Origin of the sequence: Pseudomonas moraviensis subsp. stanleyae (genome assembly GCF_036283065.1) — a bacterium.
In the GTDB taxonomy this organism is placed as follows: domain Bacteria; phylum Pseudomonadota; class Gammaproteobacteria; order Pseudomonadales; family Pseudomonadaceae; genus Aquipseudomonas; species Aquipseudomonas stanleyae.
In genome coordinates, this window is the sequence record NZ_JAADJI010000004.1 from 230,687 (window position 1) to 288,357 (window position 57,671).

The 57,671-nt window shown below is 60.3% G+C and carries 42 protein-coding genes (2 of these 42 running past the window's edge); 24 read left to right on the top strand and 18 right to left on the bottom strand.

Annotated elements, in window-relative coordinates:
• The 11 genes from GXB78_RS08490 to GXB78_RS08540 form a co-directional block, all read left to right on the top strand.
• A protein-coding gene (locus tag GXB78_RS08490) for an MIP/aquaporin family protein (RefSeq protein WP_329515087.1) crosses the window boundary here: on the top strand, positions 1-118 show its 3' portion. Its footprint begins 734 nt before the window's first position; 118 of the gene's 852 nt are visible here — the last part of the coding sequence; its start codon lies beyond the left edge, outside the window; the stop codon is at positions 116-118.
• 77 nt (positions 119-195) lie between these two features.
• Positions 196-1,698, top strand: coding sequence for a glycerol kinase GlpK (glpK, locus tag GXB78_RS08495; protein WP_126366033.1), 1,503 nt, complete (start codon positions 196-198; stop codon positions 1,696-1,698).
• A gap of 95 nt (positions 1,699-1,793) precedes the next feature.
• Positions 1,794-2,549, top strand: coding sequence for a DeoR/GlpR family transcriptional regulator (locus tag GXB78_RS08500; RefSeq protein ID WP_007953179.1), 756 nt, complete (start codon positions 1,794-1,796; stop codon positions 2,547-2,549).
• A 245-nt stretch (positions 2,550-2,794) separates the two neighbouring features.
• A complete protein-coding gene (gene glpD / locus GXB78_RS08505; RefSeq protein WP_329515088.1) occupies positions 2,795-4,330 on the top strand; it encodes a glycerol-3-phosphate dehydrogenase in 1,536 nt (511 codons plus the stop codon).
• 594 nt (positions 4,331-4,924) lie between these two features.
• Positions 4,925-5,839, top strand: a complete 915-nt coding sequence (locus GXB78_RS08510) for a glutamate/aspartate ABC transporter substrate-binding protein (protein WP_329515089.1) — start codon at positions 4,925-4,927, stop codon at positions 5,837-5,839.
• A 199-nt stretch (positions 5,840-6,038) separates the two neighbouring features.
• Entirely contained in the window at positions 6,039-6,785 is a 747-nt protein-coding gene (locus GXB78_RS08515; protein ID WP_042607379.1) for an amino acid ABC transporter permease, read from the top strand.
• Positions 6,785-7,456 carry an amino acid ABC transporter permease gene (locus GXB78_RS08520; protein ID WP_217865352.1) on the top strand — a complete coding sequence of 224 codons (672 nt, stop codon included), beginning with the start codon at positions 6,785-6,787 and terminating at the stop codon, positions 7,454-7,456. Before GXB78_RS08515 ends, GXB78_RS08520 begins: the two co-directional genes overlap by 1 nt.
• A complete protein-coding gene (locus GXB78_RS08525) occupies positions 7,453-8,187 on the top strand; it encodes an amino acid ABC transporter ATP-binding protein (protein WP_016773390.1) in 735 nt (244 codons plus the stop codon). Before GXB78_RS08520 ends, GXB78_RS08525 begins: the two co-directional genes overlap by 4 nt.
• A 220-nt stretch (positions 8,188-8,407) precedes the next feature.
• Positions 8,408-10,309, top strand: coding sequence for a two-component sensor histidine kinase AauS (aauS, locus tag GXB78_RS08530; RefSeq protein ID WP_329515090.1), 1,902 nt, complete (start codon positions 8,408-8,410; stop codon positions 10,307-10,309).
• Positions 10,306-11,631 (top strand): two-component response regulator AauR, encoded by a 1,326-nt coding sequence (gene aauR / locus GXB78_RS08535; protein ID WP_042607381.1) that lies wholly within the window; start codon positions 10,306-10,308, stop codon positions 11,629-11,631. The genes aauS and aauR overlap by 4 nt, the downstream gene beginning before the upstream one ends.
• 8 nt (positions 11,632-11,639) lie before the next feature.
• Positions 11,640-11,969 (top strand): GlpM family protein, encoded by a 330-nt coding sequence (locus GXB78_RS08540; protein WP_329515227.1) that lies wholly within the window; start codon positions 11,640-11,642, stop codon positions 11,967-11,969.
• Positions 11,970-11,987: 18 nt separating this feature from the next.
• Here GXB78_RS08540 and GXB78_RS08545 read toward each other — a convergent pair whose 3' ends face one another.
• From GXB78_RS08545 to GXB78_RS08555, 3 genes are all read right to left on the bottom strand, one after another.
• Entirely contained in the window at positions 11,988-12,896 is a 909-nt protein-coding gene (locus GXB78_RS08545; RefSeq protein WP_329515091.1) for a hypothetical protein, read from the bottom strand.
• Positions 12,893-13,588 (bottom strand): hypothetical protein, encoded by a 696-nt coding sequence (locus tag GXB78_RS08550; protein WP_329515092.1) that lies wholly within the window; start codon positions 13,586-13,588, stop codon positions 12,893-12,895. Before GXB78_RS08550 ends, GXB78_RS08545 begins: the two co-directional genes overlap by 4 nt.
• Positions 13,589-13,692: 104 nt before the next feature.
• Positions 13,693-14,727, bottom strand: coding sequence for an alpha/beta fold hydrolase (locus GXB78_RS08555; protein ID WP_329515093.1), 1,035 nt, complete (start codon positions 14,725-14,727; stop codon positions 13,693-13,695).
• A 214-nt stretch (positions 14,728-14,941) separates the two neighbouring features.
• Here GXB78_RS08555 and GXB78_RS08560 point away from each other — a divergent pair, with 214 nt between their 5' ends.
• Both GXB78_RS08560 and metR read left to right on the top strand, forming a co-directional pair.
• Positions 14,942-20,497, top strand: coding sequence for a dermonecrotic toxin domain-containing protein (locus GXB78_RS08560; protein ID WP_329515094.1), 5,556 nt, complete (start codon positions 14,942-14,944; stop codon positions 20,495-20,497).
• Between the two features lie 149 nt (positions 20,498-20,646).
• Positions 20,647-21,564, top strand: a complete 918-nt coding sequence (metR, locus tag GXB78_RS08565) for a transcriptional regulator MetR (protein ID WP_130909512.1) — start codon at positions 20,647-20,649, stop codon at positions 21,562-21,564.
• A gap of 130 nt (positions 21,565-21,694) precedes the next feature.
• Here the strand turns inward: metR and GXB78_RS08570 are convergent, their stop codons facing one another.
• The 4 genes from GXB78_RS08570 to GXB78_RS08585 are packed head-to-tail and all read right to left on the bottom strand — an operon-like array spanning position 21,695 to position 24,712.
• A complete protein-coding gene (locus GXB78_RS08570; RefSeq protein ID WP_329515095.1) occupies positions 21,695-22,192 on the bottom strand; it encodes a GNAT family N-acetyltransferase in 498 nt (165 codons plus the stop codon).
• Position 22,193: 1 nt separating this feature from the next.
• Positions 22,194-22,832: a LysE family translocator gene (locus tag GXB78_RS08575; RefSeq protein WP_329515096.1), complete on the bottom strand. Its 639-nt coding sequence runs from the start codon at positions 22,830-22,832 to the stop codon at positions 22,194-22,196.
• 23 nt (positions 22,833-22,855) lie between these two features.
• Positions 22,856-23,290 (bottom strand): NUDIX hydrolase, encoded by a 435-nt coding sequence (locus GXB78_RS08580; RefSeq protein WP_329515097.1) that lies wholly within the window; start codon positions 23,288-23,290, stop codon positions 22,856-22,858.
• A 57-nt stretch (positions 23,291-23,347) separates the two neighbouring features.
• Positions 23,348-24,712: an HD domain-containing phosphohydrolase gene (locus tag GXB78_RS08585; protein WP_329515098.1), complete on the bottom strand. Its 1,365-nt coding sequence runs from the start codon at positions 24,710-24,712 to the stop codon at positions 23,348-23,350.
• A gap of 287 nt (positions 24,713-24,999) precedes the next feature.
• On the opposite strand from GXB78_RS08585, the gene GXB78_RS08590 reads away from it, so the two are divergent.
• Genes GXB78_RS08590 through GXB78_RS08600 form a run of 3 tightly spaced genes read left to right on the top strand, consistent with a single transcriptional unit; the run spans position 25,000 to position 29,161 of the window.
• Positions 25,000-25,950 carry a cytochrome-c peroxidase gene (locus GXB78_RS08590; RefSeq protein WP_329515228.1) on the top strand — a complete coding sequence of 317 codons (951 nt, stop codon included), beginning with the start codon at positions 25,000-25,002 and terminating at the stop codon, positions 25,948-25,950.
• Positions 25,947-27,761: a DAHL domain-containing protein gene (locus GXB78_RS08595; RefSeq protein WP_408005115.1), complete on the top strand. Its 1,815-nt coding sequence runs from the start codon at positions 25,947-25,949 to the stop codon at positions 27,759-27,761. The genes GXB78_RS08590 and GXB78_RS08595 overlap by 4 nt, the downstream gene beginning before the upstream one ends.
• Positions 27,758-29,161, top strand: coding sequence for an ATP-binding protein (locus tag GXB78_RS08600; RefSeq protein WP_329515099.1), 1,404 nt, complete (start codon positions 27,758-27,760; stop codon positions 29,159-29,161). Before GXB78_RS08595 ends, GXB78_RS08600 begins: the two co-directional genes overlap by 4 nt.
• A 7-nt stretch (positions 29,162-29,168) precedes the next feature.
• On the opposite strand, the gene GXB78_RS08605 is transcribed toward GXB78_RS08600, so the two are convergent.
• Positions 29,169-30,494, bottom strand: coding sequence for an APC family permease (locus tag GXB78_RS08605; RefSeq protein WP_329515100.1), 1,326 nt, complete (start codon positions 30,492-30,494; stop codon positions 29,169-29,171).
• A gap of 299 nt (positions 30,495-30,793) precedes the next feature.
• Positions 30,794-31,615, bottom strand: a complete 822-nt coding sequence (locus GXB78_RS08610; protein WP_329515101.1) for a carbon-nitrogen hydrolase family protein — start codon at positions 31,613-31,615, stop codon at positions 30,794-30,796.
• Between the two features lie 124 nt (positions 31,616-31,739).
• Between GXB78_RS08610 and GXB78_RS08615 the strand changes: the two genes are divergently transcribed.
• Positions 31,740-32,540, top strand: a complete 801-nt coding sequence (locus tag GXB78_RS08615; RefSeq protein ID WP_329515103.1) for a helix-turn-helix transcriptional regulator — start codon at positions 31,740-31,742, stop codon at positions 32,538-32,540.
• Positions 32,541-32,699: 159 nt separating this feature from the next.
• On the top strand, positions 32,700-34,319 hold the full coding sequence (locus tag GXB78_RS08620) for an FMN-binding glutamate synthase family protein (RefSeq protein WP_329515104.1): 1,620 nt from the start codon (positions 32,700-32,702) through the stop codon (positions 34,317-34,319).
• Between the two features lie 77 nt (positions 34,320-34,396).
• Here GXB78_RS08620 and GXB78_RS08625 read toward each other — a convergent pair whose 3' ends face one another.
• Complete coding sequence (locus tag GXB78_RS08625) at positions 34,397-35,818, bottom strand: amino acid permease (protein WP_329515105.1); 1,422 nt, start codon at positions 35,816-35,818, stop codon at positions 34,397-34,399.
• Between the two features lie 590 nt (positions 35,819-36,408).
• Here GXB78_RS08625 and GXB78_RS08630 point away from each other — a divergent pair.
• From GXB78_RS08630 to GXB78_RS08640, 3 genes are all read left to right on the top strand, one after another.
• A complete protein-coding gene (locus GXB78_RS08630) occupies positions 36,409-36,867 on the top strand; it encodes an REP-associated tyrosine transposase (protein ID WP_123418805.1) in 459 nt (152 codons plus the stop codon).
• A gap of 848 nt (positions 36,868-37,715) precedes the next feature.
• Positions 37,716-40,850, top strand: coding sequence for a transglycosylase domain-containing protein (locus GXB78_RS08635; protein WP_329515107.1), 3,135 nt, complete (start codon positions 37,716-37,718; stop codon positions 40,848-40,850).
• Positions 40,851-41,038: 188 nt separating this feature from the next.
• A complete protein-coding gene (locus GXB78_RS08640; RefSeq protein ID WP_329515108.1) occupies positions 41,039-46,159 on the top strand; it encodes a dermonecrotic toxin domain-containing protein in 5,121 nt (1,706 codons plus the stop codon).
• A gap of 75 nt (positions 46,160-46,234) precedes the next feature.
• Here GXB78_RS08640 and GXB78_RS08645 read toward each other — a convergent pair whose 3' ends face one another.
• From GXB78_RS08645 to GXB78_RS08670, 6 genes are all read right to left on the bottom strand, one after another.
• Positions 46,235-47,443 (bottom strand): hypothetical protein, encoded by a 1,209-nt coding sequence (locus GXB78_RS08645; RefSeq protein ID WP_408005118.1) that lies wholly within the window; start codon positions 47,441-47,443, stop codon positions 46,235-46,237.
• A 44-nt stretch (positions 47,444-47,487) separates the two neighbouring features.
• Entirely contained in the window at positions 47,488-47,991 is a 504-nt protein-coding gene (locus GXB78_RS08650) for a CS1 type fimbrial major subunit (protein WP_329515109.1), read from the bottom strand.
• A 34-nt stretch (positions 47,992-48,025) separates the two neighbouring features.
• Positions 48,026-48,769: a molecular chaperone gene (locus GXB78_RS08655; protein ID WP_329515110.1), complete on the bottom strand. Its 744-nt coding sequence runs from the start codon at positions 48,767-48,769 to the stop codon at positions 48,026-48,028.
• Between the two features lie 44 nt (positions 48,770-48,813).
• On the bottom strand, positions 48,814-50,028 hold the full coding sequence (locus GXB78_RS08660; protein WP_408005116.1) for a hypothetical protein: 1,215 nt from the start codon (positions 50,026-50,028) through the stop codon (positions 48,814-48,816).
• A gap of 4 nt (positions 50,029-50,032) precedes the next feature.
• Entirely contained in the window at positions 50,033-52,555 is a 2,523-nt protein-coding gene (locus tag GXB78_RS08665; protein WP_329515112.1) for a TcfC E-set like domain-containing protein, read from the bottom strand.
• Between the two features lie 111 nt (positions 52,556-52,666).
• The gene (locus GXB78_RS08670; protein WP_329515113.1) at positions 52,667-53,161 is read right to left on the bottom strand and encodes a CS1 type fimbrial major subunit; all 495 of its coding nucleotides are present in this window, start codon (positions 53,159-53,161) and stop codon (positions 52,667-52,669) included.
• A 499-nt stretch (positions 53,162-53,660) separates the two neighbouring features.
• Here GXB78_RS08670 and GXB78_RS08675 point away from each other — a divergent pair, with 499 nt between their 5' ends.
• Complete coding sequence (locus tag GXB78_RS08675) at positions 53,661-54,236, top strand: PadR family transcriptional regulator (RefSeq protein ID WP_329515114.1); 576 nt, start codon at positions 53,661-53,663, stop codon at positions 54,234-54,236.
• Positions 54,233-55,021 (top strand): siderophore-interacting protein, encoded by a 789-nt coding sequence (locus tag GXB78_RS08680; protein WP_329515115.1) that lies wholly within the window; start codon positions 54,233-54,235, stop codon positions 55,019-55,021. Before GXB78_RS08675 ends, GXB78_RS08680 begins: the two co-directional genes overlap by 4 nt.
• 102 nt (positions 55,022-55,123) lie before the next feature.
• Here the strand turns inward: GXB78_RS08680 and GXB78_RS08685 are convergent, their stop codons facing one another.
• Together GXB78_RS08685 and GXB78_RS08690 are read right to left on the bottom strand one after the other, a co-directional pair.
• Entirely contained in the window at positions 55,124-55,762 is a 639-nt protein-coding gene (locus GXB78_RS08685) for a Pr6Pr family membrane protein (RefSeq protein ID WP_329515116.1), read from the bottom strand.
• A gap of 1 nt (position 55,763) precedes the next feature.
• Positions 55,764-55,994 (bottom strand): VF530 family protein, encoded by a 231-nt coding sequence (locus tag GXB78_RS08690; RefSeq protein ID WP_042608309.1) that lies wholly within the window; start codon positions 55,992-55,994, stop codon positions 55,764-55,766.
• 333 nt (positions 55,995-56,327) lie between these two features.
• On the opposite strand from GXB78_RS08690, the gene GXB78_RS08695 reads away from it, so the two are divergent.
• Positions 56,328-57,671 carry the 5' portion of a carbohydrate porin gene (locus GXB78_RS08695; protein WP_329515117.1) on the top strand. 18 nt of this gene lie beyond the right edge of the window, so only the first 1,344 of its 1,362 coding nucleotides appear in the window; the start codon lies at positions 56,328-56,330; the stop codon falls past the right edge of the window.

Genomic DNA, 57,671 nt, shown 5'->3' on the forward strand with positions numbered 1-57,671 from the left:
CGGTGCCTGCCTCGGCGCTGCCGGGTATCGCGGGCTCATCGCCCGTCACCTGACCGGCGCCACACCTGCTACAAAGGATGCAGAACCGGCCATTGACGGCAAACCAAGAACTTCTTGAAACAGTCGGCGCCGGCTCCTGCCCATCCGAGCCCGTGCCATGGCCCACTCTCGTTTTATTCGTCCAAGGCAATCGACATGACCGACATTCAGAACAAGAACTACATCATTGCCCTTGATCAGGGTACGACCAGCTCCCGCGCGATCATTTTCGACCGCGACGCGAACGTGGTCTGCACCGCGCAGCGCGAATTCGTTCAGCACTATCCGCAGGCCGGTTGGGTCGAACATGACCCGATGGAAATTTTCGCCACCCAGAGCGCAGTGATGGTTGAAGCGCTGGCCCAGGCCGGCCTGCATCACGACCAGGTGGCCGCTATCGGTATCACCAACCAGCGTGAAACTACTGTGGTCTGGGACAAGACCACCGGCCGCCCGGTGTACAACGCGATCGTCTGGCAGTGCCGCCGCAGCACCGAGATCTGCCAGCAGCTCAAGCGCGACGGCCACGAAGACTACATCCGCGACACCACTGGCCTGGTCACCGACCCGTACTTCTCCGGCACCAAACTGAAGTGGATCCTCGACAACGTCGAAGGCAGCCGCGAGCGTGCACGCAATGGCGAACTGCTGTTCGGCACCGTCGATAGCTGGCTGATCTGGAAATTCACCGGCGGCAAGGTGCACGTCACCGACTACACCAACGCCTCGCGCACCATGCTCTTCAACATCCACTCGCTGGAGTGGGATTCGAAGATGCTGGAGATTCTCGACATCCCGCGCGAGATGCTCCCGGAAGTCAAAGCCTCTTCGGAAATCTACGGTCGCACCAAGAGCGGCATCGCCATCGGCGGTATCGCCGGCGACCAGCAGGCGGCGCTGTTCGGGCAGATGTGCGTGGAACCGGGCCAGGCGAAAAACACCTACGGCACCGGCTGCTTCCTGCTGATGAACACTGGCGACAAAGCGGTGAAATCCCAGCACGGCATGCTCACCACCATCGCTTGCGGCCCGCGCGGCGAAGTTGCGTATGCCCTCGAAGGTGCAGTGTTCAACGGCGGCTCCACCGTGCAATGGCTGCGCGATGAACTGAAAATCGTCAACGACGCCCACGACACCGAATACTTCGCCAACAAGGTCAAGGACAGCAACGGCGTGTACCTGGTGCCGGCGTTCACCGGTCTCGGCGCACCGTACTGGGACCCGTATGCCCGTGGCGCGTTGTTCGGCCTGACTCGCGGCGTGCGTGTCGATCACATCATCCGCGCCGCCCTGGAATCGATCGCCTACCAGACCCGCGACGTACTCGACGCCATGCAACAGGACTCCGGCGAACGCCTCAAGGCGCTACGCGTGGACGGCGGCGCGGTGGCGAACAACTTCCTCATGCAATTCCAGGCCGACATCCTCGGCACCCAGGTCGAACGCCCGCAAATGCGCGAAACCACCGCCCTCGGCGCGGCTTACCTGGCCGGTCTGGCCTGCGGTTTCTGGGGCAGCCTGGAAGAACTGCGCGGCAAGGCAGTGATTGAGCGCGAGTTCGAACCGAGCCTCGACGAAGCCGCAAAAGAGAAACTGTACAAAGGCTGGAAAAAGGCCGTCAGCCGCACCCGTGACTGGGCGCGTGAGGACGCTGAATAAGCCAGGCTGAGGACTGAGTAAAGCTGGAAACTGGTCGGGAGGGGATTCCTGCGGCATCATGGGCAAATTTTGCTTGGCAGCCCAAAGGAAGCCCCATGAATCTGCCTCCCCGTCAGCAGCAAATCCTCGAGCTGGTCCGCGAACGCGGCTATGTGAGCATCGAGGAAATGGCCACGCTGTTCGTTGTCACCCCGCAAACCATCCGCCGCGACATCAACCAGCTCGCGGAAGCCAATCTGCTGCGTCGCTACCACGGTGGCGCCGCTTACGATTCCAGCGTTGAAAACACCGCGTATGCGATGCGTGCCGATCAGATGCGCGACGAAAAACAACGCATCGGCGAAGCCATTGCCGCACAGATCCCCGATCACGCCTCGCTGTTCATCAACATCGGCACCACCACCGAATCGATCGCCCGCGCCCTGCTCAATCACAGTCACTTGAAAATCATCACCAACAACCTGCACGTCGCCTCGATGCTCAGCGCCAAGGATGATTTCGATGTGCTGTTGACCGGCGGCAACGTGCGGCGGGACGGCGGTGTGGTCGGTCAGGCGAGTGTGGACTTCATCAACCAGTTCAAGGTCGATTTCGCCCTGGTCGGGATCAGCGGGATCGATGAGGACGGCAGCCTGCTCGACTTCGATTATCAGGAAGTGCGGGTGAGCCAGGCGATCATTGCCAACGCGCGGCAGGTGATCCTGGCGGCGGACTCGAGCAAGTTCGGGCGCAACGCGATGATCCGACTGGGGCCGATCAGCCTGATCGATTGCCTGGTCACCGATCAGCAGCCGGTACCGGCGCTGGCGCAGTTGTTGAGTCAGCACAAGATTCGTCTGGAAGTCGTTTAACGCTTTCAGGCATCAAAAGATCGCAGCCTTCGGCAGCTCCTACATCTGGAATGCATTCCTCCTGAGCTGCCGAAGGCTGCGATCTTTTGCTTTTAATGTTCGGATATTTTCCTTTCTCGGCCCTTCGATGAGTTTTTTCAATCGAATGCGACTGGCTGCGCGCGTGTTTATGGGCTACCATTTTCGCAAATGAACATTAATGTTCGATTTCCAAGACATAAAACCAAAAGAACCGAGGCCAGCCGATGTCCACCTCTACCTTGCGTACGCCCCCTCTCTCCGAGATCTATGACGTTGCCGTGATCGGCGGCGGGATCAATGGCGTGGGGATCGCAGCGGATGCCGCCGGTCGCGGTCTGTCGGTGTTCCTTTGCGAAAAAGATGACCTGGCCAGCCACACCTCGTCGGCCAGCAGCAAGCTGATCCACGGTGGCTTGCGCTATCTTGAACATTACGAATTCCGTCTGGTGCGCGAAGCGCTGGCCGAGCGCGAAGTGCTGCTGGCCAAGGCGCCGCACATCGTCAAACCCATGCGCTTCGTGCTGCCGCACCGCCCGCACCTGCGTCCGGCGTGGATGATTCGTGCCGGCCTGTTTCTTTACGACAACCTCGGCAAGCGCGAAAAATTGCCGGGTTCGAAAAGCCTGAAGTTCGGCGCCGACAGCGCGCTGAGAAGCGAAATCAGGAAAGGCTTCGAATACTCCGATTGCTGGGTCGATGACGCCCGCCTCGTGGTCCTGAACGCCATGGCCGCCCGTGAAAAAGGCGCGCATGTGCACACCCAGACCCGCTGCGTCAGCGCCCGCCGCAACAAAGGTCTGTGGCATCTGCATCTGGAGCGCGCCGACGGCAGCCTGTTTTCAATCACCGCCAAGGCTTTGGTCAACGCCGCCGGTCCATGGGTCGCCAAATTCATCCGTGACGACCTGAAGATGGAATCGCCGTACGGAATCCGTTTGATTCAGGGCAGCCATGTCATCGTGCCAAAGCTGTACGAAGGCGAGCATGCGCACATTCTGCAAAACGAAGACCAGCGCATCGTCTTCACCATTCCGTACCTGAACCACTTCACCCTGATCGGCACCACCGACCGCGAATACACCGGCGACCCGGCGAAAGTGGCGATCACCGAAGGCGAAACCGATTACCTGTTGAAAGTGGTCAATGCCCACTTCAAGAAGCAAGTCAGCCGCGAAGACATCCTGCACAGTTATTCGGGCGTACGTCCGCTGTGCAACGACGAATCCGACAACCCGTCGGCGGTCACTCGCGATTACACCCTGGCCTTGTCGGGCGGCACTGAAGAAGCGCCGCTGCTGTCGGTGTTCGGCGGCAAACTGACCACTTACCGCAAACTCGCCGAGTCGGCGATGGCGCAACTGATGCCGTTCTTCACCCAGATGCGCCCGAGCTGGACGGCCACCGCTACCCTGCCCGGCGGTGAGGACATGACCACGCCCGAAGCCCTGAGCGCACGGATCCGCGACAAGTTCGATTTCGTCCCGACTGAAATCGCCCGGCGCTGGGCCGTCACCTACGGCAGCCGCACCTGGCGCATGCTCGAAGGTGTGCAAACCCTCGCCGACATGGGCGAGCACATCGGCGGCGGGCTCTACACCCGCGAGGTCGATTACCTGTGCAGCGAAGAGTGGGCGACCACCGCGCAGGACATTCTGTGGCGCCGCACCAAGCTCGGGTTGTTCACCACGGCGGATGAACAGCAGAAGCTGGCGACGTATCTGGGCAAGGTTGAGCAGAACCGCAAGATCGAGGCGGCTTGATCGTCGTTGATGGCTGAAACGAAAGCCCCTGAATTGTGAGATTCGGGGGCTTTTTTGTTGTGCCCGCAAGATCCAGCCCCCCTCACCCCAGCCCTCTCCCCCCAAGGGGGGCGAGGGGGAAAGGGAGCAGATTGGGGAAATCCTCAAGTCCTGCGCTTGCAGATATTTTCCCTCAACCCCAGCCCTCTTCCCCAGGGGGTAGAGGGGGAAAGGGAGCCGATCTCGGTGGGTTCCAAAATCCGAGTTCGACTCGGTCTCTCACGTCTACCTAACTAGACCATCCGCCGCGGTCAGTCCCCTCTCCCTCCGGGAGAGGGTTAGGGTGAGGGGCTTTTGATCGTTCGGTTTTCCGAACGCGACCTCCCAGTCGATTCGGTAAACCGGATCAGTTACCACAAAACAAAGCATCACAAAACTTTAATAACGTTATAAAACAGCCACTTAACTGACTATTCCTGCTCTGGCACGACTCATGCTCTACACTCTCTCGACGAATGCCTGTTGTGCCAACACTTCAGGAGCCGTCAGGCATTCGAAGCACAAAAAGGGCCGACAAACTGGCTCCATAAAAAAAACAATGTCGAGGAAAATTTGATGCGCATCGTTCCCCATATCCTGGGCGCAGCCATTGCTGCCGCTCTGATCAGCACGCCAGTTTTCGCCGCCGAGCTCACCGGCACCCTGAAGAAGATCAAAGAGTCCGGTGTCATCACCCTGGGCCACCGTGACGCCTCTATTCCGTTCTCCTACATCGCTGATGCGTCCGGCAAGCCGGTTGGGTACTCGCACGACATCCAGATGGCCATCGTCGAAGCGATCAAGAAAGACCTCGACCTGCCGAACCTGCAAGTCAAATACAACCTCGTCACCTCGCAGACCCGTATCCCGCTGGTGCAGAACGGCACCGTAGACGTGGAGTGCGGTTCGACCACCAATAACGTCGAGCGTCAGCAGCAGGTCGACTTCTCCGTCGGCATCTTCGAAATCGGTACCCGTCTTCTGTCCAAGAAAGACTCGAAGTACAAGGATTTCGACGATCTGAAGGGCAAGAACGTCGTGACCACCGCCGGCACCACCTCCGAGCGCATCCTCAAGGCGATGAACGCCGACAAGCAGATGGGCATGAACGTCATCTCCGCCAAAGACCACGGCGAGTCCTTCCAGATGCTGGAATCGGGCCGTGCCGTTGCGTTCATGATGGACGACGCGCTGCTGGCCGGCGAAGCGGCCAAGGCCAAGAAAGCCACCGATTGGGAAGTGACCGGCACGCCACAGTCGTACGAAATCTACGGCTGCATGATGCGCAAAGGCGACGCGCCATTCAAAAAGGCTGTGGATGACGCGATCGTCGCCACCTACAAGTCGGGCGCAATCAACAAGATCTACGAGAAGTGGTTCATGCAGCCGATCCCGCCAAAAGGCCTGAACCTGAACTTCCCGATGAGCGACGAGCTCAAGAACCTGATCGCCAATCCGACCGACAAAGCGGCTGACGACAAGAAGTCCTGATTTTCTGACTAACCTTATCCCCTGAGGAGGCGCCTGCCTTCTCAGGGGATGGTCACTCCCTGCTGGCATTTTTCTGGAAACACTCGAACCGGTGGCTGTCGAGCCGATCGCGTGTGCCCGGTCTTGAAAAAAGACTGGGGAGGGAACGGAGTTCCCCAGGCGGGCACTTGTACATCGATCGAATCGAGGGGAGACCCTAATGAATTACAACTGGGACTGGGGCGTGTTCTTCAAGTCCACCGGTGTGGGCAGCGAGACCTATCTCGACTGGTTCATCTCCGGCCTGGGCTGGACCATCGCCATCGCCGTCGTGGCGTGGATCATCGCCCTGCTGCTCGGCTCGCTGCTGGGCATCATGCGCACCGTGCCGAACCGCATCGTATCGGGCATCGCGACCTGCTACGTCGAGCTGTTCCGTAACGTGCCGCTGCTGGTGCAGCTGTTCATCTGGTACTTCCTGGTGCCCGATCTGCTGCCGGCGGATCTGCAGGAGTGGTACAAGCAGGACCTCAACCCGACCACCTCGGCCTACCTGAGCGTGGTCGTCTGCCTCGGTCTGTTTACTGCTGCCCGTGTCTGCGAGCAAGTGCGCACCGGTATCCAGGCGCTGCCCCGTGGCCAGGAATCCGCCGCCCGCGCGATGGGTTTCAAACTGCCGCAGATCTACTGGAACGTGCTGCTGCCCCAGGCCTACCGGATCATCATTCCGCCGCTCACCTCGGAATTCCTCAACGTGTTCAAGAACTCCTCCGTGGCGTCCCTGATCGGTTTGATGGAATTGCTCGCGCAGACCAAACAGACCGCCGAATTCTCGGCCAACCTGTTCGAAGCGTTCACTTTGGCGACGCTGATCTATTTCACCCTCAACATGAGCCTGATGCTGTTGATGCGCCTGGTCGAGAAGAAAGTCGCAGTGCCCGGCCTGATCTCCGTGGGGGGTAAATAATGGAATTCGATTTCAGTGGCATCGTCCCGGCCATTCCCGGTTTGTGGAACGGCATGGTGATGACCCTCAAGCTGATGGCCATGGGAGTGATCGGCGGGATGGTTCTCGGCACGATCCTCGCGCTGTGCCGTCTGTCGCACAACAAGCTGCTGTCGAGCATCGCTGGCGCCTACGTCAACTATTTCCGCTCGATTCCGCTGCTGCTGGTGATCACCTGGTTCTATCTGGCGGTGCCGTTCGTGCTGCGCTGGATCACCGGTGAAGACACGCCGATCGGCGCATTCACCTCGTGCGTCGTGGCGTTCATGATGTTCGAAGCGGCGTACTTCTGCGAAATCGTCCGTGCCGGTGTGCAGTCGATTTCCAAGGGCCAGATGGGTGCTGCGCAAGCACTGGGCATGAACTACGGGCAGATGATGCGCCTGATCATCCTGCCGCAGGCGTTCCGCAAGATGACCCCACTGCTGCTGCAGCAGAGCATCATCCTGTTCCAGGACACCTCGCTGGTCTACACCGTGGGCCTGGTGGATTTCCTCAACGCCTCGCGCGCCAGCGGCGACATCATCGGCCGCTCCAATGAGTTCCTGATTTTCGCCGGTCTCGTGTACTTCATCATCAGCTTCGCCGCCTCGCGGCTGGTCAAGCGTCTGCAAAAAAGGTTCGCCGTATGATCTCTATCAAAAACATCAACAAGTGGTATGGGGACTTCCAGGTGCTGACTGATTGCAGCACCGAGGTCAAGAAAGGCGAAGTGATCGTGGTCTGCGGCCCGTCGGGTTCCGGCAAGTCGACGCTGATCAAGTGCGTCAACGCCCTTGAGCCGTTCCAGAAAGGTGACGTGGTGGTAGACGGCACGTCGATCGCCGACCCGAAGACCAACCTGCCGAAGCTGCGTTCGCGCGTGGGCATGGTGTTCCAGCATTTCGAACTGTTCCCGCACCTGACCATCACCGAAAACCTGACCATTGCGCAGATCAAGGTGCTCGGCCGCAGCAAGGAAGAGGCGACCAAAAAAGGTCTGCAACTGCTTGAGCGCGTCGGCCTGTCGGCGCACGCCCACAAGCATCCGGGGCAACTGTCCGGTGGTCAGCAACAGCGTGTGGCGATTGCCCGTGCGCTGGCGATGGACCCGATCGTCATGCTGTTCGACGAACCGACTTCGGCGCTCGACCCGGAAATGGTCAACGAAGTGCTCGACGTGATGGTGCAACTGGCTCACGAAGGCATGACGATGATGTGCGTGACCCACGAAATGGGCTTCGCCCGCAAAGTGGCTGATCGGGTGATCTTCATGGACCAGGGCAAGATCATCGAAGACTGCCCGAAAGAGGAATTCTTCGGCGACATCAGCGCCCGCTCCGAACGCGCGCAGCACTTCCTCGAGAAAATCCTGCAGCACTGACAGCACCACCGATCTGCCCTTTGTGGCGAGGGAGCTTGCTCCCGCTGGATCGCGCAGCGGCCCCAAAACCTGCAAATTGCGTTGTATCCGACACAACGCATTCGCAGCGTTTACGACTGCTTCGCAGCCGAGCGGGAGCAAGCTCCCTCGCCACAGGTTCCAGGCTCGACCAAACCAGTGCGTCGTCCGCGGCAGCGCTGGTTGACCCAAGGCATCTGTGATGAAATGCGACCCCACTCTTTATCGCGCTGCAGAGCCATCACTTGCCGTGAAGCCCCGTCTGATCCGTCATCTGTTCCTGCCGCCGCTGATCATCGCCCTGATGGTCGGACTGGGTTTCATCGGTTTCTGGACCAGTGAACACTTCGGCATCCGCAGCCTCGGCGAGAACGGCCAGCGTCAGCTGGAACTGCACGCCCGCGCAGTCGAAAGTGAAATCAGCAAGTACACCTACCTGCCCAGCCTGCTGGAACTCGAAACCAGTGTGCCGCAGTTACTGGCCGACCCGACTCCGGAACACCGGCAGACGGTCAACGATTACCTCGAAGGCCTGAACCGCCGCAGCCGCAGCCGCGCCATCTACGTGATGGACACCACTGGCCGGGTCATGGCCACCAGCAACTGGCGCGATGTCGACAGTTATCTGGGTGAAGACCTGTCCTTCCGCGCTTATTTCAAAGACGCCGTGCGCGGCCAGCCCGGGCGTTTCTACGGCATCGGCAGCACCAACGGCGAACCCGGTTACTACCTGGCCCACGGCCTCGAAGAGCACGGCAAGATCATCGGCGTCGCGGTGGTCAAAGTGCGCCTGGAAGCCATGGAAGAACGCTGGCAACGCGCGCGTCTGGAAGCGTTCGTCAGCGACGAGAACGGCATCATCATTCTCTCCAGCGACCCGGCCAGGCGGCTGAAATCGGTAATTCCACTGAGCGACGAGGTCAAGGAAAAACTCGCTCGCAGCCTGCAGTACTACTGGTTCCCGCTCAACGAACTGCAACCGCTGGCCCGCGAGACCCTGGCCGAAGGCGTGGAGAAACTGACCTTCCCGGCCAACAGCGAATTGCAGCCCGACGAAGACGACATCAGTTATCTGGCGCAAACGCGGCTGTTGAGCGATACGCCGTGGAACTTCACCCTGCTCACGCCTTTGCAGGACCTGCGCCGTGAGGCGATCAATCAAGGGATTCTGGTGGCGGTGGCGTTTGCCCTGTTCGCGTTCCTGTTGATCGCCTGGAACGAGCGGCGCAAAGTCCTCGCCACCCGCCTCGCCGCCCGCGAAGCGTTGCAGGAAGCCAACAGCCAACTCGAACGTCGGATTACCGAACGCACCGCCGATCTGCGCGCCAGCAACGAACGCCTGAAGAGTCAGATCCGCGAGCGCCGCCAGGCCGAGGAGACCTTGCGCCGCGCCCAGGACGAACTGGTGCAGGCCGGCAAACTCGCCGCCATCGGCCAGATGTCGACGAGTATTGCCCATGAACTGAACCAGCCGCTGGCCGCCATGCGCACGCTGTCGGGCAATACCGTGCGCTTTCTCGAGCGCGGCCAGCTCGACGTCGCCAGCACCAACCTCAAGACTATCAATGATTTGATCGACCGCATGGGCCGGATCACCGCCAGCCTGCGTTCGTTTGCCCGGCGTGGCGACAACAAGGGTCAGGCCAGTCTTGGCAAAGCCGTCGATGCCGCGTTGCAAGTGCTCGGCGCGCGTATGGAAAACACCCCGCTGCAGATTCACCGGCAGTTTGCCGATGTGCAGTTGCAGATCGATCAGACCCGCCTCGAACAGATCCTCGTCAACCTGATCGGCAACGCCCTCGACGCCATGCACGCGCAACCGCAGCCGCAACTGTGGCTGGAGGGTGAAGAATTCAACGGCAAGTATCGCTTGCGTGTGCGCGACAATGGCCACGGCATCGACGCCGAAGCGCGCAAGCATTTGTTCGAACCGTTCTTCACCACCAAACCCGGCGAGCAAGGCCTGGGACTGGGCCTGACCCTGTCCGCCAGCCTCGCCGCTGCCACCGGCGGGCATCTGGGTGTAGAACACCCGGCCGGCGGTGGCACCACTTTCGTCCTCAGTTTACCGTTGGTAAGCCCTCTTTCTGCCGAGCCAATATGAACCCCGAACTCAGTGTGCTGATTGTCGAAGACGACCCCCATGTGCTGCTCGGCTGCCAACAGGCGCTGACCCTCGAAGACATTCCGTGCATCGGCGTCGGCAGTGCCGAAGAAGCGCTGGCGCAGGTCGGCGACAACTTCGCCGGCATCGTCATCAGCGACATCCGCCTGCCGGGCATCGATGGCCTGGAATTGCTCACCCGCCTCAAGCAACGTGACCGCAGCCTGCCGGTGGTGCTGATCACCGGCCATGGCGACATTTCCATGGCCGTCGGCGCGATGCAGAAAGGCGCTTACGATTTCATGGAAAAACCGTTCTCCCCGGAGCGTCTGGTGGACGTGGCGCGGCGGGCACTGGAGCAACGCAGCCTCGCCCGCGAAGTGTCATCGTTGCGTCGGCAACTGGCTGAACGCGACTCCCTTGAAGGACGGATCATCGGCCGTTCACCGGCGATGCAGAACCTGCGCGAGCTGATTGCCAACGTCGCCGACACCTCGGCCAACGTCTTGATCGAGGGCGAGACCGGCACCGGCAAGGAACTGGTCGCCCGTTGCCTGCACGATTTCAGTCGCCGTCACAGCAAACAGTTCGTTGCGCTGAACTGCGGCGGTCTGCCGGAAAACCTTTTTGAAAGCGAGATTTTCGGCCACGAAGCCAATGCCTTCACCGGTGCCGGAAAACGCCGCATCGGCAAGATCGAACACGCCGACGGCGGCACGCTGTTCCTCGACGAAGTGGAAAGCATGCCGCTGCCGTTGCAAATCAAATTGCTGCGCGTCTTGCAGGAACGCACCCTCGAACGTCTCGGCTCGAACCAGAGCGTGGCGGTGGATTGCCGGGTGATTGCGGCGACCAAATCCGACCTCGACGAAGCGAGCAAGGCCGGCGAGTTTCGCAGCGACCTGTACTACCGCCTCAACGTCGTGACCCTGGAATTGCCGCCACTGCGCGAGCGCCGCGAAGACATCCTGCAACTGTTCGAACACTTCACCCAGCAATCGGCCCTGCGTTTCGACCGCGCGCTGCCGGAGCTGGACAACCAGACCCTGTCGAACCTGATGAGCCACGACTGGCCGGGCAACGTGCGCGAACTGCGCAACGTCGCCGAACGCTTCGCCCTCGGCCTGCCGGCCTTCAAGAAATCCGGGGCCAGCGCGGGCCAGGGTCTGGCGTTTGCCGAAGCGGTGGAAGCGTTCGAGCGCAACCTGCTGGTCGACGCCTTGCAACGCAGCGGCGGCAATCTGACCCAGGCCAGCCAGGAACTGGGCATGGCCAAGACCACGCTGTTCGACAAAGTCAAAAAGTACGGGTTGAGCCACTGATGGATCTGATTCTGAAAGCGGCGATCGGCGCCGCAGTGGTGCTGATCCTCGCGGCACTGTCGAAGACGAAGAACTATTACATCGCCGGCCTGGTGCCGCTGTTTCCGACCTTTGCCCTGATTGCGCATTACATCGTCGGCAAGGGCCGTTCGGTTGACGATCTGAAGACCACGATCGTGTTCGGCATGTGGTCGATCATTCCGTATTTCGTCTATCTGGCGACGCTGTATGTGATGGTCGACCGCATGCGTCTGGAAGCATCGCTGGCGGTGGCTGCGGTGGCGTGGTTGATGGCGGCGACGGTGTTGGTCAGCGTGTGGGTCCGGCTGCATGCCTGAACCCACGCGCATCACCCCCTAGCGGCCGTAGACTCTGGCCAGTTGCGCGGACGACAAGGCATCCTCGAACGGCACCGGCACTGATTTCACCGCACCGTAGAGGTTGCGGTAGCGCCAGTAGCTGCCGTTCTGCGCCAGTTGATAACCGCGCTCGACCACCCGCTGGCCGTCGAGCACGTAACGCAGGGTTTCCTGCGCGGCGGGCGGCGGCGTCGGTTGCATCAGATCGGCGCTCAACACGCGCATGGATTCATCAATGCACTCATCCAGCACAGCGCTGACCTGCGCCAGGTCGAGGGCGCCGTCATCGATGCATTGCTTGCCGCAGCGACGAATCGGCTGGCTGGCCACTTCGATGCGCATGCGGTACAGCGGCGAGCCGGCGATATCCTGCAATTGCACCTGATTGACCAGCACGAAACTGCCGCGATCCGGGGTCAGCATCAGCTTCGGTTCGATCAGCAACCGTGCCGTGACCGCGCCCTCCCCCTGCTTGAATCCGGACACTTGCGACGCCGCTTGGAAGCGTTGTTGCAAACGCTCCTGCAACGGCACGCCAGCGAGCAGATCAGCCAGCGGCCGCGATTCGTTCAGCGCGGCTTTTTCGGCATCGCGCTGCAATGTACCGGAACCCATTTGCGTGTTGATCAGACTGGCCACCAGGATGCCCGCCAACCCGGCGCCTGCGCCGGAGCTCGAAACCAGCGTGTAACTGGAATTCGCCGCGTTCACCGCCGCTTTGCTGTCGATCACCGTACTCGCGCCGACAAACTCCGCCGGCAGTTGCACGTCCACTTTCAGCCCGTGCGCCTGCACGTAGCTGATAGCGGCCTGATCCTTGAAACCGGCCTCGGGTGCCGGTTTCTGCGCACAGCCAGGCAATGCCAGCAGGGAGATCGCCGCGAGTGTCAGGGCCAGACGTTTCATTGCGCGAACGGGGCGATCATTTGCTGACGGCTGTTATCCATCGCTTGATAGAACGCGTTGGACAGGTTGGTGTAGGACGGCTCGTCCCACTCACCTTGCGCGGCTTGAACAGCTGCGAATGGCTGGTACCACAAGAGTTTGTTGTCCGCCAGATCGATCACCATGCCCTGGCCGCCAACCTGGGCCATCGGCACGCTGGTGGGCACGACGCTGTAGTAGCTGCGCGTCGCACCAGTGGCGTAAATCGACACCAGCAACAGACGGTCAATGCCGTGGGCGACCTTCATCGGCGTCATGTCCTTGGTCATGTAGCCTTCACGGAAATCGACTTCCTTGAAGGTTTTCAGATCCACCTTTTCATCGATGCGCTTGGCTTTGTAGCCCTTGGCTTGCAGTTTGGCGACGATCGCGTCGGGCAAGGTTTCCAGGTCACGCACCTGCCAGGTCTCGACATTGGCGCTGAGCTTGCTGTTGACGCCGGCATTGATGGCGTAATCGAGGATGCCCTGATTGCCGGTCAGCGCCAGCACAGGCGACGGTACGACGGTAATGGCCACGCCGATGGTCGGCTCCTTGGCATCCCAGAATTGTTTGTCCAGAGGCACCGGCGGTTGTACGTGGGCACAGCCGGTCAGGGTCAGTACCGCGAGCAGGGCCAGCGCGGCCCATTGACGTGTAGCGCGAAAAATCATGGATCAAGTCCCTATGTCTGAAAACGTTCCTGCCCTTATCGGCAACAACGCGGCAAACAATAGTGGCACATTGATATTTTTTTGGCGACAGGATGCTGGCGCGGTTAAAGCAGATTGTTCTGCGCCGCCGGATCGACCCGAGCCCAATGCGAAGTGTCCTCGCGATGCGCCTGCAAATACGGCAGCACCGCCGCCAGCAACGGCTCCTTGAACGCTTCCTGAAAGCGATGCGCCAGTCCCGGAATCAGTTTCAGCTGACTGCCCTGGATGTGCGCTGCCAGGTGCACGCCGTGCATCACTGGCAGCAGCGGATCGGCCGTGCCGTGCACCACCAGTGTCGGTACGCGCAGTTGATTGAGCAAAGCCACCCGGCTCGGTTCGGCAAGGATCGCCATGATCTGCCGTTTGACGCCTTCGGGATTGAACGCGCGGTCGTAGGATGCCGCCGCCTGTTGCAATAGCGCTTGCCGATCATCAGTCACCGCCGGGCTACCGAGTGCAGCGAGCAGATCGGCTTGTTGTTCCAGCGCGACTTCACGGTTCGGCGCGCCCCGCCGCGAGAGCAATTGCACCAGCGCCGCACTCGGTGCTGGCAAGCCTTCAGCGCCGGAAGTGGTCATTATCAAAGTCAGGCTTTCCACCCGCTGCGGCGCCATGGCCGCCATGTGCTGGGCGATCATCCCGCCCATGCTCGCGCCGAGCACATGAAATTGTTCGACCTTCAACGCGGTCATCAAACCCAGCGCATCGCCGGCCATGTCAGTCAGGCTGTACGGTGCCGAAACCGGCAGACCGAGTTTATAGCGCAGCACTTCGAAGGTCAGATTGGCCTCGATCGGCGCCTGCCGCCAGGTCGACAGGCCGACGTCGCGATTGTCATAACGGATCACCCGGAAACCCTGCTGACACAGCGCGACCACCACTTCGTCCGGCCAGTGGATCAACTGCCCGCCCAGGCCCATGACCAGCAACAGCGCCGGGTCCGAAGCCCGGCCGATACTTTGATAGGCGAGGCTGACCTGTGCCAGCTCGGCGTGCTCGGTCGGCACGTTGACATCACAGCGCCCTGCTGCAAACGAGCCGGCCCCGAACAAAAGCGCGGCCAACGCGGCCGCGACTGAAAAGAATCTCTTGAACATGAAAAACACCAAAACGCAGCACCCCAGTAGATCGCGAGTCTGATGAAGTTCGTGCGAGCGCGCTGCCACACTTGCATGACAGTTTGATGAAGAGTGCCGAGCGGTCATCTGTCCGCGGCGAACCATAACTATGTACCGCCAGGTTCCGGCGCGTTTTCTGTTGAATGACCCGCACCGGAGCGGATGCCCCGCTCCCCCCTGCGAGTCAGTCACCATGCTCGATCCCCTGCCCCTTGATGTGCCGCCGTTTACGCCGCAGTCGCTTGCGCCGTCCATGCCATTGGCGAAAACCATCGATCAGAGTTTGTTGTTACAAGCCAATAGACGCTGGCGTGACAGTAGCGAAGGCTTGCGCAGGTTGTTCGCAACCAGCCCTGCCCTGCGCGACACGATCAACCAGTCACTAAGACAGCACCTGCAACTCGATGGTGAAACCAGCGGTTTGCGCTTTGCGGCCACGCACACGCAAGCCGAACACTTTGTCAGCCTCACCCAGGCCTGCGCTTTTGTCGTTCAGCACCCCGAACTGGAGACCACTCTGGATCAGCGCTGCCATGTCAGCGGTCTGAGCCGCGACCACCCGCTGCATGCCTTGAAACCACTGCAAATGCTGGAAAAACTGAAAGCGCTCGATCTACAAAAAGCGCATGCCACGGCCTGGGCCGAATTCTGGGAGGCCCGTGCCCCACAGACCGCCGTGTCGCGACGCACGCGCGCTACCGAACTTTATCGCATGCACTTCGAAGCGACCGCTGAGGCAGCTTTCGCCAGACAGATCATCAGCACAGAGCAGCTTGCCTGCCTGCAACAGGTTGTCGATGCGGGTTCCGGCTCGTTGTCGTTCAAGGGCCGCCCCCTGCACACCGAGAAACCGGCGCTGGTGCTGAGCAATCACAGCAGGGTCAAGCTGCCCGGGGCATGGGTGATCAGCACGGGTGAGCGGTCGACAGCACGCCCGCTGGTGTATCTGCCCAGCGGCCCCGAGGGCATCCGAGCCTTTGAAAACCGGGCACAAATGGAAACATGGCTGGCCAGCGAGGTGCAGATTCCCACCGGTCTTGCGCGCGAAATCCTGCGCTTCGATTACACCGCAGCGACCGCGCCAATGATCACCGGGGCAAGCGACTTGTTCGCCGACAGGCACCATGCTCAGGTGCACGCTTTGCACACCACCAACAGAGGCAAACCCGGCCTGCGGGAATGGGGTGCGCATGCGTTGGCACAGGTGGAACTGATCGATCGTCAGCGCAGTAACGTAATCATCGTAGCGGCACCGGCGAGAATGGCCGTCGCCAGACAGGACAGCGAAAGTGCCGAAACCCCGCTCTTCGGCAGTCTGTCTGCCGGTATTCCACTGAGCGTGCGGCACGCCGCGCTCAAGCGCGAGCGCGAAGCACTCGAACGGATGCAGGCCAACGACCCGGACGCCAGCCGATACCGCCAGTGCGAAGAGGCAATCAAGACCCTGGAAAACGCTGAGCAGGCCTGCGACATCGCCGCCAGATCGTTGCTGTACCGAGAACGCGCCTTTGATCTGGTTACCTTCAACACGGCATTTACCGGCATTTATCAGGCGCACAGAGACGGCTTGTTCGCCGAAGCCCGCCTGCAGGCAATGCTGGGGCTGATCTCCGACACTGAACATGAACTGCTCAAGGCCGTGCTGGATACACCGGTCGCTGCCGATCGCGCCGGGGACTTCGGCGCCGCCAGTCTGACGTTATCGATAACCGAAACCGCCAGCGCTATCACCACTGTCAAAAGCGCAACGCTCAAAGGCGCGCTGGTGTTCGCCCGCAAAGCCACACTGTCCGGCGCCAGCCCCGGCTCCAGCCTGTTGCTGTACTGCCCGGGCGCAGGTGGCGGACTGCAACGCTTCGCCGATCACCCGGCGCTCGCGCGTGAGGTGTTCAGGATTGCGGACAACGACATGCACCTGTCCCTGCGCCTGAACCCGGTGGTCACCGATCCTCTGTATCAGTCCCTCGACGCATTGATTTCCGACTTCGAAAGCACCGCCGCAGGGATGCGTGGCAAACCGGAGCAAGCCGACGCCATGGAAATTCTGCGACACAGTTGCCTCGCCAGCGTGCAGGTGCCGGTCAATGCTGCCCGAAGCCTGTCGTTCGCGCATGTCCGCGAACAGGAGCGCAGTGCCACCCTCGCCGCTCATTTGCCGGACTGGCTGACGCAGTTGGACAAAACGGCGCGAAGCAGGCTCAAACAGCGCATCAAGGCCTACCTTCACGCGATGGATAACAGCCACGCACTCATGTCCCGAGCGCTGTCGCCCCGCGACGATTTCACGCGCAAGCATCTGCATGCCCGGCTGCGCAAGGACTTCGCTATCAACGGACACTTTTGCGTTCAGGTCGAATTGCCCGATACGACCAAAACCGAAACCGTTGCAGTGGCCGGGCCGGCCGGACCGCGCAAGACCACTGTCATCGTGCCTGGCCCCACTCGCAGCAAAATGTCCCTGGAAGAACTCGCTCAGCTGAATATCGACAATGTCCCGTCCGTGCTCAACGACGCACTGTCGCAGCGCTTGATCTTCATGCGCCTGGAAATCACCGCCGCGCTGCCACGCGATCGCATTCGCCTGCTCAACGGCATCAATCTGACCTACCTGCGTAAAGTCCTGCCGGCGCTGGACCTGCCCGCCGCCTATGAACGAAAAATCCACGAGGCTTTCCATGGATCGGCCAGCGAATCGCTGTTCGTCAGGCAACATCGACGCGAAAGCCTGATCGAACCCTGGCGGCTGATGCTCAAGATACAAAGCGAAAACGCGCGGCTGCAAAAACACCTCGGTCCGGATGAGGCAGAGCTGCTGAACACCGCAATCGACGCCGACACCGCAGACGCCTGGCTCGCCCATGGCAAGCGCATCGTTCTGCGACCGGTATCCCTGAAAAGCGGTGGCAAGGATACGCCGCGCGAAGGGCCGGTCACCTTGTCGGGCTTGACCTTCATCGAGGAGCAGATCAGCGGCACCACTTTGCTGTACCTGCCCGACAGTCCCGATCAGCAGTATCTGCGCCGTTACGACAGTCTCGAAGCCGCGCGCAAAGGGCTTTTCATCCTGTGCGGGAATGACCGGTGGATCGAATACCTGGCGGGCAAGGCGCTACAAGGCGATATCAGGGCACATGTCGGCCGCATCGGCGAGGCGGTGACGAAAAACTTCGACGCTATCATTGAAGCTGGCGCGCGCTGGCCGGCGAGCACTTCGCTGGCCGCACACTTGCTCGATACCCACCAGGGCCGCTTGATCGAAGCCCATCGCGGCACCTCGCGCTCCAACGATGAACTGTTCTTCCAGCGATACGCACTCAAAGGCCCGCGCGCGTTCAACTATCTGAAAATGGCATTGGGGATGGTCCCGTTTGTGGGGACCGTCCTCGCGCTGCATGATGCCTGGAGTGCCGCCAATCAGGCCGCTGCGGCGTTTCTGCGCGGTGATGTGGCTGACGCAGTGGCCGAACTGCAGTCGATGTTTCTGTCATTGATCGACGCGCTCATGGACTTCCTGCCAGGCGAAGCGGTGGCCTCGAGTCTTTCGCGCACCACTCGCGCACTGACCAGGACCCGTCAACTGCGTAGCCTGCTCGGCAACGTTGCGGCATTGCACGGCAAGACGCAGCGCAATGCCCGGCAGGTGCTGGCGCGTTTCCAGGATTACGATTATGAAAAGCCGCTGTCGCTGGCAGGGATCGAGCCGACAACTCACGGCCTTTATCGCGGCATCTATCGACATGCCGAGGGCGATTTCATCGAGCGCCAGGGCCGCTTCTATCAAGTGGAGCTGGGCCAGGGTTCACGCATCTGGCGTCTGTCCGGCAACTCGCGCAAGACCTACAAGCAACCCATTGCCCTGGACGAAAGCGGCCAATGGGACACCTGGTTCGGTGTTCATGGAACCGCGCTGGAAGGCGGCCTGCTCGGTGGCGGTAACGTGGCGGGGCATCTGGCCAATGCACTGGACCCGTACTGGCCACCGGTCATCCGCCAGCGTTTACCGCGCTGGTGGAGTGACCGCAGCTTGCGCCGGCACCAGCAACTGACGATGGAAACCGAGCGTCTGGCGCGCGCAATCGATGCCCGGCTGGAGGCGAACAAGACGGCGATTCTGGCATTCCAGAACGCCCGCCGCGCCGATCAGCCCGCCCTGCTGCCGGCAGCCGAAGCTGCGTGCCTGGAAGATATCCGCATGGCCACGCAACGCTATGAGGTGCTGACCGAGTTGAAGCCGCTCACCAACGGCAACAAACAGGCATCGGTGAGCCGGGTGCAAAGCTCCGTCGCGTTGCGTCTGACCAGTCGATACGGCATGCGCTCGGCCCAAGTGTCCTCAGCCACTTTCACGGTGCTGGAAAAGATCCAGCGATTGAGCCTGAGCGTGAACGCCTTGCCGGCGGATGCACCGTCGCGACGGTTGGCGTTGCTCGCAGAAATTCGCCAGTTGCAGATCGACTACGTGAAAAAAATGGAGATGCTGGAAGACATTCGCAACCAGCTCAATCAATGGTACGAACGCATTACCGTGAAAGCCGATAAAACCGAGCTGGCAAAAAATGTTGCCCTGATCAACCGCCGACACAGCAATGCTCACCTGCTCTATCACAAAACCTACATGCAGCTCGATCTGGTCCTGGACCACCGCTACACCGATGACGTTTCGTGGATTTATTTCCGTGAGCGGACAGCCCAGCTCTGGAAGGACGTCAAAGAAGCCATGACCACCCAGTACGACCTGCCCGCGTTGCGTACCAGCGCGCAAAATCGTACCCGGATGCTGCAGCACTGCGTGGACGCCTACAGCCGGTTGCGCCGGCAAATGACCATCTTGATGAGCGACTACCCGGAACATCTTCATCTGGACGACATCGAACCGTTGCTCGACAACATCGAACAAATGGCCAGTCTGGCCCGCAGAGGCGTGATCGAGCCGCCTGTGCCGAAAACGCCTGGCCAGCCGGTCCAGCGCGTATTCGTGACGGCTGAGGGCAATCTGCTGTACGGCACCGAAAGATTTGATACCCGCGCCCAGCGCCGCGTGTATGAGCGACACCAGCGGGAGGGTGAAATGCAAGTCTGGGAAGAAGGGCCTGACGGCCGTTCGCGCCAGGTCAGCCTGCCTCAGGCTCAGCCACGGGCGCCACAAGTGGACCTTGGCGCACTGGTCGCTGAGGCGCGGCGTCGCCTCGACCGGGTTCCTGCCTACCAGAATGCGGTGCAACGCAACGCCGACAGAGGCATGTTACCGGTCGACCTGCAGCACATGATGGACACTCATGCCAGTGAACTCGGCACCCGCGCCGACGCTATCGCCGCCAGGTCTGCGCAGCATCCCCTCATCCAGACCCTGCGTGACAAAGCCACCGAGTTGACGGCTGCCGGCCGTAGCCTCCGCACGCAGAGCTCATTGGCCAGCCAGAAGCCCACCGATGGCATGCTCGATGACCTGATCGGTCAGGGCGCCGTGGAGATTCGCAGAACGCAACCGATCAGGTATCTGGGCCGGCATGACGATAATCCCGACTACCTGCAGGAATACGAGATATGGAACATCACCGCCCAACCGGCACAATTGCTGTGGTATGCGCACTTCCATTACCGCACCGCTGTGCCGGTCTTCAGGCGGTTTGAAACCGCCCATTTGAAACTGCCGCAGCACCGTTTCCTCACGCACGCCGATGACGCCACGCTGCCCTATTCGAAAATCGGCAAGCAATCGGTGGCCCTGCACCACTTCGAAGATCTTTAGGCGACTGCCGGATTTCCTTGAGCGTCAGTCATGACGGTCGGCGGAATCCGGCTGCGAGTCTGCCCCAGGACAGATCGACAATCAGGCAGACATGAGAGAAACTCAACGACAATCGATTTAACACAAAAGTTACTCATGGAGCTTCATCGGTGCTCGAAATCCGTCACTTGAAAACCCTGCACGCCTTGCGCGAAGCCGACAGCCTCGTCGATGCCGCTGACCGCCTGCATCTGACGCAGTCAGCCCTGTCGCACCAGTTCAAAGAGCTCGAAGAGCGCATGGGCATGCAACTGTTCGTGCGCAAGACCAAACCGGTGCGCTTCACCAGCGCCGGTTTGCGCCTGCTGCAACTGGCCGATGCCACCCTGCCGCTGCTGCGCGCCGCTGAACGGGACATCGCTCGTCTGGCCGGTGGCACCGCCGGGCGTCTGCACATGGCCATCGAATGCCACAGCTGCTTCCAGTGGCTGATGCCGACCATCGACCAGTTTCGCGATGCCTGGCCGGAGGTCGAGCTGGACCTTGCCTCGGGCTTCGCTTTCGCCCCGCTACCGGCACTGGCGCGCGGCGATCTGGATCTGGTGGTGACCTCCGATCCGCTGGAGATTGCCGGCATCACTTACGTGCCGCTGTTCACTTACGAAGCCATGCTCGCGGTAGCCAATCAGCATGCACTGGCGAGCAAGCCGTATATCGTTCCTGAGGACTTGCTGACGGAAACGCTGATCACCTACCCGGTGGAACGCGATCGTCTGGACATCTTTACGCGCTTTCTGGAGCCGGCCGACATTGAACCGGCGCAGGTGCGCACTTCCGAGCTGACCGTGATGATGATGCAACTGGTCGCCAGCGGCCGTGGCGTCTGTGGCATGCCGCACTGGGCGCTGCATGAATACAGCTCGCGTGGTTATGTGAAGGGCAAACGGCTGGGGGAAAAAGGTTTGTTCGCGACGCTGTATGCGGCGATTCGCACGGACATGCTGGATGCGCCGTATATGCGCGACTTCCTGCTCACTGCGAAGGACACTTCGTTTTCGACCCTGGATGGCGTCAGTGCCGTACGCTGATTCTTCAGAGCAAGAGGTCCCCCTGTGGGAGCGAGCCTGCTCGCGAAAGCGGTGGATGATTCAGCGATGATGTTGGCTGGACGGACGCCTTCGCGAGCAGGCTCGCTCCCACAAGGATTGTCGTGGTGGGTCAGAGCTCGCGCCACATGTGGATCTTGTCGAAGTAGTCTTCGCCCACCCGGACCGCCAGCGGTTCGAGGCCGTACTGGATGAAGCCGCAACGCTGATACAGCTGAAAAGCCGCGTCGTTGCCAGCGGTGACGGTGAGCTGGAGCAGTTTCAGCGCCGGATGCTTTTGCGCTTCGGCCAAAGCCGCCTGGACCAGATCAAAGCCCAGCCCCTGCCGACGATAATCCGCTGAGACGTACATGCCGAACAGCGTGGCCTTGTGCCGCGCCTTCTCACGCGGTTCGAAAGCCAGGCCGACAATCCCGGCCAATGTCCCGGCGTCGAACGCCCCCGACACCACGTCGAGCTTGCTGGTCAGGCGCCCTTCCCACCAGCTCAACGGCATCACCGCGCGCTCACGCACGCTTGAGGTGAACGCCTGCGGGTGACGGTCGTAGGCTTCGAGCATCAGCTCGCGGTAAACCAGGGCGTGGCTGGCATCCAGCCGTTCGATCCACACCTCAGGCGGCCCGCCGTTGTTCGAACATCAGCCGTACGGCAAGGCCGCCGAGCACCAGGCCCATGAAGTACCGCTGCAACGCCAGCCAGGTCGGGTTGCGCACGAACCACGAGGCGATGCCCGCAGCGAAGAGCGCGATCAGCAAGTTGACGGAAAAACTGACGCTGATCTGGGTCAGGCCGAGGATGATGCTTTGGGTGAACACCGAGCCGTGTTCGGGGCTGATGAATTGCGGGAACACCGAGAGGTAGAACACGGCGATTTTCGGGTTCAGCGCGCTGGTCAGAAAGCCCATGGTGATCAGTTTGCGCGCCGAGTCCGGCGGCAGTTGCTGAGCTTCGAACGGTGAACGCGCACCGGGTTTCAGCGCCTGCCAGGCCAGCCACAGCAAATACAGCGCACCGGCCCATTTCAACACTTCATAAGCCATCGGCACGGCAAGAAATACCGCTGTCAAACCGGCCGCCGCGGCGAACATGTGCACAAAGAACCCGCCGACCACGCCGAGCAATGAGGTCACTCCGGCGCGGCGCCCCTGACAGATCGAACGCGAGATCAGGTAGATCATGTTCGGCCCCGGCGTCAGCACCATCAGCAATGCGGCGGCGGCGAATATCAGCAAGTCTTGCAGCGGGATCATGGCAAAGTCCTTTGCGGGAATGATCAGGCGAGTGCAGTCAGTGAACGGCGATAAAACGGCAGGATGTGCTCGCGTGTCAATGGCGCCAGCTCGAGCGCCGGATCAGTGGCCGGATCGACCCAGATGACTTCCTCGATTTCCGCCGCCGGGCAGACTTCAGTATCGACGGTCAGTTGAAAAATTTCCGCATGCACGACGAAGCCCGGCTCGTTGGCGGCAGGAGCGGAGAAGCTGTTGAGGAAAATCGCCTGCGTCGGATCGATCTGCAGACCCAATTCTTCTTCCAGCTCCCGGGCAAGGGCGTGAATCGGCAGCTCATGGGCCTCGATCTTGCCGCCCGGTTGCATGAACGCCGTGGTGCCGCGCTTGCGCACCAGCAGGGTCTGGCCTTGCGGGTTGAGCAACAGCGCAGCGGCGATATGGAGAGTGCGGGGCGAAGCGTGAGAAGTCAGCGGCATGAGCGAGAAAAATCCCTGAGGCAAAAACCCAAGGATCCCATGTCCGCCCCCCTGCCGTCATGCCCGTTCGCCCTGCACCTGGAGCGCGGCCGCTGGCTCCTCGGGCTCTTTGACGAAGACCCGGTACTTGCCGCCTTCCATGGCTTCGAAGGCAATCAGTTTTTCGATCAGCGGGCCGCTCAGTACCTTGCCGGTGTTGAGCAGAAGCATGCCGTTATCGGCGTTGAGATTGCGCGCCAGGAGCATGCCGGCGACCAGCTCGCGGGTGCTCAACACTTTGACCTGCGGATCGATCAGGGCGATATCGTTGAGCAACGTCGCACAGACCTCGATGAACGCCTCGACCAGCTGCGGATCGTAGAGCCGGCCACTGTACTGACGCAGGTAGAGCAGCGCTTCGTCGTTGTTCATCTGGCGTTCGAGAATCAACCCGCGTTGCAGTTCGACGAAATCCACCGCCAGCTTGAGCAGCCGCGAGCCAAACGGGATCGCCTCGCCCTTGAGCCGGTCGGGAAAGCCACTGCCATCCCAGTGTTCCTGATGATGCAGGATCAACCGGGCGGCATCTTTCATCGGATCGAGGGTCATCAACAGCGATTCGCTCTGCTTCGGATAGCCGCGATAACGCTCGCGCTCGGCGGAATGCAGCAGATCCGACGGCGTGACCATCATCGAGTCCGGCCAGCTCAGTTTACCGATGTTGTACAGCGCGGCGGCCATGGTCAGGTCACGACTGGACGCTTCATCGAGGCCATGGACCTTGCTGTAGCCGCGCACCAGTTCGATGATCTGCCGGTTGGTCTGCTTGGCCGGAGGCAAGCGCAGGTTCGCCAGCAGCGAGAACACCTCTGTGCCGGTGACATAGCTGTGTTTGAGTTCCTCGTACGCCAGGTCAAGCATGTCGGCGGTCTGCTGCAACTCGGCGGTCCGCGCCGCGACGTGTTTTTCCAGCGCGCTGTTGAGCTGTTTCAGTTGCGCGTTCTGCGCCCGGGCAAGCTGCTCCAGGCGCTGCCGTTCGCGTTCCGAATGCTGATGCTCCAGCGCCTGACGCAAGATCACCAGCAGCTCTTCGTCGTTCCACGGCTTGCTGATGTAACGATGGATCTGCCCGTCATTGATTGCCTTGATGATGGCGCTCGGGTCGGCGTACCCGGTGAGCATGATCCGCAGAGTGCCCGGATGCCGTTCGCGCACCTGGGCCAGCAACGTCGCGCCGTCCATACCGGGCATGCGCGCATCGCTTATCACCAGATCCACCGGTTGCTGCGCCAGCAGGTCCAGCGCCTGGGCACCGCTGGTGGCCAGCAGAACGTCATAGGGTTGGCTGCGCAGCAGGCGGCGCAGGCTATTGAGAATCGATTCCTCGTCGTCGACCAGCAGCACTCTGGAGCGCTGACTGGGCGCAGTAGATTGTTCTTCCATGGGATGGCCTCAAGCGCAACAGTGAACGTGAACGATGCGGCGCTCTGCCCCCGCACCGATCCGCATCTGCCATGAAGGCTAGATGATTTTGCCGATTGCTCACACTAAACTTCTGCCGGGCTGCGCAGGCAAACTGACGAACGGCCGACTACTCTCAATACGATCAGCGGTCACGGCTGCCGACAAACCCGGGGAATGAGGGAAAGGGATGCTCTCGACGAAAATTGCGTACGAAAACCCAGGCAGCTCGGCATGAACACAGCCTTGTGCGGTAGCACCCTGTGAACCTGCCAACAGCTTTTCTGCGCCTGGTACTGACGCTGCTGCTGTGCGGCGGCGCTATCGCCGAACCGCTGAACGAGCCGCTCAAACCACTGCCGGGGATACCCCACCAGGATGCCGGGCGCGTGGCTCTGGGGCGGCAACTGTTCCACGATCCCAGGTTGTCGGTAAATAACACCCTGTCCTGCGCCAGCTGCCATCAACTGGACAAGAACGGTGCCGACAACCGCGCGCTGTCCTTGGGGTTCGACGGCAAGCCGGTGGCGATCAATACGCCCACGGTGTTCAACGCCAGCCTGAACTTTCGCCAATTCTGGGATGGCCGCGTCGAGACGCTCGAAGAGCAGAGCGATGTGGTCATCACCAGCCCTCATGAAATGGGCAGCGACTGGGACACGGTCGTCAAACGCATCGGAGAGGACGCCGATTACCGTCGCAGCTTCTCCGCGATCTACCCGGACGGTTTGACCAAGGTCAATGTTCAGCGGGCGCTCGCAGCCTTCGAGCGCACCCTGTTGACCCCCGGCTCCAGATTCGATCAGTACCTGCTGGGCGATACCGCCATCCTCAGCTACGAAGAAAAACAAGGCTACCAACGGTTCAAGGAATACGGCTGCATTGCCTGCCATCAGGGGGTGAACATTGGCGGCAACATGTTCCAGAAATTCGGGGTGTTCGGCGACTACATTGCCGATCGCGGCCAGGCGACGGAGGCCGACCTGGGGCGCTTCAATGTTACCGGCGACGAAGCTGACCGTGCGGTGTTCAAGGTCCCCAGCCTGCGCAACGTCGCCGTGACGGCGCCGTACTTCCACGACGGCTCGGCGGCGAGCCTCGAACAGGCGGTGGACATCATGTTCCAGTACCAGCTGGGGCGCATGCCGAGCGACGAAGACAAAACCCTGATCATCCAGTTTCTCAAGACCCTGACCGGCCAGTGGGAGGGCAAGCCATGATGAACATTTCGCGGCGCCGCAGCCTGCTGCTCTTGTCGTTGATCGCATTCGCGCTGGCTTCGGTGCTGTTGTTTCTGTACTTCAAATCCAGCTCCGACCAGACGATGACATACACCGAGTCACGGGACCTGATCCGGCAGATCAAACAGCAGGATTCGCTGTGGGAAAACGAGATCCTCAAGGCCAGGGTGGCGATCTCGCACAATTACGACCCGCTGGTCTCGCCAATGAACGCGATGAACCAGCTCTGGGTGCGTTTTACCGACATCGAATCGGGGCACGGGCGCAATGAAGCGGCGCAGTGGCACCAGGCGCATGTGGATTATCTGCAGGCGATGAAAGAGAAATCCCGGCTGGTCGAGCAGTTCAAATCCCACAATGCCTTGCTGCGCAATTCGCTGGCGTTCCTGCCAACCGCCGAGGATGACATTCAGCAGCAACTGGCCAACCTGCCCGACTTCGACAAATCGCAGTTGCAGAACATCACCACCGACACCTACGACCTGCTGCTCAGTGCACTGGAATTTGCCCAGGTCACCAGCGCCGAGCGCGCCGCTGAAATCGAGGTGGGGCTGAACAAACTTGCGGTCAATGCACAACGGTTGCCGGAAGAATTCCAGGCACCGATCAGGATTCTGAGCAATCACATTGCTCTGATTGCGCGCGAACAGCCGCAGGTCAATCAATTGCTCGAAAGCATCGAAGCGATCCCCGTGGCCGAACGTCTGGACACCATGACCACCCTGCTCGATCGCGATCAGCAGCGGGCCGACAGGATCGACCGCCAATACCATTTCTACATGTTGCTGTTTTCGGTGTTGCTGGTGCTGTCGCTGGTTGGCCTGACGATCCGCCTGATCGGCAGTTTTGCCGAAATCAACCGGGTCAATGCGGCGCTGCAGACCGCCAACGATGTACTGGAGCAGCGGGTCGATGAACGCACCCGCGAGTTGAAAAACGCGCAGAGCGAACTGCTCGATGCCGCACGCCAGGCGGGCATGGCGGAAATCGCCACCAACGTCCTGCACAACGTCGGCAACGTGCTCAACAGCGTCAATATTTCTTCCGATCTGATTGCGCGCAAATTGCGTAACAGCAAGACCCAGGGTCTGGCCAAGGCGATGCAGTTGATCAACGAGCACCCGGACGACCTCGGCGTATTCTTGCGCGAAGACGCCAAAGGCAAATTGCTTCCCGCCTACCTCAACCAACTGGTCGCTGCGATTGCTCAGGAACAACAGGAAATGGCCGATGAGCTGACGCAAATGAGCAAAAGCGTCGACCACATCAAGGACATCGTCGCCACCCAGCAATCCTATGCCGGCGCCAGCAGCATGACCGAGCCGCTGTTCATCGACGAGTTGCTCGAAGATGCCTTGCGCATGAACGCCGGTGCCCTGACCCGACACCACGTCACGGTGGTCAGGGAGTACGCCGACGTACCGCAAGTGATGGGCGACAAACACCGCCTGCTGCTGATCCTGATCAACCTGATCAGCAATGCGAAGTACGCAATGTCCGACCTCAGCAACCGCCCGCGAACCATGACTCTGGCGGTGAAAACTGTCGATGACAGCATTTTGCAGATCAGCGTCAAGGACGATGGCGAGGGCATCGCCGCGCAAAACATGACGCGGATCTTTGCCCACGGATTCACCACCCGCAAGGAAGGCCACGGCTTCGGCCTGCACAGTTGTGCCCTTGCCGCGATCGAGATGAACGGCCACCTCACCGCCCATAGCGACGGACCGGGCAAGGGCGCGCTGTTCACCTTGCAGATACCGCTGATTACCGTAACGGAGCACGCATGAGCGAATTGTCGAACCGCCGCATTCTGCTGATCGACGATATGCCGTCGATTCATGAAGACTTTCGCAAGATCCTCACGCCAGTCACGGCGCAATCGGTTGAACTGGACGAAATGGAGGCCGCACTGTTCGGGGCGCAGGCACGTCCCCTGCGCCCGTTGCTGGAGCTGGATTCGGCCTACGGTGGCGAGGAGGGTCTGGGCAAGCTGATCCAGGCCTCGCAGGAACAGCGCCCGTACGCATTGGCCTTTGTCGACATGCGCATGCCCGACGGCTGGGACGGCGCAAAAACCATCGAACACCTCTGGCACCACGACCCGCAATTGCAGGTCGTGGTCTGCACCGCGTATTCGGACTATTCCTGGGACGAACTGCTGGACCGTCTGCAGGCGCACGACCGCTTGCTGATCCTGAAAAAGCCCTTCGACAACATCGAAGTGCAGCAGATGGCCAACACCCTGCTGACCAAATGGCAGATGACCGAAAAGGCTTCATTGCAGATGCACCATTTGGAACATCTGGTGGATCAGCGCACCCTGGAATTCAAGCAGGCCAGCGAAGCACTGCAACGGGAAATCGATGAGCGCAAGCAACTGGAAAGCCAATTGGTGCAGTCGGAAAAGCTTGCTTCACTGGGGCAAATGGCTGCGGGCGTCGCCCACGAAATCAATAACCCGATCGGCTTCATTTCCTCCAATCTCGGTTCTCTCGACGGCTATTTCAAAAAGCTGCTGACCCTGCTCGAGGCGTATCAGAGCTACTTGCCAAGGCTCGACAGCGAGGCGGCAGCCAGATTGCAGCGTCTGCGTGAAGAGACCGAGCTGGAGTTTCTCCTTGAGGACGTTCCGCTGTTGATTCGCGAGTCCAAGGAAGGCATCGGCCGGGTCGGCCAGATCGTCAAAGATCTGAAGGATTTTTCCCGCGTCGATAACAATCAACAATGGCAGTGGGCCAATTTGCAGCAAGGCATCGAGTCGACCCTGAACATCGTTGCCAGCGAACTCAAGTACAAAGCCGACGTGATCAGGGACTACCAGCCGTTACCGGACATCGAGTGCCTGCCGTCACAAATCAATCAAGTGATCATGAACCTGGTGGTCAATGCCGCGCAGGCCATGGGGCCCGAGCGTGGCACCATCACCTTGCGCACCGGTGTGCAGCAAGACATCGCCTGGGTTGAGGTCGCCGACACCGGCTCGGGCATTGCGCCGGACACCTTGCAGAAAATCTTCGACCCGTTTTTCACCACCAAACCGGTCGGTCAGGGCACCGGCCTCGGCCTGTCGCTGTCCTATGGCATCGTTAAAAAACACGGTGGAGAAATCTCGGTACGCAGCGAGCCGGGCGTGGGTACGACCTTTCGCGTCGAGTTGCCGATGCGTCAGAGTCGGCCCGCTGCGTGAAGCCGTTTCAGGCAGCTTCCTGAAAATCCATCTCCGGTGGCTGGCGACGGAAGCCGCCCGTCAGCACCGCCAGATACACCACGCCAATCGCCAGCCAGCTCAGGCCCAGATACACCGCTAGATGATCAAGGCTAACCATCAACCACAAATCAGCCACCAGCCCGATGAAGGGGAAGATCAGAAACAGCAACAACTCGCGCAGGCCCTTTTTCTCTCCGCCGATCCAGTAATGGAAGATCACCGACAGATTCACCAGGCTGAATGCCAGAAACGCGCCGAAGTTGATGAACGAGGTCGAGGTGGTCACATCGAGTTTCAGCGCCAGCAACGCCACCGCCGCGCACAACAGAATGCTGTTGACCGGGGTGCCGAAGCGCGCATGCAAGTTGCCGAAAAATGACTTCGGCAAGACGCCGTCCCGACCCATTGCGAACAGCAGTCGCGAACCGCTGGCCTGCGCCGACAGCCCCGAGGCGAACTGGCCGACGATCAGACCGATCAGGAAGATCGACACGAACAGGTCGCCACCGATGTTGCGCGCAATTTCATAGGCTGCCGAGTCGACGCTGTCGAACTGCAACGACGGATGAGCGATCTGCACGAAGTACGAGACGCCGACGAAGATCAGGCCGCCGATCAAGGTGATCAGCATGATCGCCCGGGGAATGGTGCGGCGTGGATCGCGGGTCTCTTCGGTCAGGGTGCTGACTGCGTCAAAGCCGAGGAATGAATAGCAGGCAATCGCCGCGCCGCTCATGATCAGCGGCATCTGCATGTCGCCGTTGAAGAACGGTTTGATCGACCACAGCGGCGTATTCGCATCACCACCGATGTAGTGCACGCACAGCGCAACGAAGGCGATCAGCACGAGGAACTGCACCAGCATCAGCAAGGCGTTGATGCCGTTAGCCAGTTTCAGGCCGACGATGTTGATCGCACTGGTGATGCCGATGAACGCCAGCACCCAGATCCATTGCGGGATCGACGGGAACGCCGAGGCCAGATAAGCGGCGCCGATCAGCCAGATCGCCATCGGCAGAAACAGGTAATCGAGCAACACGGCCCAGCCGGCAATGAAACCGAGTTTCGGGCTGATCGCCTTGCGCACGTAGCTGTAAGCCGAACCGGCCACCGGAAAGGCAGCGGCCATGCGCCCGTAACTCATGGCGGTGAAAAACATCGCCACCAGCGCTGCCAGATAGGCGGCCGGAACCATACCGGCGGTGGCTTGGGCAAGGATGCCAAAGGTGCCGAGGACAATGATCGGCGTCATGTAGGCGATGCCGAACAGCACCACCGACCCTAGCGAAAGGGTGCGTTGCAAACGAGCCATGGGCGACTTACTCCGAATGTTATTGGATTTATGGCAGAGCCGGGTTCGGCGAATGTTTCGGGTGTTGCTGATTATTTTTGTTCGACTGAAGATCTTTTCCCCCTCACCCCAGCCCTCTCCCCCAGGGGGGCGAGGGGGAAAGGGAGCCGATCTCCATGGGTTTCAAATCCTGCGTCCGACCAGAGATTACTGATTCGAAGAACTTGAGTTCGACTCGGTATTTCAGGGCGACGCATGTGTTCCATTCACCTCGGTCAGTCCCCTCTCCCTCGGGGAGAGGGCTAGGGTGAGGGCAGCGGTTATCGGTGTGGAATCAACAACTCGCGAACACCGCAAGCCTGCTCCACCACCTCTCCCGGCAACTTCAGACGCTGATCATCCAGATAGCGATAATCCTTGCGCGCAATCTCCAGCTGCGCGAAATCCAGCTCGACGCTGAACTGCCCTTCTTCACGACCGGCCTCGAACAGCAGCGCACCCAGCGGATCGACCAGCGCGCTGCCGCCAGCAAACACCAGGCCGTCATCCCCCGCCTCGACACGATTGACCATCAGCGCAAACGCCTGGTTTTCCTGGGCGCGGGCCATGATCGCGGTGCGGTGGGTCGGGCCGTACGGGTCCATGTTGCCGTTGGTGACGATGAGCAATTCCACGCCCAGTTGCGCCAGCGCGCGGGCGGTTTCCGGGAACTCGATGTCGTAGCAGATCAGCAGGCCGACGCGCACGCCGTTCCACACGCAAGTGGCGTAACGGTCGCCGGCTTCGAACACGCCGCGATCCGACGCCCACAGATGGGTCTTGCGGTATTTCAGGACAATGCCTTGAGGGGTGATCAGCAGCGTGGTGTTGTAGAAGCGGCCGTTGTCGTTCTCGGCCATGCCGATCACCACCGCAATGTCACGCTCACGCGCGGCTGCGAGCACGGCGCTGACGGTCGGGCCGTCGAGCGGTTCGGCGATTCGCGCCACGGTCTCGGCATTGGGAAAGCCCATCAGGTGGGTTTCCGGGAACACGAGCATTTGCGTGTCGGACGCGCAGGCTGCAATCGCCGCCAGTGCGCGTTGCAGGTTGTAAGCCGTGTCGTTGTCACGGCCCGCCAGTTGGGCGAGTTGGACTTTCATGGATATCCCTTGTTATGTGGCCCGGCCCGGAAAGATTGCCCGGTGCCTGTCTGTGGGCCAGTATGCGCAGCAAGCAACCGGCCAGGGAATTACGCGGCCGGGGTAACCCGATAGGGGTAGATCGATGACACTTTCGTTGAATGACATCACTTGGCACCGCGCCGTCGGGCAACTGATCGACGCGCTCGACAAGCCCAATTTCTGGGCACAACTGCTGCGTCTGCTCGAGCAGTACGTGGCCTTCGATAGCTGGGTAGTGCTGCTGTTCAGCGCCGATCAGCACCCGCAAGTCTTCGCCGAATGCCCCGGCGAGGATGGCAGCCCGGACACGCTGTTCCAGGATTATCTGCGCGGTCTGTACTTGCTCGATCCGTTCTACATCGCCTGCCGCGAGCAGTCGCGCACCGGCCTGTATCGCCTCTCGGAAGTCGCGCCGGAGCATTTCGAGCTGACCGAGTATTACCAGCGATACTTTCGTCTGAATGTGGTGGCCGACGAAATCCAGTTCAATTGCCAGCTCGAGGGCGAGCGCACGCTGTGCCTGTCGCTGGGCAGTGAAAAACGTTTCACTGGCGAACAGATCGCTTTGCTGTCTTTGATTCAGCCTTGGATGCTGGGTCTGTTGCGCCAGCGCCTGCCGTACGAAATCAACGAAACCGTGGCCCTCGCCGCCGCACCTGCGCAGGCCGACTGGCGGGTGCAACTGGAAGCCTCGGTGCAACAGCTCAAGGGCGCACAATTGACCGCCCGCGAACTGGATGTCGGGCGTTTGATGCTCAGCGGTTGTTCCAGCAAGGAAATCGCCCGTAAGCTGGAAATCTCCGTGGAAACCGTGAAAGTCCATAAGAAACACATGTACAGCAAGCTGGGGATCAAATCCCAGTCCGAGCTGTTTTCGATTTTTCTGCAGGCGCAGAACGCCTGAAACAGTGTGATTAACGCTTTTTGTGGGAGCGAGCCTGCTCGCGAAGAGGCCCTCATGGCCGACATCAATATTGGCTGGTCTGGCCGTCTTCGCGAGCAGGCTCGCTCCCACAGGGATGCATGCAGTTGCACAAATCTGAGTCCGAACCAGGGAAACCGTATGAGCCTGTCTTTGCTGAGCCGCTACGCCTTCTTTGCCGTCTGTGTGATGTTCACCCTCGCCAGCCTGCCCTTTCTCGAACATGACTGGCTGTGGCCGATCACTGCCGTCACTGGGGTGCTGAGCCTGCTCGGCGTGTTCGACCTGATGCAGACGCGCCATGCAGTGCGCCGCAATTATCCGATTCTGGGCAACATCCGTTATCTGGTCGAAGGCATCCGCCCGGAAATTCGCCAGTACCTGCTCGAATCCGACAGCGACGCCCTGCCCTTCTCCCGCGCGCAGCGTTCGCTGGTGTACTCGCGAGCGAAAAACGAAACCGCCGACAAACCGTTCGGCACGTTGATCGACGTTTACCAGTCCGGCTTCGAATTCATCGGCCACTCGATGCGCCCGGCGCCGTTGAGTGACCCGAACGGTTTCCGCGTCACTGTCGGCGGGCCGCAGTGCACGCAGCCGTATTCAGCGTCGATCTTCAATATTTCGGCGATGAGCTTCGGCTCGCTCAGTGCCAACGCCATTCGCGCGCTGAACCAAGGGGCGAAACTCGGCAACTTTGCCCACGACACTGGCGAAGGCAGCATCAGCCCGTATCACCGCGAACACGGTGGTGATCTGACCTGGGAACTGGGCAGCGGCTATTTCGGCTGCCGCACCAGCGACGGCCGTTTCGACCCGGAGCGCTTCGCCGTGCAGGCGCAGAATCCGCAAGTGCGCATGATCGAAATCAAGATGAGCCAGGGCGCCAAACCCGGCCACGGCGGTATCCTGCCCAAGCACAAGGTCACCAGGGAAATCGCTGAAACCCGCGGCATCCTGATGGGCGAGGACTGCGTTTCGCCGTCGCGCCACAGTGCGTTTTCCACGCCGATCGAGATGATGCAGTTCATCCAGCAACTGCGCGAACTGTCCGGTGGCAAACCGGTCGGCTTCAAGTTCTGTCTGGGCCATCCGTGGGAGTTCATGGGCATCGCCAAGGCCATGCTGGAAACCGGCATCCTTCCCGACTTCATCGTCGTCGATGGCAAGGAAGGCGGCACTGGCGCGGCACCTGTCGAGTTCACCGACCACATCGGCGTGCCGATGCGCGAAGGCCTGCTGTTCGTGCACAACACGCTGGTCGGCCTCAACCTGCGTGACAAGATCAAACTCGGCGCCAGTGGCAAGATCGTCAGCGCCTTCGACATCGCCAGCGTACTGGCCATCGGTGCCGACTGGGCCAACTCGGCGCGCGGCTTCATGTTCGCCATCGGCTGCATCCAGTCGCAGTCGTGCCACACCAACAAATGCCCGACCGGTGTTGCTACGCAGGACGCATTGCGCCAGCGCGCCCTGGTGGTACCGGACAAGGCCCAGCGCGTCTACAACTTCCATCGCAGCACGCTCAAAGCGCTGGCGGAAATGCTCGCGGCGGCGGGCCTTGAGCATCCGGCGCAACTGTCGGCCAAGCATCTGGTGCGACGCATGTCGGCGACCGAGATCAAACTGTTTTCGCAGCTGCATGTGTTTCTGAAACCGGGGGAATTGCTTACTGGCGAAGTGAATGGCGAGTTCTATTCGCGGATGTGGCAGATGGCGCGGGCGGACAGTTTTGAGCCGCAGGACGTGGTAGCGGCGTAAGACTGGCGATCAGCTCGCGCGAACCAAAAAAGCCCCGATCTTGCGACCGGGGCTTTGTTTTTTTCAGCGGTTTGAACTTACGAAACCGAACGCACCGCGTCTTGCGAAACCTGATTCGGCTGCAGCTTGAACACGTAGAACAACACGGTCAGCAACACCAGAAACGCAGGCCCGACATACAGCGCCACACGGGTATCGGGAAAGTACGCCATCAGACCGACCACCAGCACCAGAAACGCCAGTGCGAAGTACGAGCTGACCGGATACAGCCACATCTTGTACTTGAGGCCGGCACGTTCGCTGGCGCTCAGGCCTTTGCGGAATTTCAGTTGCGCCAGCAGGATCATCACCCAGGTCCAGATCGCGCCGAAGGTGGCGATCGAGGTGACCCAGACAAAGACTTTTTCCGGCACCAGATAGTTGAGCACTACGCCCAGCAACAACACCGCGATCGATAGCAGCAGCGCCCGGCGTGGCACACCGTTAGTCGAGGTCTTGGCGAAACCGGCCGGGGCCTGGCCGTTCTGCGCCAGGCTGTAGAGCATGCGCCCGGTGCTGAAAATGCCGCCATTGCACGACGACAGCGCCGCAGTAATCACCACGAAGTTGATGATGCCGGCGGCGGTCTTGATGCCCAGACGCTCGAAGGTCATCACGAACGGGCTGCCCTGAGTGCCGATTTCGTTCCACGGATAGATCGACAGAATCACGAACAACGCGCCGACGTAAAACAGCAGAATGCGCCAGAACACCGAGCCGATGGCGTTGGGGATGGTCTTTTGCGGGTTCTTCGCTTCACCGGCGGTGAGGCCGATCATCTCGACGCCGAGGTAGGCGAACATGACCATTTGCAGCGACATCAGCACACCGGTAACACCGTTGGGCATGAAACCGCCGTGCGCCCACAGGTTGGAAATGCCCAGCGCCACGCCGTCATTGCCGAAACCGAAGGCAATGATGCCGACGCCGCCGATCACCATGGCGATGATGGTGACGATCTTGATCAGGGCGAACCAGAATTCGAATTCGCCAAAGGCTTTGACCGCGATCAGGTTGATCGAGCCCATGCTGATCAACGCCGCCAGGGCCCAGATCCAGCGCGGCACATCCGGGAACCAGATGCCCATGTACACCGCCACCGCAGTGATTTCCGCAACGCAGGTCACCAGCCACAGGAACCAGTAGTTCCAGCCGGTGAGAAACCCTGCCAGCGGGCCGAGATAATCTTGCGCATAGCGGCTGAACGAACCGGCTACCGGGTTATGCACGGCCATTTCGCCGAGGGCGCGCATGATCACCAGGATCGCCAGACCGCCAAGAATGTAGGAAAGCATGATCGCCGGGCCGGCCATTTCGATGGCCTTGGCCGAGCCGAGAAACAGGCCGACGCCGATACAGGCACCGAGCGCCATCAGGCGGATATGCCGTTCGCCGAGTTCGCGTTTGAGCGGACCGCCCGAAGCGGTGTCGCCGTACGGCTGAGGATTGCCAACTGGCATAGGGGTACAACCTCGTCTTGTTATTGGATATGACCACCGGGTTTCGAAGCGTCGGCCGATAGGCCTTGGCTGGGCAGGAAACCGCGTCGGCTTCGTGGGCGGACGCGTCTTGCAGGGCAGGCCTGAAAGATCAGCGGGGCGTGCAGTATAAAAAGCTCAGGGCAGGATTTTTCACTCTATAAGTCACAACATTCAGCGACAACTCTCGGCAAAAGCCCGGTTTGCGGAGAGGCTTTACCTACGCCATGTAGGAATTTTCGCCGCCAAAAAAGGCGCCGAGTATTGCACAGTCATGGTGCAGCGTCATGTTGCCCGCATGGGTTGCACCATTCGCGTGGGGAGGGGACTTGTCGAATCGCCGCGCCTTGCCGCTCGGGGGCGTAGCAGTCGTAAACCTGGCTGGCTGCAGCGGTTGGGACTGCTGCGCAGTCCAGCGGGAGCAAGCTCCCTCGCCACAGGGGGATCGGGTTGTTTGGCCTTCCCGGAACTTGCCCGCGCGTTTAGCAGAATCGTCTGACAGACTTCTCAGACTCGATTCAAGCAATCGGCAGCTAGGGTAAATAAGGAATCAATCATGAGGACGCAACGGAATGCGCAAATGCTTATATTCGCATCGACTTCGACGCGGGCGGTGCTCTGAGCCAGGACGCGCTTATCTGATCACGGTTGTCGTCTATCAACGCCGCCCGATCTTCACCGATTGGCGAATCGGTCGTTTGCTGGTAGCGGAACTCAAGCGAACCCAGGATCAACAATGGGTCAAGTCGATCGCATGGGTGGTCATGCCGGATCATTTCCACTGGCTCGTACAACTTGAAAACGCTTCGCTGGAGCGATTGATGCAAACCGTCAAGTCCCGCAGCACGCTGACCATCAATCGCGCGCTGAACCGAACCGGGGCCTTCTGGCAAACCGGGTACCACGACCGCGCGATCCGAGACAATGAAGACCTGCGCCCCTATGCGCGCTACATCATTGCCAACCCGTTGCGCGCCGGCCTGGTAAAGAAAGTCGCCGATTACCCACTATGGGACGCGTGCTGGCTCTGAAACACCCCCTTGTGGCGAGGGAGCTTGCTCCCGCTCGGCTGCGCAGCAGTCGCAAAAACCTGACTACGCGGTGAGTCAGGCGGATTGCGGTTGCATGGGTTGGGGCTGCTGCGCAACCCAGCGGGAGCAAGCTCCCTCGCCACAGAAGGTGTGCATGGCCGCGGATTAGCGCCTACTTCCGCCATCGCTGCGTTGCCTGCTGCCTCTGAAACAACATTGCCCATGCTCCCTGGCCAAAGGAAGGGTGCATGGCCGCCGATTAGCGCCTACTTCCGCCATCGCGGTCCTGCCTGCTGCCTCTGAAACAACACTGCCCATGCTCCCTGGCCAAAGGAAGGGTGCATGGCCGCGGATTAGCGCCCACTTCCGCCATCGCCGCCCTGCCTGCTGCCTCTGAAACAACATTGCCCATGCTCCCTGGCCAAAGGAAGGGTGCATGGCCGCGGATTAGCGCCTACTTCCGCCATCGCTGCGTTGCCTGCTGCCTCTGAAACACTGCTGCCCTTGTGGCGAGGGAGCTTGCTCCCGCTCGGCTGCGCAGCAGTCGCAAAAACCTGACTGCGCGGTGAGTCAGGCAAGTTGCGGTTGCATGGGTTGGGGCTGCTGCGCAACCCAGCGGGAGCAAGCTCCCTCGCCACAGAAGGAGTGCATCGCCCCGGACTATCAGCAACTTCCACTATCACTGCCTTGCCTGCTGCCTCTGAAACAACATTGCCCTTGTGGCGAGGGAGCTTGCGGGGTTTCAACGACCGCTCCTCCCGCAACCCTTTACATTTTTTTCCCCACGGCCAACCACCGTCTAAGCTTCAGACAAGTCCGATCAATCTGCGTGAATGGATCAGTCGACTATGGGCGCTTTGTGGCAAACCGATTCGAGTAAAACCGTGGTTCAGACTGAACGTGTGAATGAAGCGCCTGTCCCTGAAAAACCCCGTCGTCACCGGCACGGGTGGAAGGCTTTCTGGTTGCTGTTTTTGATCATCGCGGTGGTGGTGGGACTCGCTGCGTCAAAGGAAATGCGCACCTCGCGCTTCCAGGCGCGGGAGCTGAGCCAGTACGCCGCTTCGCTGACCTACAAGCTTGAACCCGGCCCCAGTGAAGCGATTCGTTATCCGGGCAACGGGCCGTTCGATCTGCGTCTGGGTTACAGCTCTCTGGACGAATTCCTGCCGCGCCTGCTCAAGCGCAATTATGTGATTACCGAGCAGACGCGCTTCTCCCCTGCCCTGCTCGGTTACACCGACAAAGGCCTGTTCGTGCCGTATTCGGAAAAGATTCAGGCCGGGCTGTCGATCACCGATTGCCGAGGCGCTCCGCTGTATCGCTACAACTATCCGCAGCAACTGTATGCCGACTTCGCGGCGATTCCGCCGGTGGTGGTCAGCAGCCTGCTGTTCATCGAAAACCGCTTTCTCCTCGACCCGAAACAACCACTGGCCAACCCGGCGGTGGACTGGCCGCGCTTCGGCATGGCGGCGTGGTCGCAAGTGGCGAAGTTGCTGCGCCTGCCCGGCCAGTCGGCAGGTGGCAGTACGCTGGCCACTCAACTGGAGAAGTATCGACATTCGCCGGACGGCCTGACCGTGTCCGGCGCAGAGAAGATCCGCCAGATGATTTCCGCCAGCGTACGGGCTTATCAGGATGGCCCCGAGACCCTCGGCGCGCGGCAGAACATCGTGCGTGATTATCTCAACAGCGTGCCGCTCTCGGCGGTGCCCGGCCACGGTGAAGTGCACGGCATGGCCGAAGGCTTGCGGGTCTGGTACGGCAGCGATTTCAACAAGGCCAACGAACAGCTGAACAGCCCGGCGACCGATTCGCAGACCATGGCCGCCAAAGGCCTGGCCCTGCGCGAAATGCTCTCGCTGATGATCGCCCAGCGCCGCCCTTCGCATTACCTGACCAAGGGCCGCGAGGAGCTGGCCAACCTTACCGACAGCCATCTGCGGCTGCTCAAGCAGAACGGCGTGATCGACAGCGCGCTTGCCGACGCCGCGCTGGCGAGCAGCGTGTCGTACCGCGACTGGCAGACCCAGCCGACCATGCAGCCGATCGAAACCAACAAAGGCATCAGCGTCGCCCGCAGTCGTCTGGCGAGCATGCTCAACCGGCCGCTGTACGACCTCGATCGTCTCGACCTGTCGGCCACCAGTACCTTGCAGGGCGATCTGCAAACGCAGGCCACGGCTTATCTGAAAAAACTCGCCGATCCGGCCTACGCAGCAGAGATCGGTCTGCTCGGCGAACGCTTGCTGACGCCGACCAGCACCACGCAAGTACGCTACAGCTTCACCCTCTTCGAACTGACCCCGGACGGCTCGCGGGTGCGCGTGCAGACCGACAGTACCGATCAGCCGTTCGACATCAACGAGGGCAGCAAGCTCGAACTGGGCTCGACAGCGAAAATGCGTGTGCTGACCACTTACCTGCAAATCGTCGCCGAGCTGCACGACAAATACGGCGCGATGGGCGTGCCGGAACTGAAGAAAGTCGAAGTGCCGGATCAGGATCGCCTCAGCCGCTGGGTCATCGACTACCTGATCCAGAACAAGGATCACGACCTGTCGAAGCTGCTCGGCGCCGCGCTGGATCGCAAATACTCGGCGAGCCCCGGCGAGGCGTTTTTTACTGGCGGCGGGCTGCACACCTTTCACAACTTTCGCAAAGAGGACAACGGTCGCCTGCCGACCCTGCGCGATTCGTTGCGCGAGTCGATCAACCTGCCGTTCATTCGCCTGATGCGCGACATCGTCCGTTACACCACCTATTCGGGACCCAACGCCGAACTGCTCAAGGATGATCGCGACCCGCGCCGTCAGGAATACCTGGCCAGTTTTGCCGACCGCGAAGGCACCTCGTTCCTGCTCAAGTTCTGGAAGAAGTACAGAAACAAGGACACCCAGGCGCGTCTCGATACCTTCCTCGACAGCATGCGCCCGACGCCGATCCGCATGGCAGCGGTGCATCGCTACCTGCTGCCGGAGGCCAGCCAGGAAGACTTCAACCGGTTCGTGCGCTCGCACCTCAAGGGCACCAGGCTCAACGAAAAACTCACCGACGAGCGTTTGATCCGCCTCTACGATTCCTATGGCCCCGGCAGTTACGATTTGCCCGACCAGGGCTTCATCGCCAAGGTGCATCCGCTGGACCTGTGGATGATCGGCTACCTGCTGCATCACCCGGAAGCGACCTTCAGCGAGATCGTCAAGGCCAGCCATTTCGAGCGCCAGGAAGTCTATAGCTGGCTATTCAAGAGTCGGCATAAAGGCGCGCGCGACAGCCGTATTCGCACCATGCTCGAGATCGAAGCCTTCCTCGACATCCATCAGCGCTGGCAGAAAGTCGGCTACCCGTTCGATCACCTGGTGCCGTCACTGGCCACCGCCATCGGCAGCTCCGGTGACCGCCCTGCCGCGCTCGCCGAACTGATCGGCACCATCCTCAATGACGGCGTGCGCATGCCGACGCTGCGCATCGACAGCCTGCATTTCGCCGCCGGTACACCTTACGAAACCAAAGTGGTCAACGATCCGCATGTGGGCAAACGGGTGATGCCGGTGGAAGTCGCCCGAGCCATGCGCGAGGCGCTGTCGCAAGTGGTGGATGCCGGTACCGCCAAACGGGTATCGGGAAGTTTCAAATTGCCCGACGGCACGCCACTGGCCATGGGTGGCAAGACCGGGACCGGGGACAACCGCATTGCGGCGATCGGTTCGGGCGGGCGGATCATCAGTTCGAAGTCGATCAACCGCACGGCGACTTTCGTGTTCTACATCGGCGACCACCATTTCGGCACTCTCACTGCGTTCGTCCCGGGGCGCTCGGCAGAGAACTTCAAGTTCACCTCGGCCCTGCCCACGCAAGTGCTCAAAGGCATGGCGCCGATTCTCACGCCGTATCTGCAACCGGGCAGCGATTCGCAATGCCAACCGCCCAAGGCGCCTGTGGTGGCGACGGCTAGCCCGGCGCTGGCGCTCCGCTGACCGAACGCAGGCGTCACGTGGCACTTGAAACGGCGTCTGCGCGAAAGGTGGTATTGGTGCATTTTTCCGATTCGAATTCTTGTCGCATCGGTAATGTGATCGAGTGTTTGTCTTCCGATCTTTGAACTTTTGTTTTGCCCTGCCGCCGGTACGCTGATCACTCCTCAAACAATCAAGGATGATTGGCCATGTCTGACTCCCCTCAGCCTGCCGAAGCCCCCGACAAGGGGCGGCATTACGCGTTCATCGAATCGGCTGTCAGCGCGCCGTTCAAAGCGGCGACGCTCAGCCGCAGCCTGGCCCTCGCCGCCACGCCACTGAAGCGCGAACCGTGGTACAGCGCACCCGGTACGTTTGCCAGCAGACTCGCCGCCGCCAATCTCAAGGCCTGGGACTCGCAGAACAAGGTCGATCACCTGCTGGCCAAAACCGACCTGTACGCCTTCGCCGAGCCGCTGCTCAAGGCAAGGATCAAGCAATGCCATGGCATCGAGCCGGACGTCAGGAAGACCTGGCTGCGCCTGTATATCCCCGCCAGCAGTCCCTGGTATGCAATCGACGTGGTCGACGGTTCGACGACCCGTACGGTCTCCATGCTCGATGCCGCACTGCATAACTTTGCCAGCAACGAGACGGTCGCCGCAGGCTCGGACTACATCACCCAGCCTGATGCGCGCGGGCATTTCGACGTCCTCCCGTTCAAAAACCAAATGCCCATCAGCCAGTTCCAGACACTGTGCCGCGACCTTGATCTGGGCGGGCAATACGCCAGGCATTTGCACGCTTACCTGCTGCCCGGCGAAGCCGTGGCCGAGAGCCTTTTGCAACACAAAGTCAGCACCAGCCTCAAGGATGCCCTCGCCGTCGCGGCGCACATCGCCTTGCTCAAGGCAGAGATCCAGTACGACACCTTCAGGATGGTTCTTGCCCTGAGCGCAGAGGAGAAACCGCGCTTGCGTCTCAACGGTCGTTCGATTCGCTGCAACGACCTGTCCATGCTTGGCACACGCCTGGCGGGCATTCTGTTGCTGATGCATGGGCACCCCGACAGTCGTGGCGTTCGCCGCCTGATCGTCTACGTGCCCCACGATCCGGATCATCCACTCAAGGAGTACGAGTCGCTGGCTGCGTTTCGTGAAGAACTGATTCGCCAGTTGCGCGAGGACCGCCTGAGCGCCTCGACCGGGCAGACCTACCGGCAATTCTTCAGCCAGTTCGTCGACCAGCAGCAACGAGGGCATTTCTTTGCCGAGCTTGAACAGCGCTTGTTCGTCGTCCGCCATCACCCGCACGAACAGAGCACCGACCAGCGCCCGGCATGGCGCAAGGACCCGGTGGAAAAACCCAGGCTGCAATTCACGCGCCTGCCGTTGCAGGGCGATTACTGGCGGCATGTCTATCAACAGAAACTCAACAAGATCATCAACGATGCGCGCGAGATCGCTGTGCCTACTGCCGATGCCGACAGCAACGCACGCTGGGCATGGTGGGACAACTTCAAGCAGATCGTCTCGGACATTTTCAATGTCGCCCTGCTGATTGCCACGCCCTTCGTACCCGGTCTGGGCGAGGTGATGATGGCCTACACGGCCTACCAACTGACCAGCGATGTGATCGAAGGCATCGTCGATCTGGCCGAAGGCGTCTGGGAGGAAGCTGCCGGGCACGTCCTCAGCGTGGTGACCGATGTCATTCAACTGGCGGCGTTCGGCGCCGGCGCGCAGATTGGTGAAACGCTGCGGATAAAACTCTCGCCGCGGGTCGATGCCATGCAAAGGGTCAAACTGCCCGACGGCAAACCGAGCCTGTGGCATCGCGACCTCAGCCCCTACGCACGGGACGAGCTGAGCCTGGCAACGCAATCGAAACCTGACCGTCACGGCCTGCATCAACATGCCAGCGGCAGCGTCCTGCCGCTGGAAGGCAAGCTGTATGTGGTCGAAAAGGCTTCGGCCGATGCCGCCAGCAAAACCCACCGGATCCAGCACCCGAACCGCGCCAATGCCTACCAGCCACGGATCGAACACAACGGTCACGGCGCCTGGGTGCATGAAGCGGAGTCGCCAGGCGACTGGCCCGACAGCCAGCTGATGCCTCGCCTGGGCCACAGCGTCGAGCGTTTTGCGCCTGCACAATTGGAGGACATCCGGCGCAGCAGCGGCACCAGCCACGATGAACTGCGGCGCATGCACAGCGACCACAGCCCGCCACCGCCGCTGCTGGCCGATACGGTCAGGCGCACCAGTGCGTACGAGGATGTCATCGAGGCTGGGCAGAACCTGCGTAACGGCAAGCCGATCGATGCCGACGCGGTGTGGCTGGAGCCGATGCTGACCAGCCTGCCGGGCTGGCCACCGCGACGCGCGCTGGAGGTTTTCGCTCAGCAGGACCTGACCGGCTACTCACGCAAGTACGGCAACCCGCTGGCGTCCGAAGCCGACACATTGCGCATCAGCCAGGCTGATCTCAACGCCGGGCAATTGCCGGAGCGGGTTGCCGGGTTCCTGCGCGACGACGAGCTCGATCATCTGCTGGGCCCGACGGTCACGCCCGAGCAACGCGTCCAGGTCCTGCGCAATCAACTTGCCGACGCGCTCAATCAGCAGCGCAGCACCGTGGCCCGCCACCTGTACCAGGGCGGGCAGCGCAATGGCAACGCAGACATCGCCGTAATCAGAAAATCGTTCCCCGATCTGCCATTACCGTTGGCCGAGACGGTTCTGAGCCAGGCGCGCGGCGCCGAACGGCAACGAATCAGCGACGAACAGCGCTTGCCGCTACGCCTGAAGAACCAGGCCCGCGAGCTGGATTTCGAGGCGTCGGCCAGTCGCGCATACGACGGCTTTCATCGCGACGACCTGATGACCGAACAGACCGAACGGCTGGCGCTCAATACCCTGAAAATCCACACCGACACCTTTGCCGATCTGCGCATCGAGGTGTTCGACGGCAGCCCGCACGGCCAGTTGCGCTGCAGTGTCGGGCCAGCGGACGCGACGACCGTAAGGCAGTTGCTCAGGCGCGGAGAAGGCCGTTATGAAGTGCGCGACACTGAGGGTCAGGTGCTCCATGCCAGTACCGATTTCCATGAAGCCATTCTGCGCGCCGTACCGCTCGAAACGCTGGCGAGTACCGGCTATCGACGCGGTCAGGGTCGCGCCTTGAAACTGTGGATCATGGAACAGTGCGCGCCGCCGGCCGAACGCCGTATTGCCCTGGCAGAACCACCGGTTCGAGCGGTGGTACCACGCGAAACCGAACTGCTGGTGCGCGGACTGCCACGCTTCATGCGCGCATCCACAGCGCAAGAAAGAATCAGGGATCTGTTCCCGTTGATGAGCGACAGGGAGGTCACCGCGTTCATCGAGGCGCTGGCCGGCAAAGGGCAGACGGACGACGCGATTACCCGCCTGGAAACCCAGCGCCGGGAATTGCACGACGAGCTGCGCAAATGGCGTGACAGTTATGCAACCGAACACGATGCCGAGACGGGCCACCCGTACCCGTCACTGGATTACATGCACAACGGCGGGGATTTCATCGAAGAACGATTGATCGATTGCTTTGATCGCAACAGCGAAATCTTTGGCGAGCGCAGTGTGCATCCTGCGCAGGGTTACACGCTGGATCTGTCGGCCGAACTGCGCAGTTACGAGATCGAGCGCTGGTGGGCCGACTTGCGCAGGCGCCCGAAAATGAAGCCGTATTTCGATCGCATCACTGCGCTGAAACTCGATAAGGCCCGTCTTCCTGCAGATCCCGGGGCACTGCTGAGCAACTTCCCCAACCTGCGGCAACTGAGTGCGCGTCAATGCGAGCTGAAGGAAGTGCCTGGCGTGATCGGTCTGATGCACCAGATGGAAAGTCTCGATTTGGCCGATAACACCATCAGACTGACGGCTGACGCCAGTCAGACGCTTGGCGCACTGGAGCGGTTGCGCGTGCTGAACCTCAATGGCAACCATCTGGAGGTGCCCCCGGACGTCGGGCGGATGGACCATCTGACCCACTTGCATCTGGCCAATACCCGTTTGCCGAGCTGGCCCACAGGCTTGTTCGATGTCGGCGCGACAGCCAAAACGCGCCCGCGAAGCTTCATGCTCGACATGCGTGGAACCACGGTGAACACCTTGCCCGAGGTCACCCCCGGCTCCGATCAGGCGTTTATCCTGAGTCGGGCGCGTTTCGAGCAATCCTATTTGAGCAATGAGGACCGTGCGCAGTATGGGCGATACCGTGCGTCCACGGGTTTTAGTGTGGTTCAGAAATACTTGCCGGCGGCCAGTGACGAACTCAGCTACTGGAAGCTGTTGCCCCGGGGTGCAGTCGATATCAGCCCCGGAGATTCACTGAGCAAATATCGCGAAGAATCCTGGCACGATCTGATCGCCGAACCAGATAGCGCAGGCTTTTTCAGCGTGATCCGCAAACAACGCGAGAGCGCCGATTACGCCACCGACCAGGGCCGCAGGCGGCTGACCCAACGGGTCTGGGACATGGTCGAAGCGGCAGCGGTGGATACAAAACTGCGCGAGACGCTGTTCAATCAGGCGGTATCGCCGGACGACTGTGGTGATCTTGGTGCGCAGCTGTTCAATTCTCTGGGCCTCAGAGTGCTGGTGTCCAAGGCGCACACCGAGTCGACATCACCCGCTGCGCTCGAATCCACGCTGGTACGCCTTGCCCGTGGCGCCGCACGGTTGAACCGGGTGACCGATGAGGCCAATTTCGAATACAGAACCCAGCAGAAGCTGCATGAAAGCGCCACCCGCGGCGTGGCGCCGGATGAGGTGGAAGTGCATATGGCATTCGAGACAGGCCTCTCGCAGCGCCTGCAGTTGCCTTGGCAAACCGAAGCCATGCTCGAACGCCCGCGCGCAAACGTGACCGCAGAGAAAATCGACGCCGCTTACGCAACGATCATCGAGAATGAAAAAGGCGACGGTCTGGTCAACGGGATGCTCGATCTGTACTCGGATAATTTCTGGCAGGATCATCTGCGCAAAACCAATGTGCAGCTCTATGAAGTCAACGATCGTACATTCGATCCCAAGGAAGGTTTGCTCGATGAACTGCAAAAGGCCAAAGCCGAATGGGCAAAACCGCACGAGCAAAGCAATCGACCAGAGCTTGCGCAACGGATACAGACCCTGGCCGCGCAACTGGACATCGCTGATGAACCCGGCCTGCTCGACCCGACGCCGCTGACCCGACAACGCTACGAAGAGTTATTGATCGACATCGGTTACAAACGCCAGGAACTGTCACGGCGCTTGACCCGAGAAGCGTTGGCCAGAGCGGGGCTTTGAAGCGCAGGGCGTGCCGGTCGAGCCGCTGTGCGGAACGACCGGCACGTCCGGTGAATCATCGGGGCGAAAAAGGCCTCATACATCGGAATCCCAAATGATCGTGATGTTGCCAGTGAGCCTGTCGTTTTTGCCGGGCCGCAGCAGCGTGTCTATCGCTGCTCGGGGTATTTCGAAACGCAATGAACCCGCTTTGCGATCCACATACTGTTGCGGTTGAAACGGACCGAACCAGAAATAATGCCGCAATGCCAAGGCCTTGACATCACCACCGGCCGGCCCCGTGATACCCGGCGGTAATGTCAGCAAGACCTCGACCTCGGTGCTGTCGCCCGAAGGGCTGCGTAACGTGCAACCTTTGCCACCGACGGGCGCATCGCACATCATCATGACCCGGAAGCGTGACGACGAAGAAAGATAGAACGCCTGGTCGCGGTAAATCCTCGCCGGTTTGCGCCCGCTGTCGATCCACGGTTTCCAGCCGCCTTCCGGTTCCAGCGACACTTTATTGCCGCCTGGTGGCAGGTCAACCTTCAGGGTGTGCTGCACATCCAGCACGAAATCCAGGGTGAGGCTGGAGTCATCCGGTTGCATCAGCGGCCCCAGATCGAAATCTCCTCCACTGCCCAGGCTGTACGCCAACGATCCGGTGTAAAGGCCTGATGCCATACCCAACGGATCAGGGGTTCGCAATTCGTAAGCAAAATCGATGGTGTCAAAATATATGGACGGAATTGGATAGGCGTTTCTCTTGATACAGGACGCTTCCAGGGGCGTCTTCCAAAAGAAACGATACGTGGTCGCCGAAAAGACCCCGACACCGCTGTATCGACACGGCGCAGGAGCATAGACCCAGCTATTGCTGGTCCAGAGTTTCTGATGTCCTTCGAGATCGCTACTGACACCCACCAGTTCCCTGGCGGGCTCGCTCAGAACGAATTTCGAACCGATGCCGGTAATGCGCACTTCAACGACTTCAGTCTGTTGGGTTTCACGGTTGGTCACCATCAGTTGCCGCCAATTGGCGGGAACCTTGATCGGTACCACTTCACCTTGATAAAGCGCGCGCGTGGAGCTGAAGCGTATGGGCAACTGAATACTGAACACCTGGTTCTGAGCGCATTCGCCCGGAAAGCTTGCGCAATAACCACTATTGGGGGTCTTGTTGATGAACACATTTTTGCTCGGCTGTGCTGGATCGGGCTGGAATAACGCACGGATCTCCTGATTGGCAGCCTGCACCGGTACTGTGCTCAACACCCATGTCGTCAACACCCAAATCAGCATCGCCCTGGCTGAAAAATACTTGAAACGCCCTTCATGCATCACATTCAACCCGCCTCCGGCGCGCTCGCGCTGAACAACAGCACCACGTTGCCGCTGTACTGCCCCGAACGAAAGCCGCTGGACGGTTTGATTGGCTCGATTTTCAGCAGCGCCCGCTTGCCCGCAGCGGCCTCTTCCTGCGAGACCACCTGACGCGGAGTGATGTGCGAGCTCAATTCCACGCCATTGAACGTGACGCGCAAGTCGATCACTTCGCCTGATTCACCGGTATCCAGAAAAGGCTCAAAGGCGAGACGCGCATCAATGGCGCTGCTGTCATGGCGCACATCAAAATATTTTTCCAGGTTGCCCAGGCTTTCCGTGACGGGATTCCATGCCAGCACCTGCGGCCGGTGAATCCAGTCCGGGTCGGCCGGAATGATGTAGAACGGTCGACTGGGAATGGTCAGCGACACTTCGAAGGTGTGCTCTTCCCGTGCGGCCCAGGCCAGCGTAGCGGTCAGCGCGGTGGCGACCATCAGTGCGCTGACGATGCATTGCTTGATCATGTTGATTACCCCGATACGTCGATGAAAGAACCGCCTAGCGACTGGCGATGCTTACGGTTTTCCTGTCGGCGCCTTCAATCAGGTGGAAGCGGTACTGGCGGCCCTTCTCTTTGTCGAACGCAAACGTCTTGCCCGCCAGCACGTGGTGTTTGGTGGTGGTGCCGCAGTCGTTCTCCTTGGCCAGCGAACAGTTCTTGAACTCATCGACGACGACTACCGTATTGCCGTCATTGCGCAGCTCGTAGCGGCTGTCCGTCTCGTTGACCACCGTGGCGTATCGCGCGTCCTTGGGGCGCACGAAGAAGATCGTGCCGAAACCGGTCATGACATTGACCCCGGCCGAAAGAGACTTCTTGTAGTCGTCGCGCTCCTCTTCGCTGACCACGAACTGGTCTTCCGATTCCGGCACCACCGGCACGAACCTGACGCGGAAGTAACGCTCGCGATCACGCTCGCCCATGTACAACAGACGAGTGCCCTGCATGCCTTGCGCCGGCACGATCAGGCGCGCCGGGCTGGCCATCAGGCCATTGCGCGAAGCACCGTCGGCGGAGTTTTCGACCGCCACTTCCTGCGGAACGCCCTCTGCGTCGTAGACGATTTCCAGAACATTGATCTTGACGAAGGCGGTGGCGTCACCGCTATTGAATACCCGCTTGAGATAGGTACTTTTATCGGCATCCAGATAGTCGTAGACCGTGCCGACATTGATCTGCGGCCCGGCTTGCGCCGTCAGGCATAACACGCTGAGCAGGCCCAGCAGAAAACCACGGTTCATCGTGTTCAACTCCAGCAATATTGCGAAAGATCGGATCGGCGCACTCATGCTTCCGAATCCCAGATGATGGTGACGTTGCCGCGCAGGCGGTCGTTCAGGCCGGGCCTGAGCAGAAAGTCGATGTGCTGCGTCGTCATATCGAAATGCAGATAGCCGGGCTTTCGCTCCACATACATTTCAGGCTGAAAGGCCGATGTCCAGCGATTGACCATTAACGGGTGGCGGTTTACCGGACCGCCGGGGCCACTGATGCCTGCCGGCAAGCTCATCCAGACCTCAACCCGGCCACTTCCGCCATTCGGGCTACCCAGGTTGCATACGTTTCCTCCCTGGGAACTGCACAACAACATGACCTTGAAACGCGACGAAGCGGTTATGAAAAACGGTTGATCGCGAAAGATCCGCGTGGGCTTGCGGCCGCTGTTGATCCACGGTTCCCAGCCCCCCAAGGGCTCAAGCGCAACCCGAGTACCGCCGGGTGGCAGATCGACTTTCAGGGTGTGCTGTACGTCGAGGACGAAATCCAGGGTCAGCGTAGGATCATCCGGCTGCAGCAGGCTCCCGCCCATGATCAAATCGCCACCGGCGCCCAGGGTGTAGGTCGTGGAACCGGTATATATACCGGCTGACATCCCCAACGGGTTGGGCGTCTTCAGCTCGTAGGCAAAATCGAGCTTGTCGAAAGATATTGCCGGGACGCGGTACGAAAGGGTTTTGACACACGCCGACTGCACCGGGGTTTTCCAGAAAAACCGATAGCTGTGCGTACCGTAGGCTGCTACGCCGCTGTATCGGCAGGGTTCTGGCACATATACCCAACCGCTGGTGATCCATAATCTGTCGTGTCCCTCCCCCGGCTTTGACGCGCCGGTGAGGCTGGTCGCCGAATCGCTCAATATGTAAGTGGAGCCAATCCCGATGATGCGCACTTCGACGGTTTCGGTTTCCTGCGTTTCCACATTGGTCACCGTCAGTTGCCGCCAGTCGGCCGGAGCTTTCAACAGCATCCAGTCGCCGACAATCAGCGGGCGAGTGGAGTTGAACCGTACCGGCAACTCGATACTGAACATATTGTTGTCGGCACATTGACCAGGGTAAGCCGCGCAGTAGCCGCTGTTGGGCGTCTTGTTGATGAACAGGTTCTTGCCTGGCTGCGTAGGGTCAGGCTGGAACAATGCACGGATTTCCTGATTGATTGCCTGCACAGGGGAACAGAGCAAGGTGAGCGCCAAAGCACAGGCGCCTTGAATGAATTTCATGAGATCAGCCTGCCTTTTGTTCAGTTGAATGGACGTCAGCGAGCGTGTCCGGCGTGCAGCGCAGATCACCGATCATCAACACATTGTTTTCACTGCGGTGGTTGGCCTCGTTGAGGCGGAACTGGCAAAGCAGCCGATTGCCCTGACGCACTTCGAGGGTCGGTGAACCGGCATTCATTTCCATCGAGAAAAAGCCGTCGACCTCAGTCACGCCACGACTGGCGTGGTTGATCACGTGGTGGCCCTTGAGCGGCAGGCCCTGTGCATCGACCAGACGGCCGAGCACGGTCAGGGTCTTCATCACACGGACCTTGCGATATTCGATACCGCCCTTGTTCAGGTGATAGCGGGTTCGCGCCGGTTCGATGGTCGCTGCGGGCACGTTGTTGCCCTCGAAATCGAAGCTCACGGAGCTGTTCTGATAGGCGGTGATCGGGATGAAATTGCGCCCCGGCTTCAAGGCCGCGCCGCCACCGCTATAGTCATCGGCTCGCAGGACGATGTCGTCGATGTCCGATTCGACATCGACGATCATGCCGGCGCCGCGCACTTCGCTGTGGCTGGTCAGGAGCATCTGCTCGCCACCGACGACCAGGGTGCTGTCGAGATTGAGGCCACCGGTGAAATTGCCGTTGTAGGACGAACGTTGAATGAAGCCGTCGCCGTTGACCGCATCGGTGCGGAAATTGGCCAGGCTGGACATGCCCAGGCCATAGGTGTCGGTGAGTGCGGTCACCGAAACGCTTTGCAGGACATGATCCTTGAGATCCTTGCGCCAGCCGAGCGAGGCATTGTTGTCGCGTTTGCCGTCTCGGGCGGTGCGTGAACCGATACTGCCGGTGAGCTGCTGGCCAGGCGCGCCAAGCGCCAGATTGATGCTCAGGTCGATTCCGCGATTGCGCGCATCGCCGCTGCTGTAAGCGCCCGGCCGGTCAAAGACCGACAAGCGCCAACTGGCATCGCTGCCCAGCAACACGGTACGCTGGGTCCAGCCCAGATCCAGGCCCATGCCTTCGACGTTGCCTTCGCTGTGCGATACACGGGCGTTGACCGAACTCTTGCTGCTGATGCGATGGTTGAGCGCCAGCGATGAATTGCTGGTCTGCCCGATGAAGACGTTGCGCGGGCGAATCCGCGTGCCATCGGGCAAGGTGTCGTAAGTATCGGTGGTGTCGAGCCAGCTGCGACTGTGGCTGACCACCAGACTGCCGGAGCCGTAGATGTACATGCTTTGCAGGTCGAACCCGGTGCCGAAATCTTCGGTTTTGTACACGTTGGCGTAGACACTGAGCTGCTGGGCCAGCGTCCAGTCGATGGACGTGCCGTATTGAAGTTTTTCCCGTATCTGCCGCGCCGAGGCGCCAAGGATCACTCGCGGATGCAGCAGATAGTTGACCGACGCACCGGCGGTCGGGCTGCCACTGCTTTGCTTGTCCCAGTTACTCAACAGTTTGCTTTCTTCGCCGGCAAACACGTTGTAGCGCCAGCGCTCATCGAGGTTGCGCCAGTTACTGGGCTTGTACACCAGCTCCTGAGTGGTGGAGGTGATCTGGCCATCCTCGATCAGGCGAACCTCCACCTCGTAAATACCGCCCGGCAGGGGCCGCGTATCGAGCGATTGCAGACCGGCCGGCACCGACTGCGTATTGATCAGCAAGCCGTTGCGCCAGATTTCCACCGAACCCTGACGATTGGCGGTCACGTAGATCGGGTAGACACTGGGCATGGGCGTGTTGATCGCCAGGCTGTCGGAGCTGCCGTACATGACGCCGACAGCAGTGTCGGGGCTGGTGCCGAACGTGCGCGGCTGACGCATCAGCCCTTCGGAATTGGGAGTGAAATAGCCCAGGCGAAAGAAACTGCCTTGCAGTTCGCGCTGGGTATGCAGCTCATGCACGGCGTGATACAGCTTGGTGTCAGGACCACCGAGCCGGGCCACTTGCAGATTGAGGGTCTGGCTCCAGTTACCCAGGCTGGAACTGGCCTCCAGGCCGAAGCGCCCACCCAGATCCTGATCCTGCCCGCCATTGAGATTCAATTGATTGCGAACCATCAGGCCGCGGCTGCCACCGTCGGGTTGCTCGTAATAGCGCTTGGCCTGAACATCGCGTTCGGCATTTTCAGTGAGGATCGAGACCAGCGAGCTTTGCAGGTTGTAATGCACTGCCAGAAACTGGTCCGGACAAGAACCGCTGCATGAGCCCAGAGGCACGCCGGGTTTGAGGTAGCTCGCCCACTTTTCCCGCTCGGCCGGCCCAAAGCGGTTTTCGCTGGTATCGGTGAATTCGAGAAGCGTGATGCGGTCATCGCGCGACAGCACCACCATGGCTTCGCCCAGGGGCTGTTGATCGACCTCGACCCGCACCGCCAGCGGTACATCAAAGAAATGCTCCTCGAAATCCGCCGGCAAGCCTTTGGCCTGCGCCAGCAAACTGCGTGGCGTGGTACCGGTGGCGTTGGAAGCCATGACTGCGCTGGCACAAAACAACAGCGCAAGCGCAGCCGCGATGGGTGTCATCGGGAACATGAACTCGTACTCTGATTTTCAGACAATGAAAGTCCGTCGGGGCAAACACGGGTGTCTGCCCCGCCGGTCAAACCCACCGTGAAGGCGAGCGTCTAGCAGGCGATCATGCGATCAGCGTGAACCGACCGGAGGTACTGCATCGAAAACCATTGCCACGGTACCGGTGTAATCGCCCGGCGCGTATATGGCGCTGGCACGCGGAGCGATTTTCAGCATTGCGCGGTAAGAACTGTCGGATTCGTCTTCGCCTACAACCATTTGCGGTACCTGGTTCAGAAGCTTGCCGTTGAATTCAACGTCCAGGGGGATCTGATCGGTACCCGATTGCAGGTAAGGAAGACCATTGAGGCTGGCGTGAACAGAGCCGTTAGAGTTACGTACGTCGAAGTAGCCTTTGACCTCGCGCATTTTGCCGGTGGCGGGGTTGTAGCTCATGTCCTGATCCTTGTTGACCAGATCAGGATCGACCGGTACGACGTAGAAGCTAGTAGTTGGCACTGTGGCGACAAGACTGATGGTATGCGACGCTTCGCCCGCAGCGAAGGCAGCAGTGGAAGACATTGCCAGAAGAGCCAGGGGAGCAGCGATTGCGATTTTCTTGAACATCGTTCAGTACCTGTTTGCTTTATATAAGGGGTGTCATTGAAAGTTCACAATTACCTTGCTCAGCGACCTCTGGAGCCAATTGAACTTCCAATGGCGAGCATCATCGACTGTTGCCTCTGGAATGTAAGCAGGCAACTTCCGACAAACTCGTAGTTAAACAACCCCGCACCCCGCCAGAAAAAAGATCGAAAAACAGATACTTGCAACATCCACTGTAAGCCATACCCTACATACAATTAAAAGCAAAAAACCATACAGCAACTTCGCCGCTTTACCCCGGCAACTTCCGACAAATTAGAATATATACTCAAGCACAACTAGAGCGATAACTTTAACTTTAAGGTCACCGCTTCGATTTCTTCATCAAAAAAATGTTTTTAGGCTGTTTTTCGCATTGACCGCTCGTCCGTCCAGGTCAGGACGAGGCAAAAAACGGCTTGCGAAGGCATTAAGATATATCTTAAGTTGTATCTAAATACGACGAGAGAGAAAGCGAAAAATGAGAGACCATCATTCCCCCCACCGCGAACACGGTGATGGCCGCGACGGCTTCGAGAAGCGCCCCGGTCGCGAACGCGGTGGCCGTGGCCCGCGGGTCTTTGCTCCCGGCGACCTGAAACTGCTGTTGCTGGCATTGATTGCCGAGCAGCCGTGCCACGGCTACGACCTGATCCGCCAGATCGAAAGCATGTTCGATGGCGCCTACAGCCCGAGCCCCGGGGTGATCTACCCGACGCTGACCTTTCTGGAAGAGAGCGATCTGATCGCCGGTGACGCCGAGGCTGGCAAAAAACGTTACAGCGTGACCGACGCCGGTCGTCTGTCTTTAAGTGAACAGGCGGTGGCGCTCGATGGCGTGCGCATGCGCATCGACGTCAGCAAACGCTCGCTGCGCGGCCACGACCGACCGCCGGAAATCCACGAAGCGGTGCACAACCTGCGGCATGCCCTGCAACTGCACCACGGCCGCTGGAGCGCCGAAGAAATCCTGCGCGTGCGCGACCTGCTCAACGACACCGCCAAAGCCATCGTCGACGGCCCTGCCGTTCAACCTGCCTCGGAGAAAGCCGAATGACTGCAGTCGATACTCAAACCATTCACCGCGTGATGCACGAAATCAAACGGCGCAAGCTTGAAGTGCTGCGCGTCACCGACCTGACCCCGCGCATGCGCCGCATCACTCTCGGCGGACCGGAACTGGCCGGGTTCATCAGCCTGGGCACGGACGATCACGTCAAACTGCTGTTCCCGCAGACCGCTGAACAGGCCGCCGCGCTGGAGACAATGCAGCTTGGCGCCGGCAAGGACAGCGGCCCGATGCCGGAGATGCGCGACTACACGCCGCGCCGTTACGACCTGGAAAAAATGGAGCTGGACATCGATTTTGTCCTGCATGGCGACGGCCCTGCCTCGACCTGGGCCGAGCAGGCACAACCCGGGCAATTCCTGCACATCGGCGGGCCGCGCGGTTCGATGATCGTGCCGGACATCTTCGACAGCTATCTGCTGATCGGCGACGAAACCGCCCTCCCCGCCATCGCCCGCCGCCTCGAAAATCTCGCGGCGAATCGCAAGGCGCTGGTAGTAATCGAGGTGGAAAACGGCGCCGAGCAGCAAGTGCTGGAAAGCGCGGCAGAGGTGCATGTGATCTGGGTATTGCGCGAAGGCGGCAAGGACAACCTGCTGACCACCGTCAAGCAACTGCAAGTGCCCAAGGGCAATCTGTATGCCTGGGTCGCGACCGAGACCAAGGTCTCACGGCAGATTCGCCGGGTGCTGATCGATGAGCATGGGCTGGATGAACAGTTCATCAAGGCTGTCGGCTACTGGCGCGCCGAAAGCACTTCCGAAGAGGAATGAGAACCCTGTGGGAGCGAGCCTGCTCGCGAATGCGGTCTGACATTCACCGACGATGTCGACTGACACACCGCTTCCGCGAGCAGGCTCGCTCCCACCCTGACCTTAACTTCGTACGGCTTGCCAGCGGTCGAGACCAATGACCACCAACCCAATCACTACAAACCCCACCAATATCCCCCCGGCATTTGCCAGCACCTGTGGATAACCCAGCACTGCGACATCAATGAACGGGTACGCATACGCGCCGAGCAGATGCCCGCGCAGCAAGGCGTAGATGAAATACGCCAGCGGATAAATCAGCCACAGCGGCAGGTGCCACAGGCGCAACGTGCCTTTGGGGACGCAGCACCACCAATAGCCGAGAAACAGAAGTGGCATGACATCGTGGAGCAATTCATCAGCGATGAACTGCCAGCCCTCGGGGTGCCACAAATGCCGCAACAGAATGCTGTAGGCCAGACCGACCACGGCAATGCTCACGGCAATCCCACTGGTGACCCACGGTTGCAGAAACCAGCGGCGCGCGGCGGATTTACGCTCGCTCACGGCGCAGGTCAGCACGGTCGCCACCAGGGTGTTGGTCAATATGGTGAAGTAGCTGAAGAAACTCACCAGCCCACCCAGCAGGCCGGCGCCGATGCTTAGTCTTGCAAAGAAAATCAGGTACAGCTGAATCGTCAATCCGGCCCAGCCCAGTGCGGCCAGGCAGCTAATCAGGCGTCGCCGCCTCGCGCTGTCCATCTCAGAGCGGTCGCTTGGTGCGCATCAGCTTCACGTACAGGCGCTCGACCTTTTCCCGCGCCCACGGGGTTTTACGCAGGAAGGTCAGGCTCGACTTGATGCTCGGATCGCTTTTAAAGCAGCGGATATCAATGCGCTCGGCCAGCCCCGACCACTCGTAATGAGCGACCAGCGCATTGAGGATCTGTTCGAGGGTCACGCCGTGCAGCGGATCGGGGGTCTGTTCGTTCATGCCGGGCCTTTGAGCGAAGTGAAGATGCGTAAAGCCGCGCACCTTAGCCGAGGGCGGTGCTGCGGTGGAAGGGCTTCCTTCAAATGTAGGTCAAGGTCAAAAGATCGCAGCGTTCCGCAGCTCCTACTGGTGTACGCATTTCATGTAGGAGCTGCCGAAGGCTGCGATCTTTTCGCACTGTTACGAAATCCGAAAAGATGCATGTTTATAAAAGGCCTTTGTCTTTTTGTTACAGATCATTATCCTGCCGCCCTTCCGCTGAAACGCTTCACTGCCTGCGACAAACTGAAGCGCTCGGCCTGCCCTCGAAAAACATCAAAAAAAGACTTATTCATGGCTGATTTTTCCTTCTCCCGAGATAGCGCTATCTCCATTCTGCGCACCCTTGGCAGCTGCACCGCGCTCGGCTTTGCCACTTGCGCCCAGGCGGCTCCGGCCTTCGACAGTGAGTCACCGTACATGCTCGGTGACTGGAACGGCACGCGCACAGAACTTTCGGAAAAAGGCTACGACTTCAAACTCGATTACACCGGCGAAATGGGCAGCAACCTGCACGGCGGTTACGACCACGACCGCACTGCGCGTTACAGCGACCAGTTCGGCCTCGGCACCCATCTGGACCTGCAAAAAATCCTCGGTTGGAACGACGCCGAATTTCAGCTGACCATCACCAAACGCAGCGGCAACAACATCAGCAACGATCGCATCAACGATCCGCGCGTTGGCGGCTTCACTTCCGCGCAGGAAGTCTGGGGCCGAGGCCAGACCACGCGCCTGACGCAGATGTGGTACCAGCAGAAATTCTTCGACCAGAAACTCGACATCAAGGTCGGTCGTTTCGGCGAAGGCGAAGACTTCAACAGCTTCCCCTGCGATTTCCAGAATCTGGCGTTCTGCGGCTCGCAGGTCGGCAACTGGGTCGGCGGCATCTGGTACAACTGGCCGGTCAGCCAATGGGCACTGCGGGTCAAATATCACCTGACGCCGGAACTGTACGCGCAGGTCGGCGCCTATGAGCAGAACCCGTCGAACCTCGATCGCGGCAACGGCTTCAAACTCAGCGGCAGCGGCACCCAGGGCGCGATCCTGCCGGTCGAACTGGTGTGGACGCCGAAGCTCAATGGTCTGCCGGGCGAATACCGCGCCGGTTATTACTACAGCAACGCCAAGGCCTCTGACGTCTATAAAGACCGCAACGACCAACCGGCAGCGCTGAGCGGCGAAGCCTACCGCAGCGCGTCGAGCAAGCACGGCGTGTGGCTGGGCGTGCAGCAGCAGGTCACCAGCATCGCCAGCGACCACTCCCGTGGTTTGAGCCTGTTCGCCAACGCGACGATGCACGACAAGAAAACCAATGCCATCGACAACTACGTGCAGGCCGGCCTGACCTACAAAGGCCCGTTCGACGCCCGCGCCAAAGATGACATCGGTTTCGCCCTCGCTCGTGTTCACGTCAACCCGGCCTATCGCAAGAACGCCGAGGCGAGCAACCGCGCCAACGCCGTCTACGACTACGACAATCCGGCGTTCCTGCCACCGCAGGACACCGAATACAGCGCCGAGCTGTATTACGGCGTGCACGTCACCAACTGGCTGACCGTACGCCCGAACCTGCAATACATCCGCCACCCCGGTGGCGTGAACGATATCGACGACGCCCTGATCGGCGGAATCAAG

Bases quoted from the DNA above. Each gene is read 5' to 3' on its own strand.
- glpK (WP_126366033.1), top strand. From the start codon at position 196: ATGACCGACATTCAGAACAAGAACTACATCATTGCCCTTGATCAGGGT.
- GXB78_RS08500 (WP_007953179.1), top strand. From the start codon at position 1,794: ATGAATCTGCCTCCCCGTCAGCAGCAAATCCTCGAGCTGGTCCGCGAA.
- glpD (WP_329515088.1), top strand. From the start codon at position 2,795: ATGTCCACCTCTACCTTGCGTACGCCCCCTCTCTCCGAGATCTATGAC.
- GXB78_RS08510 (WP_329515089.1), top strand. From the start codon at position 4,925: ATGCGCATCGTTCCCCATATCCTGGGCGCAGCCATTGCTGCCGCTCTG.
- GXB78_RS08515 (WP_042607379.1), top strand. From the start codon at position 6,039: ATGAATTACAACTGGGACTGGGGCGTGTTCTTCAAGTCCACCGGTGTG.
- GXB78_RS08520 (WP_217865352.1), top strand. From the start codon at position 6,785: ATGGAATTCGATTTCAGTGGCATCGTCCCGGCCATTCCCGGTTTGTGG.
- GXB78_RS08525 (WP_016773390.1), top strand. From the start codon at position 7,453: ATGATCTCTATCAAAAACATCAACAAGTGGTATGGGGACTTCCAGGTG.
- aauS (WP_329515090.1), top strand. From the start codon at position 8,408: ATGAAATGCGACCCCACTCTTTATCGCGCTGCAGAGCCATCACTTGCC.
- aauR (WP_042607381.1), top strand. From the start codon at position 10,306: ATGAACCCCGAACTCAGTGTGCTGATTGTCGAAGACGACCCCCATGTG.
- GXB78_RS08545 (WP_329515091.1), bottom strand. From the start codon at position 12,896: ATGAAACGTCTGGCCCTGACACTCGCGGCGATCTCCCTGCTGGCATTG.
- GXB78_RS08550 (WP_329515092.1), bottom strand. From the start codon at position 13,588: ATGATTTTTCGCGCTACACGTCAATGGGCCGCGCTGGCCCTGCTCGCG.
- GXB78_RS08555 (WP_329515093.1), bottom strand. From the start codon at position 14,727: ATGTTCAAGAGATTCTTTTCAGTCGCGGCCGCGTTGGCCGCGCTTTTG.
- GXB78_RS08560 (WP_329515094.1), top strand. From the start codon at position 14,942: ATGCTCGATCCCCTGCCCCTTGATGTGCCGCCGTTTACGCCGCAGTCG.
- GXB78_RS08575 (WP_329515096.1), bottom strand. From the start codon at position 22,832: ATGATCCCGCTGCAAGACTTGCTGATATTCGCCGCCGCCGCATTGCTG.
- GXB78_RS08580 (WP_329515097.1), bottom strand. From the start codon at position 23,290: ATGCCGCTGACTTCTCACGCTTCGCCCCGCACTCTCCATATCGCCGCT.
- GXB78_RS08585 (WP_329515098.1), bottom strand. From the start codon at position 24,712: ATGGAAGAACAATCTACTGCGCCCAGTCAGCGCTCCAGAGTGCTGCTG.
- GXB78_RS08595 (WP_408005115.1), top strand. From the start codon at position 25,947: ATGATGAACATTTCGCGGCGCCGCAGCCTGCTGCTCTTGTCGTTGATC.
- GXB78_RS08600 (WP_329515099.1), top strand. From the start codon at position 27,758: ATGAGCGAATTGTCGAACCGCCGCATTCTGCTGATCGACGATATGCCG.
- GXB78_RS08605 (WP_329515100.1), bottom strand. From the start codon at position 30,494: ATGGCTCGTTTGCAACGCACCCTTTCGCTAGGGTCGGTGGTGCTGTTC.
- GXB78_RS08610 (WP_329515101.1), bottom strand. From the start codon at position 31,615: ATGAAAGTCCAACTCGCCCAACTGGCGGGCCGTGACAACGACACGGCT.
- GXB78_RS08615 (WP_329515103.1), top strand. From the start codon at position 31,740: ATGACACTTTCGTTGAATGACATCACTTGGCACCGCGCCGTCGGGCAA.
- GXB78_RS08620 (WP_329515104.1), top strand. From the start codon at position 32,700: ATGAGCCTGTCTTTGCTGAGCCGCTACGCCTTCTTTGCCGTCTGTGTG.
- GXB78_RS08625 (WP_329515105.1), bottom strand. From the start codon at position 35,818: ATGCCAGTTGGCAATCCTCAGCCGTACGGCGACACCGCTTCGGGCGGT.
- GXB78_RS08630 (WP_123418805.1), top strand. From the start codon at position 36,409: ATGCGCAAATGCTTATATTCGCATCGACTTCGACGCGGGCGGTGCTCT.
- GXB78_RS08635 (WP_329515107.1), top strand. From the start codon at position 37,716: ATGGGCGCTTTGTGGCAAACCGATTCGAGTAAAACCGTGGTTCAGACT.
- GXB78_RS08640 (WP_329515108.1), top strand. From the start codon at position 41,039: ATGTCTGACTCCCCTCAGCCTGCCGAAGCCCCCGACAAGGGGCGGCAT.
- GXB78_RS08645 (WP_408005118.1), bottom strand. From the start codon at position 47,443: ATGCTGATTTGGGTGTTGACGACATGGGTGTTGAGCACAGTACCGGTG.
- GXB78_RS08650 (WP_329515109.1), bottom strand. From the start codon at position 47,991: ATGATCAAGCAATGCATCGTCAGCGCACTGATGGTCGCCACCGCGCTG.
- GXB78_RS08655 (WP_329515110.1), bottom strand. From the start codon at position 48,769: ATGAACCGTGGTTTTCTGCTGGGCCTGCTCAGCGTGTTATGCCTGACG.
- GXB78_RS08660 (WP_408005116.1), bottom strand. From the start codon at position 50,028: ATGAAATTCATTCAAGGCGCCTGTGCTTTGGCGCTCACCTTGCTCTGT.
- GXB78_RS08665 (WP_329515112.1), bottom strand. From the start codon at position 52,555: ATGTTCCCGATGACACCCATCGCGGCTGCGCTTGCGCTGTTGTTTTGT.
- GXB78_RS08670 (WP_329515113.1), bottom strand. From the start codon at position 53,161: ATGTTCAAGAAAATCGCAATCGCTGCTCCCCTGGCTCTTCTGGCAATG.
- GXB78_RS08675 (WP_329515114.1), top strand. From the start codon at position 53,661: ATGAGAGACCATCATTCCCCCCACCGCGAACACGGTGATGGCCGCGAC.
- GXB78_RS08680 (WP_329515115.1), top strand. From the start codon at position 54,233: ATGACTGCAGTCGATACTCAAACCATTCACCGCGTGATGCACGAAATC.
- GXB78_RS08685 (WP_329515116.1), bottom strand. From the start codon at position 55,762: ATGGACAGCGCGAGGCGGCGACGCCTGATTAGCTGCCTGGCCGCACTG.
- GXB78_RS08690 (WP_042608309.1), bottom strand. From the start codon at position 55,994: ATGAACGAACAGACCCCCGATCCGCTGCACGGCGTGACCCTCGAACAG.